Source organism: Streptomyces scopuliridis, from assembly GCF_042790125.1.
GTDB classification, from domain to species: domain Bacteria; phylum Actinomycetota; class Actinomycetes; order Streptomycetales; family Streptomycetaceae; genus Streptomyces; species Streptomyces scopuliridis_A.
Genome location: NZ_JBHTZS010000006.1, coordinates 281682 through 324533, shown reverse-complemented (window position 1 = coordinate 324533; position 42852 = coordinate 281682). Strand labels below are relative to the sequence as shown.

The 42852-nt window shown below is 71.5% G+C and carries 36 protein-coding genes (1 of these 36 cut by a window edge); 28 read left to right on the top strand and 8 right to left on the bottom strand.

Annotated features, from left to right (window positions below; genetic code table 11):
* Positions 1-167 precede the first annotated feature (167 nt).
* Together ACFRKB_RS12700 and ACFRKB_RS12695 are read right to left on the bottom strand one after the other, a co-directional pair.
* Positions 168-1763 (bottom strand): NADH-ubiquinone oxidoreductase-F iron-sulfur binding region domain-containing protein, encoded by a 1596-nt coding sequence (locus ACFRKB_RS12700; protein WP_383105615.1) that lies wholly within the window; start codon positions 1761-1763, stop codon positions 168-170.
* Positions 1760-3406, bottom strand: coding sequence for a hypothetical protein (locus tag ACFRKB_RS12695; RefSeq protein WP_383105614.1), 1647 nt, complete (start codon positions 3404-3406; stop codon positions 1760-1762). The genes ACFRKB_RS12700 and ACFRKB_RS12695 overlap by 4 nt, the downstream gene beginning before the upstream one ends.
* Positions 3407-4003: 597 nt before the next feature.
* Between ACFRKB_RS12695 and leuS the strand changes: the two genes are divergently transcribed.
* The 8 genes from leuS to holA all read left to right on the top strand — a co-directional run bounded on the left by leuS (position 4004) and on the right by holA (position 15100).
* Positions 4004-6910, top strand: coding sequence for a leucine--tRNA ligase (leuS, locus tag ACFRKB_RS12690; protein ID WP_383105612.1), 2907 nt, complete (start codon positions 4004-4006; stop codon positions 6908-6910).
* Between the two features lie 162 nt (positions 6911-7072).
* A complete protein-coding gene (locus tag ACFRKB_RS12685; protein ID WP_383105611.1) occupies positions 7073-7816 on the top strand; it encodes a hypothetical protein in 744 nt (247 codons plus the stop codon).
* Between the two features lie 75 nt (positions 7817-7891).
* Positions 7892-8737 (top strand): DegV family protein, encoded by an 846-nt coding sequence (locus ACFRKB_RS12680; RefSeq protein ID WP_383105610.1) that lies wholly within the window; start codon positions 7892-7894, stop codon positions 8735-8737.
* A 478-nt stretch (positions 8738-9215) separates the two neighbouring features.
* The gene (locus tag ACFRKB_RS12675; protein WP_383105609.1) at positions 9216-9965 is read left to right on the top strand and encodes a ComEA family DNA-binding protein; all 750 of its coding nucleotides are present in this window, start codon (positions 9216-9218) and stop codon (positions 9963-9965) included.
* Positions 9962-12475, top strand: a complete 2514-nt coding sequence (locus ACFRKB_RS12670; protein ID WP_383105607.1) for a ComEC/Rec2 family competence protein — start codon at positions 9962-9964, stop codon at positions 12473-12475. The genes ACFRKB_RS12675 and ACFRKB_RS12670 overlap by 4 nt, the downstream gene beginning before the upstream one ends.
* A gap of 363 nt (positions 12476-12838) precedes the next feature.
* Entirely contained in the window at positions 12839-13738 is a 900-nt protein-coding gene (locus tag ACFRKB_RS12665; protein ID WP_383105606.1) for a YceI family protein, read from the top strand.
* 32 nt (positions 13739-13770) lie between these two features.
* The gene (locus ACFRKB_RS12660) at positions 13771-13998 is read left to right on the top strand and encodes a hypothetical protein (RefSeq protein ID WP_383105674.1); all 228 of its coding nucleotides are present in this window, start codon (positions 13771-13773) and stop codon (positions 13996-13998) included.
* A 115-nt stretch (positions 13999-14113) separates the two neighbouring features.
* Entirely contained in the window at positions 14114-15100 is a 987-nt protein-coding gene (holA, locus tag ACFRKB_RS12655) for a DNA polymerase III subunit delta (protein ID WP_383105605.1), read from the top strand.
* Between the two features lie 236 nt (positions 15101-15336).
* Here the strand turns inward: holA and rpsT are convergent, their stop codons facing one another.
* Positions 15337-15603 (bottom strand): 30S ribosomal protein S20, encoded by a 267-nt coding sequence (rpsT, locus tag ACFRKB_RS12650; protein WP_030352331.1) that lies wholly within the window; start codon positions 15601-15603, stop codon positions 15337-15339.
* A gap of 203 nt (positions 15604-15806) precedes the next feature.
* Between rpsT and lepA the strand changes: the two genes are divergently transcribed.
* Both lepA and ACFRKB_RS12640 read left to right on the top strand, forming a co-directional pair.
* Positions 15807-17675: a translation elongation factor 4 gene (gene lepA, locus ACFRKB_RS12645; RefSeq protein ID WP_383105604.1), complete on the top strand. Its 1869-nt coding sequence runs from the start codon at positions 15807-15809 to the stop codon at positions 17673-17675.
* Positions 17676-17937: 262 nt separating this feature from the next.
* The gene (locus tag ACFRKB_RS12640; protein WP_383105603.1) at positions 17938-19827 is read left to right on the top strand and encodes an AMP-dependent synthetase/ligase; all 1890 of its coding nucleotides are present in this window, start codon (positions 17938-17940) and stop codon (positions 19825-19827) included.
* 18 nt (positions 19828-19845) lie between these two features.
* Here the strand turns inward: ACFRKB_RS12640 and ACFRKB_RS12635 are convergent, their stop codons facing one another.
* Entirely contained in the window at positions 19846-20430 is a 585-nt protein-coding gene (locus ACFRKB_RS12635; protein ID WP_383105602.1) for a response regulator, read from the bottom strand.
* A gap of 272 nt (positions 20431-20702) precedes the next feature.
* Here ACFRKB_RS12635 and ACFRKB_RS12630 point away from each other — a divergent pair, with 272 nt between their 5' ends.
* Together ACFRKB_RS12630 and hemW are read left to right on the top strand one after the other, a co-directional pair.
* Positions 20703-22769: a SpoIIE family protein phosphatase gene (locus tag ACFRKB_RS12630; RefSeq protein ID WP_383105600.1), complete on the top strand. Its 2067-nt coding sequence runs from the start codon at positions 20703-20705 to the stop codon at positions 22767-22769.
* Between the two features lie 70 nt (positions 22770-22839).
* Positions 22840-24072 (top strand): radical SAM family heme chaperone HemW, encoded by a 1233-nt coding sequence (gene hemW / locus ACFRKB_RS12625; RefSeq protein ID WP_383105599.1) that lies wholly within the window; start codon positions 22840-22842, stop codon positions 24070-24072.
* Positions 24073-24581: 509 nt separating this feature from the next.
* On the opposite strand, the gene ACFRKB_RS12620 is transcribed toward hemW, so the two are convergent.
* Positions 24582-25406 carry a DUF3097 domain-containing protein gene (locus tag ACFRKB_RS12620; RefSeq protein ID WP_383105598.1) on the bottom strand — a complete coding sequence of 275 codons (825 nt, stop codon included), beginning with the start codon at positions 25404-25406 and terminating at the stop codon, positions 24582-24584.
* 34 nt (positions 25407-25440) lie between these two features.
* The gene (locus tag ACFRKB_RS12615; protein WP_383105596.1) at positions 25441-26163 is read right to left on the bottom strand and encodes an MBL fold metallo-hydrolase; all 723 of its coding nucleotides are present in this window, start codon (positions 26161-26163) and stop codon (positions 25441-25443) included.
* A 174-nt stretch (positions 26164-26337) separates the two neighbouring features.
* On the opposite strand from ACFRKB_RS12615, the gene hrcA reads away from it, so the two are divergent.
* The 13 genes from hrcA (at position 26338) to era (ending at position 37969) form a co-directional block, all read left to right on the top strand.
* On the top strand, positions 26338-27354 hold the full coding sequence (gene hrcA / locus ACFRKB_RS12610; protein ID WP_030354200.1) for a heat-inducible transcriptional repressor HrcA: 1017 nt from the start codon (positions 26338-26340) through the stop codon (positions 27352-27354).
* Positions 27355-28491 (top strand): molecular chaperone DnaJ, encoded by a 1137-nt coding sequence (gene dnaJ / locus ACFRKB_RS12605; protein WP_365745297.1) that lies wholly within the window; start codon positions 27355-27357, stop codon positions 28489-28491.
* 156 nt (positions 28492-28647) lie between these two features.
* Positions 28648-29727, top strand: a complete 1080-nt coding sequence (locus ACFRKB_RS12600; protein WP_383105595.1) for a nitronate monooxygenase — start codon at positions 28648-28650, stop codon at positions 29725-29727.
* A complete protein-coding gene (locus ACFRKB_RS12595; protein ID WP_383105594.1) occupies positions 29724-30461 on the top strand; it encodes a 16S rRNA (uracil(1498)-N(3))-methyltransferase in 738 nt (245 codons plus the stop codon). Before ACFRKB_RS12600 ends, ACFRKB_RS12595 begins: the two co-directional genes overlap by 4 nt.
* A 119-nt stretch (positions 30462-30580) precedes the next feature.
* Positions 30581-30940 carry a histidine triad nucleotide-binding protein gene (locus ACFRKB_RS12590; protein ID WP_383105673.1) on the top strand — a complete coding sequence of 120 codons (360 nt, stop codon included), beginning with the start codon at positions 30581-30583 and terminating at the stop codon, positions 30938-30940.
* Between the two features lie 5 nt (positions 30941-30945).
* Positions 30946-31854 (top strand): ribonuclease Z, encoded by a 909-nt coding sequence (locus ACFRKB_RS12585; protein WP_383105592.1) that lies wholly within the window; start codon positions 30946-30948, stop codon positions 31852-31854.
* An 86-nt stretch (positions 31855-31940) separates the two neighbouring features.
* A complete protein-coding gene (locus ACFRKB_RS12580) occupies positions 31941-33053 on the top strand; it encodes a carbohydrate kinase family protein (RefSeq protein WP_383105591.1) in 1113 nt (370 codons plus the stop codon).
* A gap of 197 nt (positions 33054-33250) precedes the next feature.
* Positions 33251-34273 (top strand): PhoH family protein, encoded by a 1023-nt coding sequence (locus ACFRKB_RS12575; RefSeq protein ID WP_383105590.1) that lies wholly within the window; start codon positions 33251-33253, stop codon positions 34271-34273.
* Between the two features lie 66 nt (positions 34274-34339).
* Positions 34340-34837 (top strand): rRNA maturation RNase YbeY, encoded by a 498-nt coding sequence (ybeY, locus tag ACFRKB_RS12570; protein ID WP_030354192.1) that lies wholly within the window; start codon positions 34340-34342, stop codon positions 34835-34837.
* Positions 34834-36123 (top strand): hemolysin family protein, encoded by a 1290-nt coding sequence (locus ACFRKB_RS12565; protein ID WP_383105588.1) that lies wholly within the window; start codon positions 34834-34836, stop codon positions 36121-36123. Before ybeY ends, ACFRKB_RS12565 begins: the two co-directional genes overlap by 4 nt.
* Positions 36120-36479 (top strand): MmcQ/YjbR family DNA-binding protein, encoded by a 360-nt coding sequence (locus ACFRKB_RS12560; RefSeq protein ID WP_383105587.1) that lies wholly within the window; start codon positions 36120-36122, stop codon positions 36477-36479. Before ACFRKB_RS12565 ends, ACFRKB_RS12560 begins: the two co-directional genes overlap by 4 nt.
* Before the next feature lie 68 nt (positions 36480-36547).
* Positions 36548-36913 carry a cytidine deaminase gene (locus ACFRKB_RS12555; protein ID WP_383105586.1) on the top strand — a complete coding sequence of 122 codons (366 nt, stop codon included), beginning with the start codon at positions 36548-36550 and terminating at the stop codon, positions 36911-36913.
* A 93-nt stretch (positions 36914-37006) separates the two neighbouring features.
* On the top strand, positions 37007-37969 hold the full coding sequence (era, locus tag ACFRKB_RS12550) for a GTPase Era (protein WP_383105584.1): 963 nt from the start codon (positions 37007-37009) through the stop codon (positions 37967-37969).
* 22 nt (positions 37970-37991) lie between these two features.
* Here era and ACFRKB_RS12545 read toward each other — a convergent pair whose 3' ends face one another.
* Both ACFRKB_RS12545 and ACFRKB_RS12540 read right to left on the bottom strand, forming a co-directional pair.
* Positions 37992-38261 carry a protealysin inhibitor emfourin gene (locus ACFRKB_RS12545; RefSeq protein WP_383105582.1) on the bottom strand — a complete coding sequence of 90 codons (270 nt, stop codon included), beginning with the start codon at positions 38259-38261 and terminating at the stop codon, positions 37992-37994.
* A gap of 62 nt (positions 38262-38323) precedes the next feature.
* The gene (locus ACFRKB_RS12540; RefSeq protein WP_383105580.1) at positions 38324-39376 is read right to left on the bottom strand and encodes a M4 family metallopeptidase; all 1053 of its coding nucleotides are present in this window, start codon (positions 39374-39376) and stop codon (positions 38324-38326) included.
* 327 nt (positions 39377-39703) lie between these two features.
* On the opposite strand from ACFRKB_RS12540, the gene leuA reads away from it, so the two are divergent.
* From leuA to recO, 3 genes are all read left to right on the top strand, one after another.
* Positions 39704-41464, top strand: a complete 1761-nt coding sequence (leuA, locus tag ACFRKB_RS12535) for a 2-isopropylmalate synthase (RefSeq protein ID WP_383105579.1) — start codon at positions 39704-39706, stop codon at positions 41462-41464.
* A gap of 236 nt (positions 41465-41700) precedes the next feature.
* Positions 41701-42396, top strand: coding sequence for a TerB family tellurite resistance protein (locus ACFRKB_RS12530; protein WP_365971109.1), 696 nt, complete (start codon positions 41701-41703; stop codon positions 42394-42396).
* Between the two features lie 69 nt (positions 42397-42465).
* On the top strand, positions 42466-42852 hold the 5' portion of the coding sequence (gene recO, locus ACFRKB_RS12525; RefSeq protein ID WP_129771048.1) for a DNA repair protein RecO. Its footprint extends 363 nt past the window's final position; 387 of the gene's 750 nt are visible here — the first part of the coding sequence; its start codon is at positions 42466-42468; its stop codon lies off the right edge, out of view.

Sequence of the window (42852 nt, the reverse complement as noted above, 5' to 3'; positions counted from 1 at the left end):
TAGGGGGTGCCCCGGCTACGGTGCCAGCGGGGGAGAGGCCGGGGCAGGAGTGTGGGGGCCGGCGGGGGGGGGGCCCCCCGCTTCTGTGTCGTGGATGCCGTCGGCTCTATGTCTCAACCGCGCCCGGGGCCCAGACAAGTAAGCCCCAGGCAGACGGGACTTCGGACTTACTTGTCTAGGGCTTTGCGGCCGCCGCTGGGTGGCAGGGCCGCGCGCGGGGAACGGTCGGCGCGCGTCGGCGCGGGCTGCTCGATACGGAGCGCGAGCGCGGGACAACGGCGCACCGCGCGCTGCGCACGCCCGCGCAGATGCATCGGAACCGACGCGTCCGCGAGCGCCGGATAGCCGTCGGGTCCCATCCGGATCAGCTCCGGGACGATGTCCGCGCAGAGACCGTGGCCCTGGCACAGCGTCCAGTCCACCGCGAGCTTCTCCCCGCTCGGAATGGACTCCTCCGCCTCCTGGTAGCCCGGTCCCGGCAGCGGCAGCACCCCCGTCGTCTCGCGCCCGCAGCCGCCGTCCAGCACATGCGCGGCGAGGTCGTCGGTGAACGCCGACAGGGTGGAGGCGAAGAACCGCGCGGAGCCGTCGGGGTGCTTGCAGGCGCCCCGGCCCTTGACCGCCTGGGTCACCGCGCGCAGCGCCTCCAGCGCGGCCTGGCCGCCGCCGTTGATGACATCGGAGAGCCCGCCTGCCGCCGCGGGCAGCCCGAGCTTGCAGGGGCCGCACTGCCCCGCCGTCTCGGCCGCCAGCCAGTTGGCGACCCGTAGCGCCTCACCCAGCGGGCAGGTCTCCGGGCCGATCGGCAGGATCGCGCCGGCGCCCAGCGCGCCGCCGAAGGACGCGAAGGACTCCTTGGAGATGACGGCCTCATGGGCGGCCATCGCGTCGATCCAGTTGCCGTGGTAGCCGCCGGTCAGCACGCCCTGGGGCATCGGCGGGGCACCGGCCATCTGGAGGATGTACCGCAGCGGCACCCCCGACGGCGCCTCGACCACCATGGGACGGGCGACCGCGCCGGAGATGGTGAGCATGACCGTCCCCGGCTCGCTGTCGAGCCCGGTGTGGCCGTAACGGCGGGCACCGATACGGGCGGCGACCGCCAGCTGGGCGAAGGTCTCGGCGTTCGACAGCAGCGTCGGGAGACCGCCCACGCCGGACTCGGCGGCGCGCTCACGGCGGCCTGGCGGCAGGGCGGGCCCGCCGCCGATGGCCCGGATCACGGACGACGCCTCGCCCGAGACCATGCGCTCGGGGGTACGGACCACCCGCGCGCGCAGCGCCTGGCCGCGCCGGTCGGACAGCCCGCGCTCGGCGAGGGCCGCGCGGATCGAGATCTCGGTGGAGTTGCGGGTGACGGCGACGACCAGCGTGCGGGCGCCGAGCGCCTCGGCGGCCAGCAGCGCGCCGTCGAGTATGAGATGCGGGGCGCGGTTGATCAGGACGGTGTCCTTGCGGCAGGGGGGCTCGCCCTCGCTGCCGTTGATCACGACGACCGGCCGGACACCGCGGCGGATCGCGGCCTCGGCGACCGCCCGCAGCTTCTTGCCGAACGGGAAGCCGGCGCCGCCCCGGCCGGTCAGGGAGATGTTCTCGGCGAGCTGCGCCAGCCGCTCGCCGGTCATCGGCTCCAGCGGGCCGTGCACCTTGAGATGCATGGGCAGATCGAGGCGTTCGACCAGGTCGAAACCCTGGGTCAGCTGGGGGAGGCCGACGACGCGGACTTCGGGGACATCGGGGAGCGGGGTGTTCGGGGTGTTCACGGTCGGTCTCCTGCGGGTGCGTGCCAGGGTTCCCCGGCCGGGGGCGGATAGAGGGGACCGGGCGGTGGTTCGACGGGATCGGGCGTGTCCTGGCCGGGGACCGCAGCGGGGGAGGCTGGAGCGGGGACGGTGGCACCTGGGGAGGCCGGAGCGGGGGCGGCCGACGCCTGCCCGTCGTACCCGCCGTACCCGTTGTACGACCCGCCGTCGTAGGACCCGCTGTCGTACGCGGGGACGGAGCCGGAGTCGTACGGGGGAACGGTGCCCGTGCCGTACGCGGGGACGGATCCGGTGTCATAGGCGCCGGTGCCGTACGGGGACGCTCCCGTCGGGCCGTAGGCCGCGGCGGGGCCCGCGCCGTAGGGGGGCGGCGTGGGCGGAGTGAAGGCCCGCGCCGGCCGTGGCGGGGACGGGGCCGGCCAGCCGCCCGGCCTGCCCGCGGGCTCTCCGGGGACGACCGGGATCTCCTCGGTCATCGGTATGCGCTCGGCGAGCGGTACCCCGCCGGGGGGCGGCCCGGGGTGAGGAGGCGGCACCGGCATCCGTGTGGTGGCCTCGGTCCCCAGCGAGACCGCGCGGTAGCCGGCGGAGATACCCGTACCGGTGTCCGACAGGGGATCGGCCCCGAGGCCCTGGTACGCGCCGGGGCGGGGGGCGACGAAAGTGTCGGCCAGGGGGTCGACCGCCAGGAAGGGATCGGCCGGCGGCCGGGGCGCCTCGTACAGCGGCGGGGAAGGGGCGGCGAGCCGCGGCGGCGTACGGGGCGGGTCGAGCGGCGATCCCGGCGGCGGGCCGGGGACGGCGGGCTCGCGCTGGAGGCGGCCCGCGTACCGGGGCCGCGGCGGAATGCCCGTCGCGCCCGGCAGCGGGTCCGAGGCGAGATCGCGCCGGGACGGCTCGGTCTCCGCCGCGTCGCGGGCGGCCCCGTTCGCGCCGGTCGCCCCGTTCGCGCCGGTCAGCGACACGATCTTGTCGGCGATCCGGCGCTTGACCGGGCGGGGGAAGAGCCGTACCGACACGGCGGCCGCCACACCGACCAGGGTGAGGCAGTAGAGCGCGGTGACATACGTGGCCGCGGGGCGGCCCGCGAAGAGGCCGTGCACAAGAGCGAAGCACCAGGCCGGGTAGGCCAGCATGTGCACCGCCCGCCAGCGCCCCGCGAACCGGCCGGGGAGCGCGAAGGCGCTGCGCATCGCACCGGTCGTGGCGGCGATGATCATCAGCAGTCCGGCGAGCGAACCGAAGCCGATGAGTCCGTTGGCGCCGTTGACACCGAGGCCGAACGGCACCAGGGCGCCGATCAGCGCCACATGCCCGAGCGAGACCTTGACGGTGACATGCAGCAGCAGAAAGCCGAGCGAGGCCACCGCCGTCGCTCGGTGGACGGCCTGGGCCAGCAGCCGGTGCCGTGGGGAGAGCAGTAACCGGTCGGTGGCTATGAGGCCCCAGACGACGGCCCCCGACAGGGACAGCAGCGAGAGCACGCCGGCGCCGAAATCGAGGAAGGCACGGAAATCGTCGCCTCCCGCGACGGCGAGCAGCGGTACCAGTACGAGCGCGGCCACGGAGACTCCGCCCTGTAACTGCCGGCTCTTGGCGGGATCCAGGCTGAGCGACGAACTGGGCTTGCGTTGAGGGTTCATGGGGGGCAACTCCGAATGGCTCGGGAAAGCGGTCCCGCTGCCGCATGCTAGGTGGCGCCATACCGGGCAGTACGCGGTTTGCGGGTTTAGCCGGGGCAAGGTGAGTTATCCGACTCCTCGGTTGCCCGGATAGGGGCCGATACGCGGCGTAAGCCGGATGCGGCGATCGCCGAGGCGCTCCCTCGGGGGCCTCCGGCATGCCCAACGCCGCTTTCCTGTCAAGCCTTTCTGTCAACCCTCTGGGTCATGCTCACCCTGTCTCTGCGCAGACCCTCCCCGGCCCCTCCTCGCTGCCTCCCCGGACTCTCCCCTTCCGGCGGTGGGTGTCGGTCGTGATCTTGGCCGGACGTCGCCCCGCGTGATACGCCGGTGCGGGCCCTCCGGGCGCTGCGGTACCCTGACGCCATGCGTGCCGTACGCCTTCTGCTTAGCGGGCCGCGCTGATCAGTCCCGACGGATGACAGAGATCCGGTCGGAATCGGCGCGGCGTCCCCTCCTGTGTGAGGGGTTTTTTCGTTCACCGACCTGGCGCCGCCATTCGCCGAATGGCACGGCCGAATCCGCTGGCAGAGACGATCGATGGAGCTTCAGAGAATCATGAGCGAGACGAATTCCGCTGCCGCCGAGCCGGTGGCGCCGCACCGCTACACGGCGGCCATGGCCGCCGACATCGAGGCACGCTGGCAGGACTTCTGGGACGCCGAGGGCACGTACGAGGCGCCGAACCCGACGGGTGAGCTGGCCGGCGACCCGGAGCTGGTCGCGAAGCCCAAGAAGTTCATCATGGACATGTTCCCGTACCCCTCGGGATCGGGACTGCACGTCGGTCATCCCCTGGGCTATATCGCCACCGATGTGTTCGCCCGCCACCAGCGCATGACCGGGCACAACGTGCTGCACACGCTGGGCTTCGACGCCTTCGGCCTGCCGGCCGAGCAGCACGCGGTCGCCACCGGCACGCACCCGCGCGTGTCGACCGAGGCCGCCATGGACAACATGAAGGTCCAGCTGCGCCGGCTGGGTCTGGGCCACGACAAGCGCCGGTCCGTGGCGACGATCGACCCGGACTACTACAAGTGGACCCAGTGGATCTTCGTACAGATCTTCAACTCCTGGTACGACAAGGACGCGGACAAGGCGCGCCCCATCGAGACGCTGGTGGCGCAGTTCGAGAGCGGGGAGCGCGCGACGCCCGACGGGCGCCCCTGGAGCGCGCTGAACGCCGCCGAGCGCGCCGACGTCCTGGGCGAGTACCGGCTGGCGTACGCCTCCGACGCGCCCGTCAACTGGGCCCCCGGACTGGGCACGGTCCTGGCCAATGAGGAAGTCACCGCGGACGGCCGCTCCGAGCGCGGCAACTTCCCTGTGTTCAAGGCGAAGCTGCGCCAGTGGAACATGCGGATCACCGCCTACGCGGACCGGCTGCTGAACGATCTGGACGCGCTGGACTGGCCCGAGGCCATCAAGCTCCAGCAGCGCAACTGGATCGGGCGCAGCGAGGGCGCGCGCGTCGACTTCCCGGTCCATGTCGGTGACGACGGTCACATGGACGCCATCACCGTCTTCACCACGCGTCAGGACACGCTGTTCGGCGCCACGTACATGGTGCTGGCGCCGGAGCACGACCTGGTCGAGAAGATCGTCCCGGCCGCCTGGCCCGAGGGCACGCACGACGTATGGACGGGCGGCCACGCGACCCCCGCCGAGGCCGTCGACGCGTACCGCAAGCAGGCCGCGTCGAAGTCCGACGTCGAGCGGCAGGCCGAGGCGAAGGACAAGACCGGCGTCTTCACCGGCGCGTACGCCATCAACCCGGTCAGCGGCGACCGCGTACCCGTCTTCATCGCCGACTATGTGCTGATGGGGTACGGCACGGGCGCGATCATGGCCGTACCGGCGCACGACAGCCGCGACTTCGCGTTCGCGCGCGCCTTCGAGCTGCCGATGCGCTGTGTGGTCGAGCCCTCGGACGGCCGCTCCACCGACCCCGCGGAGTGGGACGACGCGTTCGCCTCGTACGACGCGCGTCTCATCAACTCGGCCGGCGAGGACATCTCGCTGGACGGCCTGGGGGTCACCGAGGCCAAGGCGCGGATCACGGAGTGGCTGGCCGCGCGCGGTATCGGCGAGGGGACGGTCAACTTCCGGCTGCGCGACTGGCTGTTCAGCCGTCAGCGGTACTGGGGCGAGCCGTTTCCGATCGTCTACGACGAGGACGGTACGGCGCACGCGCTGCCCGAGTCGATGCTGCCCCTGGAGCTGCCGGAGGTCGACGACTACTCGCCACGCACGTTTGACCCCGACGACGCGGACACGCAGCCGGAGACGCCGCTGTCCCGGAACGCGGACTGGGTCGATGTGGAGCTGGACCTGGGTCTGGGCGAGGGCGTCAAGCGCTACCGCCGGGAGACCAACACCATGCCGAACTGGGCCGGTTCGTGCTGGTACGAACTGCGCTACCTGGACCCGCACAACAGCGAGAAGCTGGTCGACCCGGCCATCGAGCAGTACTGGATGGGCCCCCGCGAAGGGCGGCCGCACGGCGGTGTCGATCTGTACGTGGGCGGCGCGGAGCACGCCGTCCTGCATCTGCTGTACGCGCGTTTCTGGTCCAAGGTGCTGTTCGACCTGGGACACATCTCCTCGGTCGAGCCGTTCCACAAGCTGTACAACCAGGGCATGATCCAGGCGTTCGTCTACCGGGACAGCCGCGGTATCGCGGTGCCGGCCGCCGAGGTCGAGGAGCGGGAGGACGGCACGTACTGGTACCAGGGCGCGAAGGTCAGCCGCGTCCTGGGCAAGATGGGCAAGTCCCTGAAGAACGCGATCACTCCGGACCAGATCTGCGCCGAGTACGGCGCGGACACGCTGCGGCTGTACGAGATGGCCATGGGCCCGCTGGATGTCTCGCGGCCGTGGGACACCCGCGCGGTGGTCGGCCAGTACCGGCTGCTGCAGCGGCTGTGGCGCAATGTGGTGGACGAGACGACGGGTGAGGTCACCGTCGTGGACAGGGAGTTGGATCCCGAGGCGGACGCCGACACGCTGCGCGCGCTGCACAAGGCGATCGACGGGGTCTCGCAGGACATGGCGGGGCTGCGGTTCAACACGGCCATCGCGAAGGTGACCGAGCTGAACAACCACCTGACCAAGACGGGCGGCCCGGTCGCGCGGTCGGTCGCCGAGCGGCTGGTGCTGCTGATCGCGCCGCTGGCCCCGCATATCGCCGAGGAGCTGTGGCGCAGGCTGGGCCACTCCGACTCGGTCGTCCACCAGGACTTCCCGGTCGCGGACCCGGCGTATGTGGTCGACGAGTCCGTGACCTGCGTGGTGCAGATCAAGGGCAAGGTCAAGGCGCGGCTGGAGGTCTCGCCGTCGATCTCGGACGAGGAGCTGGAGGCGCTGGCGCTGGGTGACGCGGCGGTGGTCGCGGCGCTGGGCGGCGGGGGCATCCGGAAGGTGATCGTGCGGGCGCCGAAGCTGGTGAACATCGTTCCCGCTTAGTTCGATCCCGCTCAGTGCCGCCCGTTCGCGGGACACAGGGCTTTCCCCTACGGGCAGGTTGGGGGTTCCTACGGAACCCTTGGCCTGCCTGTTCCGTTTACGGTGGAAGAAGCGGCAATCGGGAAGCCGCTCACGGACACGACCGAACGCGAAGGGGCGCCCATGGACGTCGTCATCCTGATCGTGGCGCTGCTCTTCGTCGCCTTCGTCGCACTGGGAGTGTTCGTGAGCGTGAAGGCGGTGCGTGCGGCCAAGCGGGGCGTCGACCGTACGATCTCGCAGGCCCGCCGGACCGTCGAGGACACCACGCTGCGCGCCAGAAGCCTCGGCCAGACGGGCGCGGCGGGGGAGCTGGCGCAGCTGCGGCTGAGGCTGCGGACCTCGATGCGGGCCACGCAGGACGCGCTCCAGGCCGGTGTGGCGGAGGACGCCTCGCTGGCGGAGTCGGTCGAGCTCTTCCAGCGGCTGAGCGTGCACGGCCATGAGCTGGACGACGAGCTGCGGCAGCTGGAGCGGGATCCGGACCGGGTGAGGGTCGCGGAGCGGCTTCAGGACGTACGCGAGCGTACGGAACAGATCACGCACGCGGCGGACTCACTGCGGTGGGCGGCGCGGGACCGGGCGCGGAAGTTCGCGGAGGACGATCTGTCGTCGCTGAGCGCGCAGATCGACGTGGAGTCCGGGGCGCTGCGGCACTGGTCGTCGGCGGAGGTACAGCCGGAGCGTGAGCCTGCGATGTGGCCCGAGCCGGAGGGCTCCGGGGCCGGGGCAGCCGGGGCGGAGCGGGCGGGTCCCGCGGCCGGTGCCCAGGGCAGGCCCGAGGCGATCGAGCCGCCGGACCGGCGGCAGCAGACATACCCGTGGCAGAAGGCGCCGGGGCAGACCAAGCCCGAGACCACGACGTGAGGTTCCTGGGCGGAAACGATCACTGACATGGGGGCGGGCTGCCGACCAGGGGCGACGACGGGTAACCTCCCGCTCATGTCCCGCCATGTCGCGATCGTCACCGATTCCACGGCCTACTTGCCGCCGCAGGCGATGGAGCGGCACGGCATCACCGCGGTGCCGCTGACCGTCGTGCTCGGTGACCGCGCGCTGGAGGAGGGCACGGAGATCTCGGCCCGTTCGCTCGCCCTGGCGCTCCAGAAGCGACGCTCCGTGACCACGTCGCGGCCGAGCCCGGATGTCTTCGCCGCCGCGTACCGCGAGGCGGCCGAGTCCGGCGCGACCGGGATCGTCTCCCTGCATCTGTCGGCCGAGTTCTCCGGGACGTATGACGCGGCCGTGCTCGCGGCGAAGGACGCTCCCGTGCCGGTACGGGTGGTGGACACCGGCATGGTGGCGATGGCGCTCGGGTTCTGCGCGCTGGCGGCGGCCGAGGCGGCGGAGGGGGACGGCACGCTCGACGAGGCGGTGGCCGCCGCCGAGAAGCGGGCCGCCGGTACCTCCGCGTACTTCTATGTGGACACGCTGGACTATCTGCGCCGGGGCGGCCGCATCGGCGCCGCCCAGGCGCTGCTGGGCTCCGCGCTCGCGGTGAAGCCGCTGCTCCAGCTGGACGGCGGGCGTATCGAGCTGCTGGAGAAGGTGCGTACGGCCTCGAAGGCGATCGCGCGGCTGGAGGAGATCGTCGCCGAACGGGCGGGCACGGGCGAGGTGGACATCGCCGTGCACCATCTGGCCGCACCCGAACGGGCGTTGACGCTGGCCGAGCGACTGCGTGAGCGGGTGCCGGGGCTGGTGGATCTGCATGTCAGCGAGGTGGGCGCGGTGATCGGGGCGCATACGGGGCCGGGGCTGCTGGGGGCTGTGATCTCTCCGCGCTGACGCGGCTCGGCGGGTGGCCGGTCGCCGGGCCGGTGGGTCTGTTGCCACTCGTAAGATGTGCCACTCGTAAGAGTGGTCGAGTTATCCACAACTCGCTTGTTGTCCACGGGAATTCGGCCTGCTCAGCGAGGTCGGGCAGAGGTGCCTACCGTCTTGTGGCATGACTCTCCGAACACGCTCCGTAATCTCTGTCAGCAGTGGCCCCGGCCGTGCCCCGGGCTCCGACGGGCGGGCCCGTCATGGGCGTCATGGCCGGCCCGGCAGGCTACGAACCCGCCCGCGTACGGCGCTGTCGCGCGTCGGCGGCGCGGGAGGTACGGCCCCGGTCCTGGACACCGTCCCGCCGGCTGCCCCGGACCCGCCTCCTGATCGGACGGACGCGCGCCGCCGTGCGGAGGCGCTTTTCGCCGGTGTGACGCGGGGGACGGGTGGCGGCAACGGCACCGTGGCGCGTGGGGCAGATGGGGCAGACGCGGCCGTGGTGCCGGACGAGGACCGCGCGGGGCGCCGACGCGCGCGGGCGGTGTCCGCCCTGCGTGAGCGGCTGCCCCTGTGGGTGCAGCTCAGATGCGGTCTGGAGCCCCGGACTCTCGCGGCACTCGCGGTGGTTCTGGTGGTGGGTGTGATCCTGGCCGGTCAGCACTTCTGGAGCGGTCGGCCGGGGACTGTCGAGGCTCCGGAGACCGTCGGGACTCCGGAGACCGTCAGGGCTCCGGAGAACGTCGGCGCGGAAGCCGCGGTCTCCGAGGCACCGCTGGAGACCTTGCCGTCAGCGTCGCTCTCACTGTCACCGTCGGCCCGTGTCGTCGTCGATGTGAGCGGGAAAGTGCGGCGGCCCGGAGTTCTGCGGCTGCCCGCGGGGTCACGAGTCGCCGACGCGCTGCGTGCCGCCGGGGGAGCGGAGCCCGGCGCGGATCTGACCGGGCTCAACCGGGCGCGGGTGCTGATGGACGGGGAACAGGTCCTGGTGGGCGGCCCCGCGCCACCGGGGGCGGGCGTCGGCGCGGGCGCGGCCAACGGCGGCCCGGCCGGGGCGGGGCCGGTGAGCCTGAACGCCGCCACGCCCGAACAGCTCGACACACTCCCTGGCGTCGGTCCGGTGCTCGCCCAGCACATCATCGACTACCGGGGCAGACACGGCGGTTTCCGGTCCGTCGATGAACTGCGCGAGGTCAACGGCATCGGGGAGCGCAGGTTCGCGGACCTCCAGTCCCTCGTACGGCCATGACGCGCCCGGTGGTTCACGCGACGGCCGGCCATCGCCTGGGGTCCGCCAACCCCCGCCAGGAGGCGCCCGCCGACCTCCGGCTGGTGCCGCTCGCCCTGGCGGCGTGGGGCGCGGCGGCCCTGGCGCTGGGAAGCCCGGGGCGCTGGACCGCCCTCGGTGTGCTCGCCTGTCTGCTGGCCGCCGGTCTGCTGCTGGTGTGGCCCGGTGCCGGGCGACGGCGAGGGGCCGGGCCACGGCGAGCGGCCGGGCGACGCATCGGGCGAAGGCTCAATGGGGTGGCCCTCGCGGGAGTGCTGTTGTGCGCCGCCGCCGGAGCGGCGTCCGCCGGGCTGCACGGCGCCGATCCGCACCGGGGGCCCGTACCGGGCCTCGCGGAGCGGTACGCCCGCGTCACCACGGAGTTGACGGTCACCTCCGACCCCCGGCCCACGCGTCCCAGGGTCCGCGGGGACCGGATCGCGGGTGGCGGGTTCGTCCTGGACGCGGACCTCACCCGGGTGATGACGTCCCGGGACGGGACCACCACCGGCCGGACGCCCGTGCTGGTGATCGTCGCGCCCGGTGAGCACTCCGGCCGCTGGCAGCGCCTGCTGCCCTCCACCCGGCTGCGGCTGACCGGGAAACTCGCGCCTCCCCTGCGCGAGGACGACCGCTACGCCGCGGCGTTACGGGTGGAGGGGACGGGCCCGCCGCTGGTCACCGGCGAGCCAACCCGCGTACAGCGCACGGCCGGAGAGCTGCGCGCCGGGCTGCGTGAGGCCACCGAAGTGCTGCCGCCCGATGCCCGTGCCCTGCTGCCGGGGCTGGTCGTCGGCGACACCTCACGTGTCCCGCCCGAGCTGCACGACGCGTTCGCGGCCACCGATCTGCTGCATCTGATGGCCGTCTCCGGAAGCAATCTGACGATCGTGCTCGCTCTGCTGATCGGGCCGGCCGGGCTGGCCATCAGAGCCGAACGGCGTGGGCTCGCCCCGCGTCTGGGGATCTCGCTGCGGTCCACGGCGCTGCTCGGTGGCGCGCTCACGCTCGCGTTCGTGGTCGTCTGCCGGCCGGAGCCCAGTGTGCTGCGGGCCGCCGCCTGCGGGGCGATCACCCTCCTCGCCATCGGCACGGGCCGGCGCAGAACCCTGCTTCCGGCGCTGGCCGCCGCCGTACTGCTGCTGGTGCTCTACGACCCCTGGCTGGCCCGGAGTTACGGCTTCCTCCTCTCCGTACTGGCCACCGGCGCCCTGCTCACCATCGGGCCGAGGTGGAGCGCGGCGCTGGCGCGGCGCGGGGTGCCGCCACGGCTCGCGGAGGTGCTGGCCGCGGCGGGCGCGGCGCAGGCGGTGTGCGCGCCGGTGGTGGCCGTGTTCGCGGCGAGGGTCGGGCTGGTGGCGATCCCCTGCAACCTCTTCGCCGAACTGGCGGTGGCCCCGGCCACGGTCCTCGGCTTCGCCGCGCTCGCCGTGGCGCCCGTGGCGATGCCGGTGGCCGAGGTGCTCGCCCGCTGCGCGGGCTGGCCGGCCGGGTGGATCGCGTCCGTCGCGCGCGCCGGCGCGGCCCTGCCGGGCGCTGAGGCCGCCTGGCCCGGCGGCTGGTGGGGCGGGCTGCTGCTCGCCGTGGTGACGGTCCTCGTCCTGTTCGCCCTACGGCGTGTCCCGCGCCATCCCTGGACGGCCGCCGTCTGCGCCGTACTGCTGCTGCTCGCGGTCCTGCGGCCGCCGCCGCTCACCCGGATCGTCACCGGCTGGCCGCCGCCGGGATGGACGTTCGCGATGTGCGATGTCGGCCAGGGCGACGCGGCCGTGCTCGCGGCGGGCGACTCCACGGCCGTGGTCGTGGACGCGGGACCCGACCCCGGGCCCGCCGACCGCTGTCTGCGGGACCTCGGCATCACACGCGTCCCGCTGCTGGTGCTCACCCACTTCCACGCGGACCATGTCGCGGGGCTGCCCGGCGTCCTGCGGGGCCGGGCGATCGGCGCGATCCAGACGACGGTCTCCGAAGACCCCCCGGAACAGGCCGCGTTCGTACGGAGAACGGCGGCCGGGGCGCGCGTGCCCGTCGTCCGCGCGCGGCCCGGCGAGCAGCGGCGGATCGGACCGCTGACCTGGCGGGTGCTGTGGCCACGGGCCGGGACGGCTCCGGTGGCCGGGGAGCCCAACGACTCCAGCGTCACGCTGTTCGTACGGGTCGCCCGGGGGCCGACGCTGCTGCTCCCCGGCGATCTCGAACCATCCGCCCAGCGGGGCCTGTTGCGTGACCATCCGACGCTGCCGCCGGTGGACGTGCTGAAGGTGGCCCACCATGGCTCGCCCTTCCAGCACCCGGGGCTCTTGCGTGACATACGCCCCCGGCTGGCGCTCGTCTCGGCGGGCCGGGACAACCCGTACGGGCATCCCTCGCCCCGTACCCTCGACGCGCTCCGCGCCGGGGGAGCGGCGGTGCTCCGTACGGATACGGACGGGGCGATCGCGGTGGTGGGAGCCGGGGCAGGGCTGCGGGCCGTGCCCCGGGGCAGGCCCTAGGGCCTGTCTTCAAAGTCCCGCCTGCCCGGCGGCGTCCGGCACGCACGCTCGCGGCGTTGTCGGGATCACCCCAGTACGTCCAGTACTGGGGAGACCCTCCGCCTTGCGATCGCACGCACCGGACGCCGCCGGGCCCGCCCTTCGGGCGGACGGCGCTACTTTGAAGACAGGCCCTAACCGAGTAAGTCCGGAGTCCCGGCGTCCACCACCTAGACGGTTGATGCCGGAGCCCCCCTCTGGCAGTACGTTTGCCCCGGGCCAGGCACGAGTGATCGAATGCTTTCGCTATGGGCCGCTGTCCCGACAAGGGTGCCGCGCCGTACGCGGCCCGCAGAACGCGAATCGCACAGGGGTACGTACACCATGATCAGCCGCCTTTTCCGCCGAGGAACCGTCGCCCGGAGTGGGGACCCGTTCGCCGGACTCTCCACGCCGCCCGGTGCGGGGCTGCTCACCTGCAGAGTCCTCGATCCTGTCGGCGAGCCCGTGGGTCAGGCCGAGTTCACCGTGAACGACAGCAACGGCCGCAAAGTGGTGAGCGGTGAGACCGACCCCTTCGGCACGATCGTGGCGATGGTTCCCTTCGGGGAGTACCGCATGGCCATATCCGCCGACAGTTTCAGCCCGTACCGGGGCAATGTGGCGATCACTGAGGGAGGAGTGCCCACCGGCCTCGGGAATATCGCGCTCCAGATAGCCCCTTCGCTTCCGCTGCCGGAGACCGGCGAGTGGGAGGTCGAACAGGCCCACACCCAGATCGGGTTCGAGGCACGCCATATCGGCCTCGCCCGGGTCTTCGGCCGCTTCGCCAATTTCGCGGGCGCGATCCGGATCGGCGACACCATCGAGAACTCGGCGATGCATGTCGTCATCGACGCCGCCTCGATCGACACCAATGTGCGGATGCGTGATGACCATCTGCGGTCGGCGGACTTCCTGGACGTGGAGAATTTCCCGACGATGGAGTTCTACAGCGACCGCTTCGTGCACCGCGGCGGTAACAGCTGGGCGATCACCGGGGGACTCACGCTGCACGGCGTCACCCGCACGGTGACGCTGGACGCCACGTACGGCGGTACGCGCGTCGGCATGGAGGGTGAGACCCGGGCGGCCATCGTCGCCACCACCGAGCTGCACCGTGAGGACTACACCATGAACTGGCAGACGATGCTGGCCCGTGGCATCGCGGTCGTCGGCTCCAACATCAAGATCAACCTTGATATCCAGATCGTGCCCAAGGGCACGCAGCTGAAGTACAAGTGACGACGAGACGGTCCGTGAGACATCTGAGACACCTGCTCGTACTGCCCGACCGCGATGCCGCGGAGGAGGTGGCGCGGGCACTCGGCGAGCGGTTCGGCGTGGCCGAGGAACCACGGCTGGTACGGGACGCCCTGGCCGGCGAGGACGACGCCGAGGACGCCCAGTGGCTGGTCGTCGTGGAGGACCCCGAGGCCCGGATGGACGCCGAGGCCCTGGACGCGTTCGTGGCGGACTGGGGCGGCTGGCGGGAAACTCCGTAGCACCGGCCGCCCGTAGCACCGTCCGCACGGTGTCACCGGCCGCCCGGCGTCACCGGCCGTTCCGGCTGTCACCGGCCGTCCCGGCTGTCGGTGGCCCGTGCCATGCTGGACCACGATGGCCACCAGAAAGACTTCTTCCGACGACCCGCTCGCCCCGCTCACGCTCGCCGTGGGCCAGGAGGACCTGCTGCTCGACCGCGCCGTGCAGCAGGTGGTGGCGGCGGCCCGCGCCGCCGACGCCGACACGGACGTACGCGACCTCACCTCCGACCAGCTCCAGCCCGGCACCCTCGCCGAGCTGACCAGCCCGTCGCTCTTCGCCGAGCGCAAGGTCGTCGTCGTACGGAACGCGCAGGACCTCTCCGCCGACACGATCAAGGACGTCAAGGCGTATCTCGACGCCCCGGCCGAGGAGATCACGCTCGTCCTGCTGCACGCCGGAGGAGCCAAGGGCAAGGGCCTGCTGGACGCCGCGCGCAAGGCGGGGGCCCGTGAGGTCGCCTGCCCCAAGACGACCAAGCCCGCGGAGCGGCTCACCTTCGTACGTTCGGAGTTCCGCGCGCTGGGCCGCTCGGCCACGCCCGAGGCCTGCCAGGCGCTGGTCGACTCGATCGGCAGCGATCTGCGGGAGCTGGCGAGCGCCGTCTCCCAGCTCGCGGCGGATGTCGAGGGCACGATCGACGACGCGGTCGTCGGCCGCTACTACACAGGCCGCGCCGAGGCGTCCAGCTTCAATGTCGCCGACCGCGCCGTGGAGGGCAGGACCGCCGAGGCCCTGGAAGCGCTGCGCTGGTCGCTGTCGACCGGAGTGGCGCCCGTACTGATCACCAGCGCCCTCGCCCAGGGGGTCCGGGCGATCGGCAAGCTCTCCTCCGCGCGCGGCGGCCGGCCCGCCGATCTCGCGCGTGAGCTGGGGATGCCGCCGTGGAAGATCGACCGCGTGCGCCAGCAGATGCGCGGCTGGACCCCGGACGGGGTGGCGACGGCGCTGCGGGCGGTCGCCGATGCCGACGCGGGCGTCAAGGGCGGCGGTGACGACCCGGAGTACGCGCTGGAGAAGGCGGTCGTCGCGATCGCCCGCGCCGCCCGTTCGCACCGTTAGACCGCCCGCTCGAACCGTTGGGAAGGGCAGCCGGCAGGAAAGGCACGTACGAAGGGCGCGTACGGCGAAGGCCCCGGTGACCCGTCCTGGGGAGGACGGGACCGGGGCCCCGACGTCAAACCTGGTGAACTCGCACCCGCGTGGCGAACGCAGTCGCGTGCGAGCTCGGGGACGCCGGTCAGGAGCGGTAGAGAGGGCCCGCTGAGTCCCGTCCGGCGGTCAAATCAAGAGAGCACTCAGCCCTGGAGGGAGGCAACCTTGGCAGCCAGCGCCGACTTCTTGTTGGCGGCGGCGTTCTTGTGGATGACACCCTTCGAGGCGGCCTTGTCGAGCTTGCGGGACGCCTCACGAGCGGCCAGCGAGGCCTTTTCGACGTCGCCCGCGGCAGCGGCCTCACGGGCCTTGCGGATCGCGGTCTTGAGCGACGACTTGACAGCCTTGTTGCGCAGGCGTGCCTTCTCGTTGGTCTTGTTCCGCTTGATCTGGGACTTGATGTTCGCCACGAAAGAGCCTTTTCAGGTTCGGTGAATCTTGACTGAGCCGTCCCGCGCCGAGACGGCACGAGACACAGCTGTTCAGGCTACCAGTCACCCTCCGACCGGCCCAAACCGGGCGCAGTCCCGTACCCGTGGGACCATGGAGCCTACGTATCGATCCGAGTCGACCCGAGACGAGACGCCGCGCGTCTCAAGAATCAGGACCCTGCGTGCCCGCGACCCCTCTCCACGTGCCCGAGCCGAGCCGTACGGACCCGGCCCTGCTCCGCAACTTCTGCATCATCGCGCACATCGACCACGGCAAGTCGACGCTCGCCGACCGGATGCTCCAGCTGACCGGAGTGGTCGACCAGCGGCAGATGCGCGCCCAGTACCTCGACCGGATGGACATCGAGCGCGAGCGCGGTATCACGATCAAGTCCCAGGCGGTCCGGCTGCCCTGGGCTCCCCGTTCGGGTGAGGGCGAGGGCACGACGCATGTCCTCAACATGATCGACACGCCGGGCCACGTGGACTTCACCTACGAGGTGTCCCGTTCGCTCGCGGCCTGTGAGGGCACGATCCTCCTGGTGGACGCCGCCCAGGGCATCGAGGCGCAGACCCTCGCCAACCTCTATCTGGCGATGGAGAACGACCTCACCATCGTCCCGGTGCTCAACAAGATCGATCTGCCGGCCGCCCAGCCGGAGAAGTTCTCCGAGGAGCTGGCGAACCTCATCGGCTGCCGGCCGGAGGACGTGCTCAAGGTCTCGGCGAAGACCGGCGTCGGCGTGGACGCGCTGCTGGACCGTGTGGTCAAGGACGTCCCGCCGCCGGTCGGTGTCGCGGACGCGCCCGCCCGCGCGATGATCTTCGACTCCGTCTATGACTCCTACCGCGGTGTCGTCACGTACGTACGTGTCATCGACGGCCAGCTCAACAAGCGCGAGCGGATCCGGATGATGTCCACCGGCGCCACCCACGAGCTGCTGGAGATCGGGGTCTCCTCGCCGGAGATGACCCCGTCCGACGGCCTCGGCGTCGGCGAGGTGGGCTACCTCATCACCGGGGTGAAGGACGTACGGCAGTCCAAGGTCGGTGACACGATCACCACCCTCAACAAGGGGGCGACCGAGGCGCTCGGCGGCTACAAGGACCCCAAGCCGATGGTGTTCTCCGGCCTCTATCCGCTGGACGGCTCGGACTACCCCGAGCTGCGCGACGCCCTCGACAAGCTCCAGCTCAACGACGCGGCCCTGGTCTACGAGCCGGAGACCTCCGCGGCCCTCGGCTTCGGCTTCCGCGTCGGCTTCCTGGGGCTGCTGCACCTCGATGTGATCCGGGAGCGCCTGGAGCGCGAGTTCGGGCTCGATCTGATCGCCACCGCCCCCAACGTGGTCTACCGCGTGCTGATGGAGGACGGCAAGGAGCACACGGTCACCAACCCGAGCGAGTTCCCCGAGGGGAAGATCGACTCGGTGCACGAGCCGGTCGTACGGGCCACGATCCTCGCCCCGAGCGAGTTCATCGGCTCGATCATGGAGCTGTGCCAGGCCCGTCGCGGCACCCTGCTCGGCATGGACTACCTCTCCGAGGACCGGGTCGAGATCCGCTACACGCTGCCGCTCGCCGAGATCGTCTTCGACTTCTTCGACCAGCTGAAGTCCAAGACCCGGGGCTACGCCTCGCTCGACTACGAGCCCACCGGCGAGCAGACCGCCCATCTCGTCAAGGTCGACATCCTGCTGCACGGCGACAAGGTGGACGCCTTCTCCGCCATCACCCACCGGGACCAGGCGTACGCGTACGGTGTCCGGCTGGTCGCCAAGCTGCGCGAGCTGATCCCGCGGCAGGCCTTCGAGGTGCCCATCCAGGCGGCCATCGGCTCCCGGGTCATCGCCCGGGAGACGATCCGCGCGATCCGCAAGGACGTCCTCGCCAAGTGCTACGGCGGCGACATCTCCCGGAAGCGCAAGCTGCTGGAGAAGCAGAAGGAGGGCAAGAAGCGGATGAAGATGGTCGGCAGCGTGGAGGTCCCGCAGGAGGCCTTCATCGCGGTGCTCTCCAGCGACGAGTCCGGTGGCAAGGCGAAGAAGTAGCGGCACGGCGTGATCCATGGACATGTGCGCAGACATGGGCATGATCACGGACAGGACGGGTCCCGCGCTGTGGCGCAGGGGCCCGTTCGCGTTGTCCGTGCCCCCTGGGGCGGGTTCGTTATGAAGCGGCGCCTCGCTGCCCCTTACGTACCGGGCGGGTGGCCTCTAGTCTGATCACCCAGCCTAGTTACTCGTCGGTTAGTTACTCGCCAGTCACACAATCAGGTCAGTCAGGCAGCGCTGCGCGGGCCCGGAGGATGTCGTGAGCGACACACAGAACTTGATCGAGAACCGGCCGCCCTCCGTGGCGACCCTCTTCATTGAGCGCGTGAGCGCCACGCCGGACGCGGAGGCCTACCGCTTCCCCGTACCCTCGCCGGCCGGCCAGGGCCCCGACGCGTGGCGCTCGCTGAGCTGGAGCGAGGCGGCCGAGCGGGTGTACGCCATCGCCGCCGGCCTGATCACGCTGGGCGTACTGCCGGAGGAGCGTGTCGCGCTCGCCTCGTCGACCCGCGTCGAGTGGATCCTCGCCGACCTCGGAGTGATGTGCGCGGGCGCCGCGACCACCACGGTCTACCCCTCGACCAACACCGAGGAGTCCGCGTACATCCTGGCCGACTCCGAGAGCCGGGTACTGATCGCCGAGGACGCCGCCCAGCTCGCCAAGGCGCGCGAGCGCCGCTCCGGGCTGCCGCATCTCAGCCATGTCGTCGTGATCGACACCGCCGACGCGCTGCCCGCCGAGGGCGACCCGGAGGGCTGGGTGCTCTCGCTGGCCGATCTGGAGGCGCGCGGCACGGAGTATCTGGTCACGCACCCGGAAGCCGTCAAGGAGCGCGTCGCGGCCATCACGGCGACCCAGCTCGCCACGCTCATCTACACCTCGGGCACCACCGGCCGGCCCAAGGGTGTACGGCTGCCCCACGACAACTGGTCGTACATGGCCAAGGCCACCGCGGGCACCGGACTGATCACCAAGGACGACGTCCAGTACCTGTGGCTGCCGCTCGCCCATGTCTTCGGCAAGGTGCTGACCTCCGGACAGATCGAGGTCGGTCATGTCACCGCCGTGGACGGGCGTGTTGACAAGATCATCGAGAATCTGCCGGTGGTCCAGCCGACCTATATGGCGGCCGTGCCACGGATCTTCGAGAAGGTCTACAACGGGGTCGCGGCCAAGGCACGGGCCGGCGGCGCCGCCAAGTACAGGATCTTCCAGTGGGCGGCCGGGGTCGCCCGCGAGTACGCCAAGGTCTCCCAGGACAACTTCCGGCGTACGGGCACGGCCTCCGTACCGTTCGCCCTCGGCGCCAAGCACAAGGCCGCGGACGCGCTCGTCTACGCCAAGCTGCGCGAGGCGTTCGGCGGCCGGCTGCGCGCCGCGGTCTCCGGCTCGGCCGCGCTCGCGCCCGACATCGGCTACTTCTTCTCCGGCGCCGGGATCCACGTCCTGGAGGGCTACGGACTGACGGAGTCCAGCGCCGCCAGCTTCGTCAACCCGGGCGAGGCGTACCGCACCGGTACGGTCGGCAAGCCGCTGCCCGGCACCGAGGTACGGATCGCCGACGACGGCGAGATCCTGCTGCGCGGCCCGGGGATCATGGCCGGATACCACGGGCTGCCGGAGAAGACGGCGGAGGTACTGGAGCCCGACGGCTGGTTCCACACCGGCGATATCGGCGAGCTGTCCCCCGACGGCTATCTGCGGATCACCGACCGCAAGAAGGACCTGATCAAGACGTCGGGCGGCAAGTACATCGCCCCCGCCGAGGTCGAGGGCCAGTTCAAGGCGGTGTGCCCGTTCGTCTCCAACATCCTGGTGCACGGCGCGGACCGTAACTTCTGTACGGCGCTGATCGCGCTCGACGAGCCGGCCATCCTCGGCTGGGCCGCCGAGAACGGCCTGGCGGGCAGGTCGTACGCCGAGGTGGTCGCGTCCCCGGCGGCCGAGCGGCTCATCGCGGGCTATGTGAAGCGGCTCAACGAGGGCCTCCAGCGCTGGCAGACCATCAAGAAGTTCCGGCTGCTGCCCCGCGATCTGGACATCGAGCACGGCGAGCTGACGCCGAGCCTCAAGCTCAAGAGGCCGGTGGTGGAGCGGACGTACAAGGATCTGATCGAGGAGATGTACGAGGGCTCGCGGGAGTCCTGAACGGACGGGCGCGGCCGTCTACTGGCCCCGGCCGCGCCGCAGTTCGTCCAGCGTCTCCGCTATTCGGGCCAGCTGCTTCCCCACCGAGTCGAGGCCGGCCGGTGCGCCCCCGCGCAACTCGTCCTCGATCGAGGCCAGCCGGTCCGTGATCTCCCCCAGATGTTCCTGCTCGCGGGCCAGCAGCCGTTCCAACTGGCGGTTCTTGCGGTGCAGATCGAGAAAGACACTGACCTTGGCACGGAGCATCCACGGGTCGAAGGGCTTGGTCAGGAAGTCCGCCGCGCCCGCGGCGTAGCCCCGGAAGGCATAACCGCTGGCGGACTCCGGTCCGTTCAGGAAGATGATCGGGATGTCCTTGGCCCGGTCCAGCCGCTTGATCCGGCCGGCGGTCTCGAAACCGTCCATGCCGGGCATCCGGACATCCAGCAGAATCAGCGCGAACGGCTCCCGCAGCAGCGCCCGCACCGCCTCCTCGCCCGAACGGGCCCGTACGAGCGGCTCGTCCAGCGAGGCGAGGACCGCTTCCAGTGCGACGAGATTGTCCTCCAGATCATCGACGAGAAGGATGCTCGCGCGGTCCGTGGTGACTGTTGTCCTGCTCATCCCGCTCCCCTTGTCCGACCCCCGCGTTCGGGCCAGGGAGGCAAGAATGCTCTGTGCGAAGCGTTTTGGCACGTCCTTCGGGTGGTTTGGCCCCGTGTCGCCACCGCACCGGCCGCGCTCCCCGCCGTACCACCGCATATCCGGCGGGTGTGCTTCCGGTTCATGGTCAAATCTTCCCCACTTCCATGACTCGGCGCATATGAGCGGGCTCCGTCTGTCACTCTGTCGGGGATCGTAAGCGGCACAACGCCAGAACCGGATCAGGAGCCGCAGTGGGGCGCATTCCGATCCCGCGCGAGACCCTTCATCTCCCGGCACCCCAGGTGCCGTTACGGAGGGACACGCGGTCGACATCACGTACCAGCCTGCCGGGCAACCCGCTCGCCCCGTCCGCCGCACGCCGCTTCACCCGCGCGGCGCTGGCGGACTGGACGAGCCTCGGGCTGCTCGCCACCTGTACTTTCTGCCAGGGGGACGAGGGCTGTTCGCCGGGGGAGCACAGCACCGATCTGCTCGCGGACGACGCGGTGCTGATCGTCGACGAACTCGTCACCAACGCGGTGGTGCACGCGGGCACCACCGTCGAGCTGCTCTGCCGGCTCGAAGACCCCGGCGAGGACGCGTCCGGGACCCCGGAAGGGGAGGGCGGGGAGCCCGCCGCCGTGGTTCTCGAAGTCTCCGACCACCACCCCGCGCGTGCCATACAGAGCGACGCGACGGGGCAGGCGCCGGCCGGCACCCCCGAGTACGGCCGCGGGCTGCAACTGGTCGCCGCGCTCGCCGAACGCTGGGGCATCACCTATCGCTCCGGGCTCAAGACCGTCTGGGCCCGCCTCCCGCTCGAAGGACGGGACCCGGGACGGGACCAGGGGACCGAGCCCGCCCTGCGGCGCGGGCTGCGCGCCGCCGAGATCCTCGCGCCGGCGACACGCCGTACGGTGCGTGACGACCCCGAGTGGACCGGCCGGGGCGCCCTCTCGTTCCTGGCCGAGGCGTCCGAACTGCTCGCCGGGCAGCTGGACGAGGATCTCGTCGCGGCGCTCGCCGGTCAGCTCCTGGTGCCACGGCTCGCGGAGTGGTGCGCGGTCTGGCTGGACGGCGAGGGCGGACAGCACGGCGCGGCGCCCCGGCTGGCGCGGGTCTGGCACGAGGACGAGGCGAGGATCGAGCCGCTGCGCCGGATCCTGGAGAAGGAGCCGCCACGGTTACCGGTCTCGCCGAGGGGCGGTCCGGTGCGGATGCCCTGGCCGGGCGAGGGGGCGGGCACGGGGTCCGGCTCCGGCCCGGTCTCCGGTCCCGACTCCGGCTCAGGGGCGGACTCAGGGGGCGCGTCCGGGGCGGCGCTCGCCTGCCGGCTGGTCGCGAACGGGCGCGCGCTCGGCACGCTGCTGCTCGGCAGACCGGGACAGGGCCCGGTCCCCGACGAAGTGACCGCGCTCATCGAGGACTTCGCGCGCCGCGTCGCCCTCGCGATCGGAGCGGCCCGCCGCTACACCCGTCAGGTCACCATCAGCCGGGTCCTGCAGCGCGGACTGCTGCCCAGCCAGGTGGCGCGCATCCCGGGCATCGCCAGCTCGCTGGTGTACGAGCCGAGCGACGACGGGCTGGCGGGCGGCGACTTCTACGACGTCTTCCCGTGCCCGCCGGGCGACCGCTGGTGCTTCATGCTCGGCGACGTCCAGGGCAGCGGTCCCGAGGCCGCCGTCGTCACCGGCCTGGCCCGCCCCTGGCTGCGGCTGCTCGCCCGCGAGGGCTATCGCGTCGGCGCGGTCCTCGACCGGCTGAACCGGCTGCTTCTGGACAACGCGACGGAGGCGGCCGAGTCCGCGCCCCTGATGGTCGCGGCGTCTGCCACGTCCGCGGCGTCGGGCGTGTCCTCCCCGTCCGCGACCCCGTCGCCACCGTCCGAGAGCGGCCAGCCCCGCTTCCTGTCCCTGCTGTACGGCGAGCTGATGCCGCTGCCGGGCGCGGGCGGCGCCGTACGGTGCACCCTCGCCAGCGCCGGCCATCCGCTGCCGCTGCTCCTGCGGCCGGACGGGACGGTACGCCCGGCGGCGGAGCCGCAGCTGCTGCTCGGGGTCGTCGAGCAGGTCGCGTTCGAGAGCAGCACGTTCGACCTGGAGCCCGGCGACACGCTGCTCTGCGTCACCGACGGCGTCACGGAGCGCCGCTCCGGCCGTCGGATGCTCGACGACGGCGACGGCCTCGCGCGGGCCCTGGCGGGGTGCGTGGGGCTGACGGCGCAGGGCGTCGCGGAGCGGATACGGCAGGTGGTGCACGGCTTCGACGAGACGCCGCCGGAGGACGACGTGGCGCTGCTGGTGCTCCAGGCGACCTGAGCCGCCCGGACCGGGTGGACCGGACCGGCACCCGGCCCGGTCCACCCGTCGCGTACGGGACACTGGGGGCATGCCTTCCGCACTGCCCGACGGTGACCCCATGCCCGAGACCGGCGCGCTGCCCCCGCACGCCCTCGCGGGCGCGGCGGACCGGCCGCTCGGCTTCTACCTGCACGTCCCGTACTGCGCGACCCGCTGCGGCTACTGCGACTTCAACACGTACACGGCGACCGAGCTGCGCGGCTCGGGCGGTGTCCTGGCCTCCCGTGACAACTACGCGGAGACCCTCGCCGACGAGGTCCGGCTGGCCAGGAAGGTGCTGGGCGACGACCCGAGGCAGGTCCGTACGGTGTTCGTCGGCGGCGGTACGCCGACGCTGCTCGCGGCGGCCGATCTCGTGCGGATGCTCGCGGTGATCCGCGACGAGTTCGGGCTCGCGGACGACGCCGAGATCACCACCGAGGCGAATCCGGAGTCCGTGGACCCGGCGTATCTGGCGGCCCTGCGGGAAGGCGGCTTCAACCGGATCTCCTTCGGGATGCAGAGCGCGAAGCAGCACGTACTGAAGGTCCTGGACCGTACGCACACCCCCGGGCGGCCCGAGGCGTGCGTCGCGGAGGCCCGCGCGGCGGGCTTCGAGCATGTGAACCTCGATCTGATCTACGGCACGCCGGGGGAGACCGACGACGACTGGCGCGAATCGCTCGCGGCGGCGGTGGGGGCGGGGCCGGACCATGTCTCCGCGTACGCCCTGATCGTGGAGGAGGGCACCCAGCTGGCCCGGCGCATCCGGCGTGGCGAGGTCCCGATGACGGACGACGACGAGCACGCGGACCGGTATCTGATCGCGGACGAGGTGCTGGCGGCGGCGGGCTTCTCCTGGTACGAGGTGTCCAACTGGGCGACCTCAGAGGCGGCCCGCTGTCTGCACAACGAGTTGTACTGGCGCGGCGCGGACTGGTGGGGCGCGGGTCCGGGGGCGCACAGCCACGTGGGGGGCGTGCGCTGGTGGAACGTGAAGCACCCGGGCGCGTACGCGGCGGCGCTGGCGTCGGGACGGTCGCCGGGCGCGGGACGGGAGATCCTGACGGCGGAGGACCGCCGGGTGGAGCGCATCCTGCTGGAGCTGCGGCTCTCCGGCGGCTGCGACCTGTCACTGCTGGCGCCGGCGGGTCTGACGGCCTCCCGCCGAGCCCTGGCCGACGGCCTGCTCCGGCAGCGGCCGTACGACGAGGGGCGCGCGGTGCTGACGCTGCGGGGGCGGCTGCTGGCGGACGCGGTGGTCAGGGACCTGGTGGACTGATCCGGCCGTGCGCCTCCCGCCTCCCGGCTGGGGGTCGTGGGTCCGGGGTGCGTTTCGGCTCGAGCCGGTGGTCGGGTGCGGGTTGTTGCCGGGGTGCGCTCCGGGGCTCGCGCCCGGGACGGCATGATTTACGGCGCGCAGCTGCCCAAGGTCTGGACACTGGCGGTCGCGCGCCACAAATCACGCTTTAGTGTCCCGGACACGACCCCTGCGCGCCCCCCTTTACCGCCCGCACAGGCGGCCCGGGTCGTGCGCGGGGGCGAGCGGGCCCGCCGGGGGGAGGGGGTCGGGGTCGGAGGAGGTGCGTGTCCGGACGTAAAGCGTCGCAGCTCGCGCGAAGCGCGGTGACCACGCGACGGAGTCGCACATCGATCGCAGCGCAGTCCGGACACGGACCTCCGGAGGCCCCGGCCCCCGGCACCAGCGACGGCCCGCCCCCGTCCCGCCGGACGGCGCACCGCGCACCGCACTCACGACCCCCCGCCGGACGGCGCACCGCACCGCAACCGTCAGACGTCGCCGCCAGCGGTCACAAAGTCGATCAGCTCCTCCACCCGGCCCAGCAGCGACGGCTCCAGGTCCCGGTACGTGCGGACCCGCGAGAGGATGTGCTGCCACGCCGCGCCCGTGTTCTCCGGCCAGCCCAGCGCGCGGCACACCCCCGTCTTCCAGTCCTCGCCCCTCGGCACCGCCGGCCACGCCGCGATCCCCACCGACGACGGCTTCACCGCCTCCCAGACGTCGATGTACGGGTGGCCCACCACCAGGACGTCCGCGCCGGTCACCGCGGACGCGATGCGGGACTCCTTCGTGCCCGGTACCAGGTGGTCGACCAGGACGCCCAGCCGCGCGTCCGGGGCCGGGGCGAAGTCGGTGACGATGGCGGGGAGGTCGTCGATGCCGCCCAGGTACTCCACGACCACGCCCTCGACGCGCAGATCGTCGCCCCACACCTTCTCGACCAGCTCCGCGTCGTGCCGGCCCTCCACGTAGATACGGCCCGCCCTGGCCACGCGCGCGCGGACCCCGGGGACCGCGACCGAGCCGGAGGCGGTGCGGGACGGGCGGGAGGGGCCCGCCGTCGACGGGCGGACCAGGGTGACCGGGCGGCCCTCCAGGAGGAAGCCGGCGGGCAGCAGCGGGAAGACCCGGTGCTTGCCGAAGCGGTCCTCCAGGGTGACCGTCGGGCCCTCCGCGGTCTTCTCGCACCGGATCACTGCCCCGCAGAAGCCCGTTGACACCTCCTCGACCACCAGATCGGGCTCGGCGGGAACCTCGGGCGCGGGCGTGGACTTCTTCCACGGGGGCGTCAGATCAGGGCTGTAGCTGCGCATTCGCCAGACGATAGGCCGGGACGCGGCGCGGCGGCTACAGACCCCCGGAACGCGCGGCCAGCGCGTCGCGCTGCGCCCGTACGAACGCCGCGTCCACCACCGCGCCGTGCCCCGGCACATACCGCGCGTCCTCGCCGCCGAGCGCCAGCAGCCGGTCCAGGGCCGCCGGCCAGCGCGCGGGGACCGCGTCGGGGCCCGCCTGGGGCTCGCCGGACTCCTCCACCAGATCGCCGCAGAAGACCACCGCGGGGGAGCCCGGCACCAGCATCGCGAGATCGTGGGCGGTGTGACCGGGCCCGGCGTTCGCGAGCAGGACCCGGAGGCCGCCCAGGTCCAGCGTCATCTCCCCGGACACCGCGTGCCGGGGCGCCACCAGGAGGTCCACCGCCTCGGCGGCCTCCGCGGCGGCGACCCCGTGGCGTACGGCGTCCTCGTACAGGCCCGCCCCGTCCCTCGTGAGCAGCTCCGCCATGCCCACGGCCCCGTACACCTCCGCCCCCGCGAACGCGGCCGTGCCCAGCACATGGTCGAAGTGCGGGTGGCTCAGCGCGATATGGGTCACGCGCCGGCCGCCGAGCAGCGACCGCGTCCGGGCCCGGATGCCGGCGCCCTCGCGGAGCGTGGAGCCCGTGTCGTAGAGCAGCGCCGCGTCGGTGCCGACGGCCAGTCCGGTCGTCGCGTCCCACCCCGGCAGCCGGAGCCGCCCCACCCCCGGGGCCAGTCGTTCCCACCCGGACTCTTCCCAAGGGATGTTCATACCGGGACGCTACGGGACGCTGTCGGCAACGACCATCGCGATCGCGGGGTAGCGTGGTCGGCTGCCCTTGCTAGCGGTGTACCCCACGGCCGTACACTGGCTGGGGGAGTGCTGGCACTCCTCCAGAGCGAGTGCCAAGGCCGGAACGACGGACGAGAGCTGGAGGTGTGCGCGATGCTCAGCGAACGCAGGCTGGAGGTGCTGCGCGCCATCGTCCAGGACTATGTCGGGACGGAGGAGCCCGTCGGCTCCAAGGCGCTCACCGAGCGGCACAAGCTCGGTGTCTCCCCGGCGACCGTACGCAACGACATGGCGGTGCTGGAGGACGAGGGCTTCATCGCGCAGCCGCACACCAGCGCGGGCCGTATCCCGACGGACAAGGGGTACCGGCTCTTCGTCGACAAGCTGGCGGGGGTCAAACCCCTGTCCTCGCCGGAGCGCCGCGCCATCCAGAACTTCCTGGACGGAGCCGTCGACCTCGACGATGTCGTGGGCCGTACGGTACGGCTGCTGGCGCAGCTCACCCGGCAGGTCGCCGTCGTCCAGTACCCCTCGCTGACCCGCTCGACGGTGCGGCATGTGGAGCTGCTGGCGCTGGCGCCCGCGCGGCTGATGCTCGTCCTGATCACGGACACCGGACGGGTCGAGCAGCGCATGATCGACTGTTCCGCGCCCTTCGGCGAGACCTCGCTCGCGGACCTGAGGGCCCGGCTCAACAGCCGGGTGGTCGGGCGCCGCTTCGCGGATGTCCCGCAGTTGGTGCAGGACCTGCCCGATTCCTTCGAGCAGGAGGACCGGGGGACCGTCACCACGGTGCTCGCGACCCTGCTCGAAACCCTGGTCGAGGAGACCGAGGAGCGGCTGATGATCGGCGGTACCGCCAACATCACCCGCTTCGGACACGATTTCCCGTTGACCATCCGGCCGGTGCTGGAGGCGCTGGAGGAGCATGTGGTGCTCCTCAAGCTGCTCGGCGAGGCCAAGGACCCCGGCATGACCGTACGTATCGGGCACGAGAACGCCCATGAGGGCCTCAACTCCACGTCCGTCGTCGCGGTCGGCTACGGTTCGGGCGACGAGGCAGTCGCCAAACTCGGCGTGGTCGGACCGACCCGCATGGACTACCCCGGAACGATGGGAGCGGTACGCGCAGTGGCACGTTACGTCGGACAGATCCTGGCGGAGTCGTAAGTGGCCACGGACTACTACGCCGTACTCGGCGTACGCCGCGACGCATCTCAGGACGAGATCAAGAAGGCATTCCGCAGACTCGCGCGCGAGCTGCACCCGGATGTCAATCCCGATCCCAAGACGCAAGAGCGCTTCAAGGAGATCAACGCCGCCTACGAGGTGCTGTCGGACCCGCAGAAGAAACAGGTCTACGACCTCGGCGGTGACCCCCTCTCGCAGAGCGGCGGCGGGGGCGCGGGCGGGTTCGGAGCCGGTGGCTTCGGCAACTTCTCCGACATCATGGACGCGTTCTTCGGTACGGCGTCGCAGCGCGGCCCGCGGTCGCGGACGCGGCGCGGCCAGGACGCGATGATCCGGCTGGAGATCGACCTCAACGAGTCGGCCTTCGGCACCACCAAGGACATCCAGGTCGACACGGCCGTGGTCTGTACGACCTGTTCGGGCGAGGGCGCGGCGCCGGGCACGTCGGCGCAGACCTGTGACATGTGCCGTGGCCGGGGTGAGGTCTCGCAGGTCACCCGGTCCTTCCTGGGCCAGGTCATGACCTCGCGGCCGTGCCCGCAGTGCCAGGGCTTCGGTACGGTCGTGCCGACGCCGTGCCCCGAGTGCGCGGGCGACGGCCGGATCCGCTCGCGCCGTACGCTCACCGTCAAGATCCCGGCCGGGGTCGACAACGGCACGCGTATCCAGCTCGCGGGCGAGGGCGAGGTCGGCCCCGGCGGCGGCCCCGCGGGCGATCTGTATGTCGAGATCCACGAGCTGCCGCACGCGGTGTTCCAGCGGCGCGGCGACGATCTGCACTGCACGGTCACGATCCCGATGACCGCGGCCGCGCTGGGCACGAAGTGCCCGCTGGAGACGCTGGACGGCCTGGAGGAGATCGACGTACGTCCGGGCACGCAGTCCGGCCAGTCGATTCCGCTGCACGGCCGGGGCATCACGCATCTGCGGGGCGGCGGCCGGGGCGATCTGATCGTGCATGTCGAGGTGATGACCCCGTCGAAGCTGGACCCGGAGCAGGAGCGACTGCTGCGGGAGCTGGCGAAGCTGCGCGGCGAGGAACGGCCCACGGGCCAGTTCCAGCCCGGCCAGCAGGGGCTGTTCTCACGGCTGAAGGACGCCTTCAACGGTCGCTAGGCCGACAGGGTTTGACCGGTGGCCCGGGGATCGCTCCCCGGGCCATTGGCGTTGTCCCGCGGGCCCGGTGCCCGTGATCCGCCGCGCTTTCCTCTGTCACATGCCGGACGCGGCACCGATTCGGAGCTGTCATACAAGGCATGGCACGATGCCTGCATGTCCTCCGCACTGACCGATCTCTGCCGGTATCCGATCGTGCAGGCCCCCATGGCGGGCGGCGCCTCCTGCCCGCAGCTGGCCGCGGCCGTCTCCGAGGCCGGCGGTCTCGGGTTCCTCGCCGCCGGGTACAAAACGGCGGACGGCATGTACGAAGAGGTCAAACAGTTGCGCGGGCTGACCGCCCGCCCCTTCGGCATCAATCTCTTCATGCCGCAGCCCCGTTACGCCGACCGCGCGGCCGTCGAGGTCTACCGCAACCAGCTCGCCGGCGAGGCGACCTGGTACGAGACGCCGCTCGGCGACCCCGACGCGGGGCGGGACGACGGCTACGAGGCGAAGCTGGCGATACTGCTCGACGATCCGGTGCCCGTCGTGTCGTTCACCTTCGGCTGCCCGACCAGGACGACGCTCGACGCCTTCGCCCAGGCCGGGACGTACACCGTGGTCACGGTGACCACCCCCGAGGAGGCCCAGACCGCGCAGTGGTCCGGCGCCGACGCCATCTGCGTCCAGGGCATCGAGGCCGGCGGCCACCAGGGCACGCACCGCGACGATCCGGCCACCGACGGCCAGGGGATCGGGCTGCTCTCGCTGGTGACCCAGGTCAGGGAGACCGTACAGCTGCCGATCATCGCCGCCGGCGGGCTGATGCGCGGGGGCCAGATCGCCGGGGTGCTCGCGGCGGGCGCGGACGCGGCGCAGCTCGGTACGGCGTTCCTGGTGTGCCCGGAGTCCGGCGCGAACGCGCTGCACAAGCAGGCCATGACCAATCCGCTGTTCGTACGGACCGAGCTGACCCGGGCGTTCTCCGGGCGCCCGGCGCGCGGCCTCGTGAACCGCTTCATGCGCGAGCACGGCCGGTACGCCCCGCCCGCCTATCCCGAAATCCACCACCTCACCTCCGGGCTGCGCAAGGCCGCCGCCAAGGTGGGCGACGCGCAGGGCATGGCGCTCTGGGCGGGACAGGGCCACCGCATGGCCCGCGATCTGCCGGCCGGACAGCTGGTCGAGGTGCTGAACGGTGAACTCGAAGCGACCCGCGCCTCGTTGATGCCGGGTCTGGGCAACGCCTCGTGACCGCCCCTGTCTTCCTCGTCCAGGACGGCGGACTGCGGGTCGGTACGGTCACGCTGGACGGCCCCGAGGGGCGGCACGCGGTCTCCGTACGGCGGCTGCGCGTCGGCGAGGAGATCGTCCTGACGGACGGCGCGGGCACCGGCGCGTACGGGACGGTCGCGGCGGTCGAGGGCAAGGACCGGCTGGACGTCGCCGTCACCGAGGTACGGACCGAACCGGAACCCGTGCCCCGGATCACCGTCGTCCAGGCGCTGCCCAAGGGCGACCGCGGGGAACTGGCCGTCGAGACGATGACCGAGACCGGTGTCGACGCGATCGTGCCGTGGCAGGCCGCGCGCTGCATCACGCAGTGGAAGGGCGAGCGGGGCGCCAAGGCGCTCGCCAAGTGGCGGGCCACCGCCCGCGAGGCGGGCAAGCAGTCGCGCAGGCTCCGCTTCCCCGAGGTCACGGACGCGCTGTCGGCCGGACAGGTCGCCGCGCTGCTCGCGGACGCGGACTTCGCCGCCGTACTGCACGAGGAGGGGAGCGAGCCGCTGGCCACCGCGCCGCTGCCGGCGGAGGGCCGGATCGTGCTCGTCGTCGGGCCCGAAGGGGGCGTGTCCCCGCAGGAGTTGACGGCTTTCGCGGAGGCGGGCGCGCGGCCGTACCGGCTGGGCCGCAGCGTACTGCGCACCTCCACCGCGGGCACGGCGGCCACGGCGCTCCTGCTCGGCCGCACCGGCCGCTGGTCCTGACGGTCGCCGGTCGACGGTCGCCGGTGCGGGGGGCGTTCCGACGGCCGCGGGCCCCGACCGCACCGGATAGCATGCGACGTACTCAACTGATCACCAGTGGTGCCGAGGAGGCCCGGATCATGGCGGGAGAACCACAGGCCGACTGCCTGTTCTGCAAGATCGTCTCGGGGGACGTGCCGGCCACCGTCGTCCGCGAGACCGAGACCACCCTCGCCTTCCGTGACATCAACCCGCAGGCCCCGACCCATGTCCTGGTCATCCCGCGGGCGCACTACCGGGACGCGGGCACCCTCGCCGCGGCCGAGCCCGCCATCGCCGCCGATGTGCTGCGCGAGGCCGCCGCGGTCGCCGTCGCCGACGGGACCGACGGCAGCGGCTACCGGATCGTCTTCAACACGGGCGCGGGCGCGGGCCAGACCGTCTTCCACGCGCACGCCCATGTCCTGGGCGGACGCGGCTTCAACTGGCCTCCCGGGTAGGCGTCTTGTCCGTACGGGAACTGGTCGTGCTGGGCACCGCGAGCCAGGTGCCCACCCGCCATCGCAACCACAACGGCTATCTGCTGCGCTGGGACGGCGAGGGCCTGCTCTTCGATCCGGGCGAGGGAACCCAGCGCCAGATGCTGCGCGCCGGGGTCGCCGCGCACGACATCCACCGCATCTGTGTCACGCACTTCCACGGCGATCACTCGCTCGGGCTGGCCGGGGTCATCCAGCGCATCAATCTCGACCAGGTGCCGCACGAGATCACCGCGCACTACCCGGCGAGCGGGCAGCGCTTCTTCGAGCGGCTGCGGTACGCCACGGCCTACCGCGAGTCCGTGCAGCTGACCGAAGCGCCGGTCATCACGGACGGCGTGCTCGCGCGCACCCCCGCGTACACCCTGGAGGCGCGCAGGCTCTCCCACCCCGTCGAGTCGTTCGGTTACCGCCTCACCGAGCCCGACGGGCGGCGTATGGACCCGGCGCGGCTGGCCGCGCACGGCATCGCGGGCCCGGACGTCGGCCGCCTCCAGCGCGAGGGCGTGCTGAACGGTGTCACGCTGGAGGAGGTCAGCGAGACGCGCCGGGGACAGCGGTTCGCCTTCGTCATGGACACGCGGCTCTGCGACGGCGTGCACGCCCTGGCCGAGGGGTGCGATCTGCTGGTCATCGAGTCGACGTTCCTCGACGGGGACGAGCGGCTGGCCACCGACCACGGCCATCTCACCGCCGGCCAGGCGGCGCGGGCCGCGCGGGACGCGGGCGTGGGGCATCTGGTGCTCACGCACTTCTCGCAGCGCTACAGCGACCCGGACGAGTTCGAACGGCAGGCACGCGCGGCGGGCTTCGAGGGCGAACTGACGGTCGCCGCCGATCTCGTACGGGTACCGCTGCCCAAGCGTTCCCGCTGAGAGCCGCTCCGCCGCGGTCGGACCGGCCGCCCGAGCCCGGCCGATCGGGCAGACTGTCCGGATCAGCACGCGACCGGGAGCCCGCCGTGATCACAGCCAACGGAGACCCGCAGGAACACTCCGCTCATGTCGACCCGCTGCGCGCGGTGCGCGCTCCGGACGATCCGGACTGCGATGTGTATCTGACGGGCACGGTCTTCCTCGACATCATCTTCACCGGGCTGGACAGCGCACCCGTACGCGGCACGGAGTCCTGGGCGCGGGGGATGGGGTCGAGCCCCGGAGGGATCGCCAACATGGCCACCGCCCTGGCCCGCCTCGGTCTGCACACCTCGCTCGCGGCGGCCTTCGGCGACGACCACTACGGCGAATACTGCTGGGACGCGCTGGAGCAGGGCGAGGGCATCGATCTGTCCCGGTCACGCACGGTCCCCGGCTGGCACTCGCCGGTCACCGTCTCCATGGCGTACGACGACGAGCGCACGATGGTCTCGCACGGCCACGAGGCCCCGCCGCCCGAAGGGGCCCTGCCCGAGTGCCCGCCGCGCGCCCGCGCCGCCGTGGCGGCGCTCACCCCCGGCCGCCGCGACGAGTGGATCGCCCGCGCCGCCCGCCATGGAGCGCGGATCTTCGCCGATGTCGGCTGGGACGAGACCGGCCGCTGGGATCTGGCGGGGCTGGCCGATCTGGAGCACTGCGAGGCGTTCCTGCCCAACGCCGAGGAGGCGATGCGCTACACCCGCACCGACTGCCCCAGGGCCGCCGCACGGGCGCTCGCCGAGCGGGTGCCGGTGGCCGTCGTCACGCTGGGCGGGGACGGCGCGTACGCGGTGGACGGCGCCACCGGCACGACCGCCGAGGTCCCGGCGATCGCGGTGGAGGCCCTCGACCCGACGGGCGCGGGCGATGTGTTCGTGGCCGGTTTCGTCACCGGCACGCTCGCCGGCTGGCCGCTCGCGGACCGGCTGGCCTTCGCGGGGCTGACCGCCGCGCTCTCGGTCCAGGAGTTCGGCGGCTCGCTCTCCGCGCCCGGCTGGTCGGAGGTCGCGACCTGGTGGCAGTACGTACGGACCTCCCCGGACCAGGACCCGGCGGCGCTGCGGCGCTACGCCTTCCTGGAGGAGCTGCTGCCCGCGCCGAGCAGGCCGTGGCCGCTGCGCAGGGCCGTACCGACCATCGGCTTCGGCCGCTCGGGCTGAGCGGGCCGCGGGCCGAGCGGCCGGGCGGTAGCCGACGGCACCCGGCGGGCTGTGCCCGGCACCCGGCGGGCTTTGCCCACGGCACATCGAAAAGCCCTAGGGCCTTGTCAGTGCGGGGTCGTACGCTGGTAGCCCAGAGGTTGTCGAGCAGCGAGAACCCTGCAACGGGAGGTATGCGCAGGCCACAGTGCCGGCTCATGACTCAGACACCCACAGTCAAGACCCCCGCGTCGGGGCAGGCACGTGCCCAGTGGACCGTCCCCGCCAAGCACCCCATGGTGACGGTCCTGGGATCCGGAGACACCCTCCTGCGTGCGATCGAGAAGGCGTTCCCGGCAGCGGACATCCATGTCCGGGGAAACGAGATCAGTGCGACCGGCAGCGCGGCGGATGTCGCGATGGTCCAGCGCCTGTTCGACGAAATGATGCTGGTGCTCCGCACCGGTCAGCCGATGACGGAGGACGCAGTGGAACGTTCGATCGCCATGCTCAGGGCGAGCGAGAACGGCGGAGCGGACGGTCCCGAGACGCCCGCCGAGGTGCTCACGCAGAACATCCTGTCCAGCCGCGGCCGGACGATCCGCCCCAAGACCCTCAACCAGAAGCGGTATGTCGACGCGATCGACAAGCACACGGTCGTCTTCGGCATCGGCCCCGCCGGTACGGGCAAGACCTATCTCGCCATGGCCAAGGCGGTCCAGGCCCTGCAGTCCAAGCAGGTCACGCGGATCATCCTGACCAGGCCCGCCGTCGAGGCGGGCGAGCGGCTCGGCTTCCTGCCCGGCACGCTCTACGAGAAGATCGACCCGTATCTGCGGCCGCTCTACGACGCGCTGCACGACATGCTCGACCCCGACTCGATCCCCCGTCTGATGGCGGCGGGCACGATCGAGGTGGCGCCGCTGGCGTATATGCGCGGCCGTACGCTCAATGACGCGTTCATCATCCTCGACGAGGCGCAGAACACCAGCCCCGAGCAGATGAAGATGTTCCTGACGAGGCTCGGCTTCGATTCGAAGATCGTCATCACCGGCGACGTCACCCAGGTCGACCTGCCGGGGGGCACGAAGAGCGGTCTGCGCCAGGTCCAGGACATCCTGGAGGGCGTCGAGGATGTGCACTTCTCCCGTCTCACGTCGCAGGATGTTGTCCGGCACAAGCTCGTCGGCCGTATCGTCGACGCGTACGAGCAGTACGAACAGAACGACAGCCGCGGTTGACGACAGCCACGGCCGGCGGCTGACACGGGCTGCGGGATTTCAGGAGCGGGAGACCAAGAGCGCACCATGTCGATCGACGTCAACAACGAGTCAGGCACCGAGGTCGACGAGCAGGCGATCCTCGACGTCGCCCGCTACGCGCTCACGAGGATGCGTATCCACCCGCTCTCCGAACTGTCGGTGATCGTGGTGGACGAGGCCGCCATGGAGCAGTTGCACATCCAGTGGATGGATCTGCCGGGCCCGACGGATGTCATGTCCTTCCCGATGGATGAGCTGCGTCCGCCGGTCAAGGACGACGAGGAGCCGCCGCAGGGTCTCCTCGGTGACATCGTGCTCTGCCCCGAGGTGGCGAAGAAGCAGGGCGAGGAGGCCCCGACGCAGCACACCATGGACGAGGAGCTCCAGCTGCTCACCGTCCACGGTGTGCTGCATCTCCTCGGCTACGACCACGAAGTGCCGGACGAGCGGGCCGAGATGTTCGGCCTCCAGGCGGCCATCGTCGACGGCTGGCGGTCCGAGCAGGGGCTCACGGGTCCGTCGCCCGCGCCGACCCTCTCATGACCGCGCAACTGATCGTCGGAGCGGTCGCCCTGGTCGTCGTGGCCTGGCTGGCGGCCTCCGCCGAGGCGGGCCTCGCCCGGATCTCCAGCTTCCGGGCGGCCGAGGCCGTCCGCTCCGGGCGCCGGGGCGCGGCCAAGCTGGCCCAGGTCGCCGCCGACCCGACGCGCTATCTGAATGTGGCCCTGCTGGTGCGGGTCGCCTGTGAGATGGCGGCCGGGGTGCTCGTCACGTACGTCTGCCTGAAGGAGTTCGAGGAGACCTGGGCGGCGCTGGTCGTCGCCATAGGCGTGATGGTGCTCGTCTCGTATGTCGCGGTGGGTGTCTCGCCCCGTACGATCGGCCGCCAGCACCCGCTGAACACGGCGACGGCCTCGGCGTATGTCCTGCTGCCGCTCGCCAGGATCATGGGCCCGATCCCCCAGCTGCTGATCCTGCTGGGCAACGCGCTCACCCCCGGCAAGGGCTTCCGCAAGGGACCGTTCGCCAGCGAGGCCGAGCTGCGGGCGATGGTCGACCTCGCCGAGTCGGAGTCCCTGATCGAGGACGACGAGCGCCGGATGGTGCACTCCGTCTTCGAGCTGGGCGACACCCTCGTACGGGAGGTCATGGTCCCGCGCACGGACCTGGTCTGTATCGAGCGGTACAAGACGATCCGTCAGGCGCTCACGCTGGCGCTGCGCTCCGGCTTCTCCCGTATCCCGGTGACGGGCGAGAACGAGGACGACATCGTCGGCATCGTTTACCTCAAGGACCTGGTCCGGAAGACCCATATCAACCGGGACTCCGAGGCGGATCTGGTCTCGACGGCGATGCGCCCCGCCTCCTTCGTGCCCGACACGAAGAACGCGGGCGATCTGCTGCGCGAGATGCAGCAGGAGCGCAGCCATGTCGCGGTCGTCATCGACGAGTACGGCGGCACGGCCGGCATCGTCACGATCGAGGACATCCTGGAGGAGATCGTCGGCGAGATCACCGACGAGTACGACCGCGAGCTCCCGCCGGTCGAGGAGCTGGGCGACGGCTCGTACCGCGTCACGGCCCGGCTGGACATCGGGGACCTCGGGGAGCTGTTCGGGCTCGACGAATACGACGACGAGGACGTGGAGACGGTCGGCGGCCTCCTGGCGAAGGCCCTGGGCCGCGTCCCGATCGCCGGCGCCACCGCCAGCGTGGACCTGCCGGACGGCCGCACGCTCCGGCTGACGGCGGAATCCCCGGCCGGCCGCCGCAACAAGATCGTCACGGTCCTCGCCGAACCGGTCCGGAAGGAAGCCCAGACGTCGTGACCCCGGCGCAGCTGAAGGCGTGCTGCCTGGCACTGAACGGAACCTCCTCGGACGTCCCGTTCCCGCGCAGCCCGGATGTCACGGTCTTCAGAGTCGCCACGAAGATCTTCGCGATCTGCGCCCTGGAGGACCGCCCGCTGAAGGTCTCGCTCAAGTGCGACCCGGAAGAAGCGCTCCGCCTCCGCGAGACCCACCCGGAGATCGTCCCGGGCTGGCACCTCAACAAGCGCCACTGGAACACGGTGACGGTCGCCCCCCTGCCGGCCCGGATGGTGCGGGAGCTGATCGAGGACTCCTACGACCTGGTCGTGGCCGGCCTCCCGAAGCGGGAACGCCTCAGACTGGACAGGCCCTGAGAACCGCGGTGGCCGTTCTGGGTCGGCCCGTTGAGGGCCGTGCGGAGCGGGCTGCCTATGCTCGGCGTATGACTGAGAGCACCGAACCCGGCACCGGCGTCTCCGCCGAGGACCGCAAGATCATCACGCTGGCCCGCAGCGCCCGTGCGCGTAATGGCGTGCCGGAGGGGGCCGCGGTGCGGGACGAGACCGGGCGTACGTATGTCGCGGGCACCGTGGAGCTGGACTCGCTCCGGCTCAGCGCGCTGCGTACGGCGGTCGCCATGGCCGTGGCCAGTGGTGCCGGCTCGCTGGAGGCGGCGGCCGTCGTCACGGCGGAGGAGGGCGTGTCGGACGAGGACCGTGCGGCCGTGCGCGACCTCGGCGGGCCCGCGACACCGGTCCTGGTGGCGGGGCCGGACGGCACGCTCCGGGGGACCGTCACGGCGGGCTGACCGGCCTCATCGGTGCGCGGAACGTGAAGGGCGCGGCGGCCATGCGGGGCTGTCTGGTCGGCGTGGCGTAAACGATCGGGGACAATAGGCGCCATGAGCGCTCGTACCTCTTCGCCCGAGACTTCTCCCGCGGCAACCGAAGCCCCCCACCGGGCGGGCTTCGCCTGCTTCGTCGGCCGCCCCAACGCGGGCAAGTCCACCCTCACGAACGCTCTGGTCGGTCAGAAGGTGGCCATCACGTCCAACCGGCCGCAGACCACGCGCCACACCGTGCGCGGCATCGTGCACCGGCCCGAGGCGCAGCTGATCCTGGTCGACACCCCGGGCCTCCACAAGCCGCGCACGCTGCTCGGTGAGCGCCTCAACGATGTCGTACGGACGACCTGGGCCGAGGTCGACGTCATCGGCTTCTGTCTGCCCGCCGACCAGAAGCTCGGCCCCGGCGACCGGTACATCGCCAAGGAACTGGCCGCGATCAAGAAGACGCCGAAGGTCGCCGTCGTCACCAAGACGGACCTCGTCGACTCCCAGACGCTGGCCGAACAGCTCATCGCGATCGACCAGCTCGGCAAGGAACTCGGCCTGGAATGGGCCGAGATCGTCCCGGTCTCGGCGGTCGGCGACCAGCAGGTCGGTCTGCTCGCCGATCTGCTCGTCCCGCTCCTCCCGGAGAGCCCGGCGCTCTACCCGGAGGGCGACCTCACCGACGAGCCCGAGCAGGTCATGGTCGCCGAGCTGATCCGCGAGGCCGCGCTGGAAGGTGTACGGGACGAGCTCCCGCACTCCATCGCGGTCGTCGTCGAGGAGATGCTGCCGCGCGAGGACCGCCCGGCGGACAAGCCGCTGCTGGACATCCACGCGAACGTCTATATCGAGCGCCCCAGCCAGAAGGGCATCATCATCGGCCCGAAGGGGAAGCGGCTCAAGGAGGTCGGGACGAAGTCCCGCAAGCACATCGAGGCGCTGCTCGGCACCCCGGTCTTCCTCGATCTGCATGTCAAGGTCGCCAAGGACTGGCAGCGCGACCCGAAGCAGCTGCGCAAGCTCGGGTTCTGACCGGACCGCCGGACGTACTCGTCTAGGCGCCTTCCTTGAGCACGCGCGAGATCAGCGCGCGCTGGGCCTCGGTCAGTCCCGGGTCCGCGCAGTGGACCGTGCGGTCGTCATCGAGGGTGATCACATAGTGGTAGCCGTCCGGTACGCCGGCGGACGGTGTGTCCGCGCCGTCCGCCATCGCCCGCTCGGCCAGTTCCCGCCAGTCACCGGCATCGCGCAGGCCCGAGGTCTCGATCTCGGCCCTGCGCTCGATGCCCGCGAAGCCGCCTGTGCGCCGTACTTGGATACGCATGGGTCCTGTCTAGTACGTGACGGGCGGCGACGGTAGCCGCCGCTCGCGCCCTACCCGGTGCTTCACGCCGTGGGGACCCCGACCTGGGACCACGCCTTGGTCACCGCCTCCAGCTCCGCGCCCTCCCCGAAGCGGGCCCGCGCCGCCGCGACGGTCAGCCGGGCGAAGTCCGCGAAGTCCGCGTCGGCGGCCAGCTCGCCGCCGGTCAGCACGTCGAACCAGAGCTGTCCCGCCCGCTCCCACGCCATGCCGCCGAGCGCCACGGCCAGCAGATAGAACGCGTGATTGGGGATTCCGGAGTTGATGTGGACCCCGCCGTTGTCCTGGCTCGTCCGCACGAAGTCGTCCATGGTCGCCGGCTGCGGATCCTTGCCGAGGACATCGTCGTCGTACGCCGTGCCCGGCGCCTTCATGGAGCGCAGCGCCTCCCCGCGGACACCGGGCGCGAGCAGGCCCGCGCCGATCAGCCAGTCGGCCTGCTCGGCGCTCTGGCCCAGGGCGTACTGCTTGACCAGCGAGCCGAGGACGTCCGACACGGACTCGTTGAGGGCGCCCGACTGCCCCTGGTAGTCGAGGTTGGCGGTGTACTGCGTGAGGCCGTGGGCCAGCTCGTGGCCGATCACGTCGACGGGCAGCGTGAAGTCGAGGAAGACCTCGCCGTCACCGTCGCCGAAGACCATCTGATCGCCGTTCCAGAAGGCGTTCGCGTACCCCTCGTCGTAGTGGACGCTGGCGACCAGCGGGAGCCCGGCGCCGTCGAGCGAGTCACGTCCGTACACCGACTTCAGCAGCTCGAACGTGGCGCCGAGACCGCTGTACGCGCGGTTGACGGTGGCGTCGCGGCCGGGCCCGTCGCCCTCGTCGCGCACCTTCCTGCCCGGCAGGGTGGTGCGGTGCTCGCAGTCGTGGATGGCGCGGTGCGGGTTTCCGGTGGCGGCGGCCGTGGGGGAGGCGACGGCGCGCAGGCCGGTGATCCGGCGCTGGGTGCGGTGGGCGGAGTCCACCTCCAGGGTGCGGCGGGCGGGCCCGGAGAGCCGGGGGTCCTCGGCCTGGGCCAGCTTGTCGAGGACATGGGGCGGGACGATGGCGCAGAAGACGGGAGCGATGGTGTTCATACCAGCACGGTGGCAGTGTGTGACTCTCCTGTCACTCATCGCGACAGGAATTGCTGAGATGGAGTGATTCCCGCACGCTGGATCTTTACGGCGTCCGCTATGTCCCGCCGTCTCGCCGGACGCTCTGCCCGTCCCGCATTCTGATACGGACCCGCGCGTCCGGCACCGCTCGGCTAGGCTGCCTCACATCATGCGTTTCGGGCTGCTTCTCCTTAGCTGCCGCGGCGAGGGTCTGTAGTCGTAGGCCGACCCCCTCCCCGCGGAGTCTGGCGTTGCGGTGATCACGCCCGTCGGCCGTCCCAGCGGACACACGAGGAGCCCTGCGCAATGTCTGAATCTTCCGTCGGTCGCGCCACGCCCATCACCAACGCGACCCACACCCAGCGGCCGTCCGGGATGCCGATCCACAAGTACGGCCGCTACGAGGCGGTGGAGATCCCCGACCGCACCTGGCCGGACAACCGGATCACCGTCGCTCCCCGCTGGCTCTCCACCGATCTGCGCGACGGCAACCAGGCGCTGATCGACCCCATGTCGCCGGCCCGCAAGCGCGAGATGTTCGATCTGCTGGTCCGCATGGGCTACAAGGAGATCGAGGTCGGCTTCCCGTCCTCCGGTGAGACCGACTTCGCGTTCGTACGGTCGATCATCGAAGAGGGCGCGATCCCCGAGGACGTGACGATCTCCGTCCTGACCCAGTCCCGCGAGGAACTGATCGAGCGCACCATCGAGGCGCTGCGCGGCGCCCACCGCGCGACCGTCCATCTGTACAACGCCACCGCTCCCACGTTCCGCCGGGTCGTCTTCCGCGGTACGAAGGAGCAGGTAAAGCAGATCGCCGTGGACGGCACCCGGCTGGTGATGGAGTACGCCGAGAAGATCCTGGGCCCCGAGACCGTCTTCGGCTACCAGTACAGCCCGGAGATCTTCACCGACACCGAGCTGGACTTCGCGCTGGAGGTCTGCGAGGGCGTCATGGACGTCTGGCAGCCCGAGGCCGGCCGCGAGATCATTCTCAATCTGCCCGCCACGGTGGAGCGTTCGACCCCGTCCACGCACGCGGACCGCTTCGAGTGGATGTCGCGCCATCTCTCCCGCCGCGAGAACGTGTGCCTGTCCGTGCACCCGCACAACGACCGCGGTACGGCCGTCGCCGCCGCCGAACTGGCGCTCATGGCCGGGGCGGACCGTATCGAGGGCTGTCTGTTCGGGCAGGGCGAGCGCACCGGCAATGTCGACCTGGTGACGCTGGGCATGAACCTCTTCTCGCAGGGTGTCGACCCGCAGATCGACTTCTCGCAGATCGACGAGATCCGCCGTACCAGCGAGTACTGCAACCAGATGGAGATCCACCCGCGCCACCCCTACGCGGGCGATCTGGTCTACACGTCCTTCTCCGGCTCCCACCAGGACGCCATCAAGAAGGGCTTCGACGCGCGTGAGGCCGACGCGGCAGCGCAGGGCAAGCCGGTCGACGAGATCGAGTGGGCCGTGCCGTATCTGCCGATCGACCCGAAGGACGTGGGCCGTTCGTACGAGGCGGTCATCCGGGTCAACTCGCAGTCCGGCAAGGGCGGGATCGCGTACGTACTGAAGAACGACCACAAGCTGGACCTGCCGCGCCGGATGCAGATCGAGTTCTCCCGGATCATCCAGGCCAAGACCGACGCCGAGGGCGGCGAGGTCACCCCCGGCCAGATCTGGTCGGTCTTCCAGGACGAGTACCTGCCCAACCCGGACAACGCCTGGGGCCGGATCCAGCTCCGCTCCGGCCAGACCACGACCGACACCGACGGCAAGGACACACTGACCGTCCAGGCCGTCGTGGACGGTACGGACACCGTGCTGACCGGTACCGGAAACGGTCCGATTTCGGCCTTCTTCGAGGCGCTGGCCACGGTGGGGGTGGACGCCCGGCTGCTGGACTACCAGGAGCACACCATGAGTGAGGGCGCGAGCGCGCAGGCGGCCTCGTACATCGAGTGCGCGATCGACGGAAAGGTGCTGTGGGGCATCGGAATCGACGCGAACACCACCCGCGCTTCACTCAAGGCGGTCATTTCCGCGGTGAACCGCGCGACCCGCTGATCCGGCCGTCGCCCCCGGCCTGACCTGAGCGTTCACGGACCCCGGCCACCGGACACGGTGGTCGGGGTTCAGCCATGTCGTGGCGATCTCTCGCCGCGGTACTGACGGCACGCATGCGATGTGGCTAACATCACGTCAACGCGGCGGCTCTGCATCCGGATTCCCCGACAGGACGCAGAGGCGAAGTGGCGTGCAACGCAACGAAGCGTTGCCGGAGCGTGACGGAGGTGCGCGACGTGCTGCCAGCTCAGAGACCCGGCGGGCGGAAAGTACGTGTCTGCGGCATTCGTACGTCCTGGAACACCGTCGGTGACGGGGAGTTCTTCTGCCCCGACTGCGGGGGCGACCGCAACTACCGCCGTCGTACCGGCCGTCGCCGTTTCACGGTGCTCGGAGTCCCGCTGCTCTCCCGCGGCTGTGCCGGGCCCGTCGTCGAATGCGCCGCCTGCCACGCCCACTTCGGGATGGATGTGCTCGACCACCCCACCACCGTCCGCTTCTCCGCGATGCTGCGCGACGCCGTGCACACGGTCGCGCTGGCGGTCCTCGCGGCGGGTGGCACGTCCTCGCGTACGGTCAGGGAGACCGCTGTCCACACGGTCAGGGCGGCCGGGTTCGAGGACTGCACGGAGGACCGGCTGACGGATCTGGTCGACGCGCTGGCCGAGGACACCGGCCGGTTCCTCCTGGAGCCGGGCCCGTGCGGCGCGGCGCTCGCCATCGAGCTGCATGAGGCGCTGGAGCCGCTGGCCCCGCATCTGGCCCCGGCCGGCCGGGAGTCGATCGTGCTCCAGGGCGCGCGGATCGCGGTGGCGGACGGGCCGTACAGCCTGCCGGAGCGCGAGGTGCTGAGCATCGTCGGCGGCGCGCTCCAGCTCTGCTCGGACGATACGGAGCGGCTGCTGCTGGCGGCGTCCGGCACGCCCTCCTGAGCCCGGCTCCCGAGGGCGAGGGGGCCCGGCGGGCGGAGGGGCGTCCGCGCATGCGGGAGAATGGGCCCCATGAGTCTGTTCCGGGACGACGGCGTTGTGCTGCGCACCCAGAAGCTCGGTGAGGCCGACCGGATCATCACGCTTCTGACCCGCGGCCACGGCCGTGTCCGCGCGGTCGCCCGGGGGGTACGGCGGACCAAGTCGAAGTTCGGGGCGCGGCTGGAGCCGTTCTCCCATGTCGATGTGCAGTTCTTCGCGCGCGGCAGCGATCTCGTCGGACGCGGGCTGCCGCTGTGCACCCAGAGCGAGACCATCGCTCCGTACGGTGGCGGCATCGTCACCGACTACGCCCGCTACACCGCGGGCACCGCCATGCTGGAGACCGCCGAGCGGTTCACCGACCACGAGGGCGAGCCGGCCGTCCAGCAGTATCTGCTCCTGGTCGGCGGGCTGCGT

What these genes read in the sequence shown, in the direction of transcription:
- ACFRKB_RS12555 (WP_383105586.1), top strand. Translation starts at nt 36,548, where the DNA reads ATGACTGAGAGCACCGAACCCGGCACCGGCGTCTCCGCCGAGGACCGC.
- ACFRKB_RS12620 (WP_383105598.1), bottom strand. Translation starts at nt 25,406, where the DNA reads ATGCGCAGCTACAGCCCTGATCTGACGCCCCCGTGGAAGAAGTCCACG.
- ACFRKB_RS12665 (WP_383105606.1), top strand. Translation starts at nt 12,839, where the DNA reads ATGATCAGCCGCCTTTTCCGCCGAGGAACCGTCGCCCGGAGTGGGGAC.
- ACFRKB_RS12635 (WP_383105602.1), bottom strand. Translation starts at nt 20,430, where the DNA reads ATGAGCAGGACAACAGTCACCACGGACCGCGCGAGCATCCTTCTCGTC.
- ACFRKB_RS12545 (WP_383105582.1), bottom strand. Translation starts at nt 38,261, where the DNA reads ATGCGTATCCAAGTACGGCGCACAGGCGGCTTCGCGGGCATCGAGCGC.
- ybeY (WP_030354192.1), top strand. Translation starts at nt 34,340, where the DNA reads ATGTCGATCGACGTCAACAACGAGTCAGGCACCGAGGTCGACGAGCAG.
- ACFRKB_RS12565 (WP_383105588.1), top strand. Translation starts at nt 34,834, where the DNA reads ATGACCGCGCAACTGATCGTCGGAGCGGTCGCCCTGGTCGTCGTGGCC.
- ACFRKB_RS12575 (WP_383105590.1), top strand. Translation starts at nt 33,251, where the DNA reads ATGACTCAGACACCCACAGTCAAGACCCCCGCGTCGGGGCAGGCACGT.
- ACFRKB_RS12695 (WP_383105614.1), bottom strand. Translation starts at nt 3,406, where the DNA reads ATGAACCCTCAACGCAAGCCCAGTTCGTCGCTCAGCCTGGATCCCGCC.
- ACFRKB_RS12680 (WP_383105610.1), top strand. Translation starts at nt 7,892, where the DNA reads ATGTCCCGCCATGTCGCGATCGTCACCGATTCCACGGCCTACTTGCCG.
- leuA (WP_383105579.1), top strand. Translation starts at nt 39,704, where the DNA reads ATGTCTGAATCTTCCGTCGGTCGCGCCACGCCCATCACCAACGCGACC.
- holA (WP_383105605.1), top strand. Translation starts at nt 14,114, where the DNA reads ATGGCCACCAGAAAGACTTCTTCCGACGACCCGCTCGCCCCGCTCACG.
- ACFRKB_RS12600 (WP_383105595.1), top strand. Translation starts at nt 28,648, where the DNA reads ATGTCCTCCGCACTGACCGATCTCTGCCGGTATCCGATCGTGCAGGCC.
- ACFRKB_RS12670 (WP_383105607.1), top strand. Translation starts at nt 9,962, where the DNA reads ATGACGCGCCCGGTGGTTCACGCGACGGCCGGCCATCGCCTGGGGTCC.
- ACFRKB_RS12590 (WP_383105673.1), top strand. Translation starts at nt 30,581, where the DNA reads ATGGCGGGAGAACCACAGGCCGACTGCCTGTTCTGCAAGATCGTCTCG.
- ACFRKB_RS12540 (WP_383105580.1), bottom strand. Translation starts at nt 39,376, where the DNA reads ATGAACACCATCGCTCCCGTCTTCTGCGCCATCGTCCCGCCCCATGTC.
- ACFRKB_RS12685 (WP_383105611.1), top strand. Translation starts at nt 7,073, where the DNA reads ATGGACGTCGTCATCCTGATCGTGGCGCTGCTCTTCGTCGCCTTCGTC.
- hemW (WP_383105599.1), top strand. Translation starts at nt 22,840, where the DNA reads ATGCCTTCCGCACTGCCCGACGGTGACCCCATGCCCGAGACCGGCGCG.
- leuS (WP_383105612.1), top strand. Translation starts at nt 4,004, where the DNA reads ATGAGCGAGACGAATTCCGCTGCCGCCGAGCCGGTGGCGCCGCACCGC.
- hrcA (WP_030354200.1), top strand. Translation starts at nt 26,338, where the DNA reads ATGCTCAGCGAACGCAGGCTGGAGGTGCTGCGCGCCATCGTCCAGGAC.
- ACFRKB_RS12615 (WP_383105596.1), bottom strand. Translation starts at nt 26,163, where the DNA reads ATGAACATCCCTTGGGAAGAGTCCGGGTGGGAACGACTGGCCCCGGGG.
- era (WP_383105584.1), top strand. Translation starts at nt 37,007, where the DNA reads ATGAGCGCTCGTACCTCTTCGCCCGAGACTTCTCCCGCGGCAACCGAA.